This is a genomic window from Acinetobacter sp. WCHAc060042 (genome assembly GCF_003231195.1).
Lineage (GTDB): Bacteria > Pseudomonadota > Gammaproteobacteria > Pseudomonadales > Moraxellaceae > Acinetobacter.
Window position 1 is genome coordinate 1 of record NZ_QKVN01000024.1, and the last position, 57,671, is coordinate 57,671.

Consider the following 57,671-nt stretch of genomic DNA (forward strand, 5'->3'; position numbering starts at 1 on the left):
TTTTACAATACCCTGATCGATATTTTCCACAGCAGAAGCAATTGCCGTTTAATACGGCATACTGTGATGAAGTACTGGTAAATCACTTAAGGCGTCGTCCTGATTTAATACGCGAAATAATACAATGTTGCAGTGAAACTTAATACTTTTTAGTCAGGGTGGTAAATTGATACGCTCAAGGCTTAGACTGAAATTCACCGTCATTTTGTACGGTATTACTATATTGATTATGTTGATCAAACCCTAAAGCAATATTGGTATTTGGTTGATTTTTCATTGTTAAAAATTGTTTTTGTTCAGCACATTCATTTCTCAATTGGGTTTCAATTTGGCTAAGAGCTTCGGGTGCAAGAGTTTCATTTATTGTCTGCTGATCCTCTTCGGAAATTTCACCCAAAAAAGCCTTAATTTTCTCCAATTCAATAGTCTTGCTTACAGCTGTTTGTATTAAGTAGTCCTCAAATTCTTTTGCTGATAAGCGCATGTTTTCTTGAATGGTATGTTTTTGCTGCTCAAGCTCTGTTTTAAGTTGATTAATTTCTTCATCCTTTAATTTCAGCTCTTGTTTTAATTGGGAATCATTGTTTTCGATGAGTGATTTTTGAAGCTTTGATATTACTTTATCCTTTTCTGTTAATTTAAAATTATGTTGATCAATTAAAAAGTCTAAGCAGTTTTGCAGGCTTTTTAATTTGTACTTCTCTGTGATTCTCTCTAGTTCTTTTAATGTCTTTTGATCCAGTGTGATTTGTTTATTGATACGTTTATCTTTTTTATTTGTGTAGTTATATTTAAATATACGGTATCTCTTTTTTAAAATTTCAAAGTGTTCATTATTTGTTTTACAAATGAAATTATCAACTGAAAATTTAAGTGGGTTGGTGAATAGTTCGCTTATATCAGTCGAATTATATTGGTTATGCTGAGGAGATATTGCTGAATTTTCATTGGGTTTAATCTGTGGGTGATTTATAGAATAAAAAATTTCCTTTTCACCTGATTTAACTCGCTTATTGATTTCATTTGGTCTTAGTAAAATTTCCTGCTCTAAGAATATTTTTTTTAGATCTGTCTCAGTAGATAACCATTTCTCTAAAGTTAAATGTGGTCGTGTCATTTTATATTTTTCATAGATATTAAATAAATGTTTATATATCAATAAATAAACATTAAGTAAATGTTAATTAAATATTAAATGTTGATTATTATATTTTTAATTATCATTTTGTGCCTATCTTAATTTGTGTATGATATCTCTGCATGGGGTATGGATTGATGAAGTGGAGATTTTTATTGTGGATGAGAAGCTTTCTGAGCATGATTTCTTGAGCCTGTTTTTAGCTTTCTATCAGAGAATAGATGGGGAGCTTTCAGCCAAAGCTGTTTGGGCTCTAATCACTTTTATTAGAAATTTTGGGGTAGAGAGTACATCATTGCCGCTTGCCCAATTGGCAAAAGTCACAGGCATACAGATTAAAAGATTACGTGATGTACTTAATGAGTTGGAGCAGCAGGGGATTTTAAAAATAGATTTTCCCGAAACGGGGAAGAGGGCTCGTGTTCGTCACTTACGCCTTAATCTCGATTATATTGGTGTTGATTTAATAATGCCGGCTAGCTGGATGGTAAATAGTACTAAAAGCATGTACAAGAAATTTCCTTTATTAAATTTTATTTCAATTCTATTTATAAAAAGTGATGGGATAAGCATCAGCAATTTACCTAAAAAAATAGAGACCGATTGCAATCTTGATTATCGAAGTTATCTTGTTTTATTGCGATTGCTTTACAGTGCAGATTCATTTGGGATTGTTAGAGGCTGTGGAATTGGTGAAATCGAGCAGGCAACGGGTTTAAAAAAGCAGTCTATTTACCGTGCTATACAACAGCTAAAAGAAATGGGATTTATTCGAAGTCAGGCCGATGGAGCAATTCGAAATAGTTTTATTCAAACAGAGTCTCCAATATATGCTTTAAACCTTTCGCATCAATTTTGGGGTGATGCTGCAATTTATGGGAAGTTTTATATTTTAAAGTACCCGCAGCCTCATGTTTTTGAAGTTCAGAAAGTGGCGTCTATTTTTACTATGCTGAATCCAAAGAGTGACTTGGTGTCAAACACTAAAAGTGAAGATTCAGATGCTGGCTTGAAAGTATTGAATTGCAAAAACAATTATCTGCTACATGATCCTTTGTGCTGGATGAAACCGTTTATTCCTCTGCCTCGTGAAGCTGTAGGTTATGCAAATTATGTTGTGTTACAACAGCAGGAAATAATGAAGTTGTATGATCATTATTTAGAGTTAAAGAAACTGCATCCAGAAAATCCATTATCAGCTGCGTTTTATTTAAAGCCGCATGAAAATATTTTGAAGGATGAAGTAGCTTTAGACAGTGTGGAATGTACACAGCCTATTAAACTCAGTGGAATGCATAACCGCTTAGGTCTTTTTCAGAGTTTACTTGAGCAGTGGTGCTGCCAGATATATAGCCAGAATAAAACGCTTTTTAAGATGCTGAGAGATGCTAACCCAGTAGTAATCGACGAAGAAAGTTTTGAACGCTTAGGGTGTACAGATTTTCTCTACCCATATTCATTGCAAGCGACTCAAATCAATAGAATTAGAGAAGATCTCACTCAAAAAAATGAGTCTGACAAAAATAAATCGATCACATTCAGATTAAAGGTTGAACAGTCTAGAGTTCATCAGTTTTTAATGGCTCTTATGGACTTGATTGCATATAACCAAATTTACTTTTTTCAGCAATGTATACGGAAACATTCTGATATTGATGACAAACGCAAAGCTGCTAAGACGGGCCTGGGCCGGGCATTTGCAGAGGCAGGAGAAGTGGTGATGCCTTTTAGAATCCTGCCTCGTTCTTTTATCCAGAACACTTATAGCTGCTGCTTTGTACCTGATCAGCATGCAAAAGCTGACGAGTATTTCTTATGTGAATTGGAATTTCAAAAACCGTTGCAGGATGGAACTCCCTTTGATTTTCCTGTACAGCACATGACAGAAATTTCACCAACACTGGACGAGCTTAAGGATTACGGATTAATGCATCATCGATGTTTATCGTTATTTAAATAGATGATCTAGCTTAATGATTGGAAAATCATTTTTCTGACCTAACTATCGTAACGCTGAAATATATAAAAAGCCTATTCTAGCCAAAGGTTTGGAAATCCTGCTGATCGGCTGGACTATGGTTATTGCATTTACGCTAAGACGGTTTTTATATTATTAATATAGAGATTAATACTAATATTAGACTTGTTGCTATAGATCATAGAACTATAAGTACTCTATATATCAATACAATCACTATTACTCATACCTATAACAAGAACAGTTGGATATGTCATATAGACTGAATAGATATCTCTATATACATGACGCTATTGATCAATAGCCTATGCAGGATGAGAGCACGATTCGATACATGGGAATATCGGATGACTAATCCTTACTCTAGATCTGGGTGTCATTTAAAAAAATAAGTCCATTGCTTAACTATGACGCTCATCATAGTTAAGGAAGTTCAACGTGCTGCAATTCGATTTAGATCATCAGGCTGGGGTGCTGTATGCCATTCATGCCTGTGTAGATGTATGTCTTAATTTTGATATGACGAATGAAGATTTCATTTTCAATCTGGAACGTCTGTACTGTGCATTCGAAGCTTTTAAGCAAGAAGGGGTTGAGTATGCAGCCTCAATTAGGGCATTTATTGCAGTCACTGAACATGTCGATAGCCAGCGTGGAATGCTCAGCGTTGGTGAATATCTATCAGGGTTGTCTATAGGTGCAATTAAGGCTCTAAGACGAATCTTACATGCGCATCGAGGGATGATACGCGAGGAGATCAAAAGCTTTACAAGACGGAAAGGATTGAATCGAGTGGCATTACTTGAGGAGTTCGAAGGTGCAATTAAGGGATATTATTCGGTTTTGGTGATCAGAGTGGATTTGAGCTATAGCAAGGACAGCATGAGTGAGATTACGGTGCATGACTTCTATCAGCATATCGATAGCTTCCGTGCTGTGATTACTGATAAAAATGGCTGTTTTGATGCATTAGTAACCTATGCAATCGCACTGGAGCAAGGGATTACAAAGGGTTTTCATGCTCACTTGGCATTGGTGATTAATCGGTCTGAGCACCAGAGCGATTATAAGATTGCTGAAGGGGTCATTGAGAAGTGGAATGAGATTACTTTAGGCAAAGGGACGGGATGGAACATCAACACGACAGAAAATAAAGAAAACTACGAGAAGCAAGGTTGTTTAGGCATTGGAGATATTCGTCGAGCAATACCCGAACAAGGCAATAATGCTTTGGGTGCAGTTGCGTATCTCAGTGACCCTGATAAATACGAGCAGACGTTATTGGTTAAACCACAAGGACGTAAAACGTTTTATAAAGGAGATTATCAGCATCATGGTCGCCCAATACCTGATACAGAAGAAAATAGAAGAATCAAAGAGTGGAATGCGCAGACTGCTTTAGCAAAGCTGGAAGAGGAGATTTGGTTTAAAAAATTATGAAGATGCCAGTTCTATGAAATCAATTCATTCATAGGACAGCACATGAGTCATTCAGAGTTAGAGTCTGCAGCAGTACGTTTAGAACAAGACGTTTTAGAGCATTACCAAACGACTCGATTTGCTCCAATTCCAGAAGGTACTGATTACGATGCTCATCACAAGAATATCGATGATGAGTTTAAACGCAAGCTGTCTGACTATTTTTCATCGTGGCGCAGAATGATGGCCGTTGGCATTCATGAGCATTTATCTTTTTCCTTTTGGGCAGACAAGTTCTTTCAGGCTTACTGCAGTGTATTACAGGAAGAGCAGATTCGGTTCTTTGAGGTCACGGCGCAAAGAAGCGCTGGTTTTTATATCAATAAGATCGTAAAGCGGTTGAGAATACTGTTTGAAAGCACCAGCTTGACTGAAGAAATGCACAAGCAGAATGAGCGTTATGAAAAGCAAATTGAAAAGCTGAGAGAATCTTATTGCAATACCAGTCAAATCTATCCAGATGCTGCGGATTTGAAAGTAGAACTGAGCTTAAATGAGGCAGGAAATGAAATGATCGACATACGGCAGTTAGAGCGGTATTTATTAAATTTCCAAAAAAGTCTAGCGGCTGAGTATTGGTATAGAACGCAAGTCGTTTACCGCTTTTATCAGGTTGTACGGGATGATGTTCAGCAGCGCTATGTGATTCACTTTTATCTGAGCTTTAACCGATCACTCTATTCTGACCCTTTGGGATATTGCAATGAGATCAGAGAGCACTGGATGAGAGCGACTGGATATTTGGGCACATGCGTTTATCCAGAAATGCATCATCAGCTTTCCGATGCTGATGCACAAAACGCGCTGCGGATTGACCGGATCATGCAAGAAGAAGCGGGCTGTCCTTTGGGTGCATTAAATAGCATGCCGGAGAATCAAACGGGTCAGTTTGGGCTTCCGAGTAGAATCTGCATCTACCCGAAAGGATTTAAATGGTTTGATGGAGCCCCGGTACGGCGCTGAAAATTCATATTGCATTCCAGCACTTGCTTGACGCTCTACACCGTGCAGATTATCCTTAGCCTGCTGACCTACATCGTCAGCGGGTTTTAGCAGACCCATTAACAAAGACAATATGCGAAATCTGATTTTGCATGTTGTGGACCCGTTCGTCCCCCTTTCTTTGCGGTAGGGCGGAGGGGGGACGCGCTTGCGCGTGCTGGTTTCTTTGTTACCAGTCTGCTAACCCTTCTTCGTTCTGCCACCATCATATTAGCAGTGAATTGGCAGAATTCTTTTAAAACAAAGGAGTACGCCATGCGCTTACATCAATATCATCCCTTATTTTTCTCTTTTTCAGTATTTGTGCCGATGGGTCATTAGGCCCGCGTGCTGTGCATAGCTGTGTTTATAGCTTTTTAAGAATAAAACTTTTTCAAATACATATTACCGATATGAAGATGAATCTCTAATGCTGTTTTGAGCTAAGTAGATCTGTACGCTTTATCGTCTATAAAAAATTCAAAAACTTAGATATTCATTCCAACAAAGATTGCATGGGGGACACCGGATCTGCTGAAGACCGGTGATGCCTGTAAAAAGAGAAAATGACTATGTTAAAAACTTTCCTAAAAACTGCCCTGATTTCATCACTTCTTGCAGGCGCGTCATGGGCGCAGGCAGGCTGGTTTGCGCAAGCCAGTGAATCCTATTTTGTGCAGGCTCGAAATTTAGGTGGAGGCGTGTATCAGTGCATGTATAAAACCAATCCGGGCAACCGCGGCTGGCGTAATTTCACGGTGAACTTTCAGGGCGGCTGTCCGCGCGTTGTCCACTATAACGCCAATAATGGCCAAGTCTCTGTACCGAACTAAAGTACAGGAGATTTGAGATGAACCAAAAAACCATTTTGGGTTTGGCAGCTATTCTGGCTTTGACGCTTATTATCGTATCCGGATTCTATTTTTTCAGTGCCAATTCCAGCGTTCAGAAACCTGTGCAAACAGCTGCAGCTGGCACGAGTGATATTCCAGCGTCAGAAGCTGCTGCTTCGGAAGGCATTCCTGCTGCGGAAGTTGATGGCATTGATGTAGAGGAATTGACTGCTGGCAGCAAGGGCTCAAGTTCGGCGCAGCATGAACCTGAATTGCTGAGCTTTGAGTTTGATCAAAATTTGAAAGCTGCAGATACCTTGCTGTCCATGCTTCCTTATGCAGACCTGCCTGAATTTGAGCAAAAAAATATAGACAAGTATCAGCAGCTGGTTTTTGCCAAAGCTGCGAAAGATACGGGTAAACCCGTGAGCGGCTTTAGCTTGCAGGAACACGGCGCATTAGAGTCAGAGCAGGCGGGCAACCGTTACTACGTTTATAAATTTGATAATGGTACAGATTGTGAAATTCATCTGGTCAGTATTGATTTAGAGACCGGTGATTACGGCGTCAGCTACAACTACTGCTGAGGATGATTGCTATGAATAAATATTTTAAATCGATCCTGCTGGCAGTAACGGCTGCTGCAGGCATGATGCTGTACGGGTGCGACTCCAGCCTTGATCCCAATACTTTTAGTGTTGAAATGAATGTAGAAGATACCAGCAACTGGTATGCACAAAACCAAGTGGCGCATGTCATCACCATTCGTTCCAACAGTCCAGATCCCATCGATGTCACCAACGTTTTAATCAACAATGGTGAATGCAGTTATGAAGGCTACCGCAGATCACTGGAATACCCGCAGCATTTTAAAATGGGCTTGCGTTTAAGGCTGAAATTAACCGGCTGCGGTTACGATAATGTTGTGCGTGTTGATGTTGAAACACAGCAGGGAACAGCGAGCTACAGCTTTAACTAAGCGTATTTAATCTAAACATTAATCTAGAACTGACTAAACCGTGTCCTAAAAGGATGCGGTTTTTTTATGCCTTCACTTTAGCTTTTGTCAGGGTACATCTGACAAGGAATATACCGTGTCCATCATTCAATGTCCCTACTGCAAGTCGGGCAATGTCAGACAAACCGCATCTGGCAAATCAAACGCAAATTACTTTGAACAGCTTCAGCGCAATATCTCACCTGCACAAATGGCTGTGCTGGGAGCAAGACTTGCTAAGAAGGTCGGCTTTTCACCTGCGGCAGGTGCTGCTGTAGGTGTAGTGATTGGCGGTGTGCTGGTGGTTGTCAGCCAATTCTGCTACGAAAAATATTATCGCAATGAAGATCAATATATTTGTCAGGACTGTCAGCAGCATTTTGTTTGGGGCAAAAAATCATAAAGCTCAAGCCACAAACCTTAAACACATTTAATCAACAACATGAATTTCAACATACATTTATAGGAAATATAAACATGGCGCATCAAATTGAACAAATGGCTTATGTCGGTGACACCCCTTGGCATGGCCTCGGCAACCAGCTTACGCATAATCAGCCGATTGAAGTATGGGCACAGCAGGCCGGCATGGACTGGCGCATTGAATCTTCTGATGTCAGCTATATGGCGCAAAATGAACGCGGACAAAACATCATCATGCCTTATGAAGAACAGCGCGTACTTTATCGCTCGGATACCCATGCACCTCTATCGGTGGTCAGTCAGCGTTATCAGGAAGTGCAGCCTGCAGAGGTGTTGGAGTTCTACCGAGATTTAACAGAGCAATCAGGCTTTGAACTGGAAACCGCAGGCGTATTGAAAGGCGGAAAGAAATTCTGGGCTTTAGCCAGAACAGGACAAAGCGCGGCACTCAAAGGTAAAGATGTTAGTAATGGCTATATATTGTTGGCAACGGGCTGTGACGGAACGCTGGCGACCACAGCGCAATTTACTTCAATCCGCGTAGTGTGCAACAACACTTTAGCCATTGCCCTAAAAGGACAGAACAGCAGTGCAGGCGTGGTCAAAGTCCCACACAGTACCCGTTTTGATGCAGATAAGATCAAACAGCAGTTGGGAATCTCAGTACGGCAATGGGATGAACACATGTATGAAATGAAGCAACTCAGTCAACGTAAAGTCACTCAACAAGAAGCGGCTGCTTATTTTGACGCGGTATTTAACAATACCAGCCTCAGTCCAATGCAGCAGGATGAAGGCATTATCCAGTTCTACCGCAATGTAGCCAGTAAATCACAAAGCAAAGACAAGGTTGAACCGAATGGCCGAGCCATGTCGAAAGTCATGACTATGTTTAACGGGCATGGCCGAGGGGCAGAACTCAGCTCAGCCAAAGATACGGCTTATGGGTTGCTGTGCAGTATCACGGAATTTGCAGATCATGAACGTCGAGCCATGAGTCAGGATCACCGGCTGGATTCAGCATGGTTTGGAGCAGGGGCAGGCTTAAAACAACGTGGACTGGAACAGGCGCTACTGATGTTGTCCTAATCTGTGTATTTACAATTATTTGAACACTTCTTATTGAAATCCTGATTTCTAAGCTCCACTAACTATTTGCAAGATAAATAGTAAAACGGAGAGTACAGTGAGTATCATTTCAATTAAGAAATTAGGGGATGAAAGTTTTTTATTAAAAATGAAAGATAAGAAATCTTTCGATGTTTTAGTAGAAACGATAAAAGGTAATTTTGGCTATTCCTTTAATCAAGGTCTTCAATTAAATGCAGACATTTTAGAAATTGTAATAGCTGGCGTTTCTGAAGAAAACCTAAAGCGCCATTTAGCAGTCGTCTCATTTTAAAATAGATTCATTTAGAAATATCAGACCATATCTTCGGATGTGGTTTTTTTATGCCAAAAATTTAAAATTGAGGAATTCACAATGAATAATTTATCAAATCCATCTGCAGCATCTAAACAACCTATAGGATTCAGGTCACCTAAACTTATTACCGCCAAACGCTTTGTAGAAACCAAAAATATGAGCCAAGCCGAATGGCTGGAAGTACGCAGGCAAGGTATCGGCAGCAGTGACTGTGCTGCAGCTTGCGGACTCAATCCTTATATGTCGATGCTGGAACTGTGGATGATCAAAACAGGTAGGATCAAGCAATCCATCGAAGATGAAAGCGAAGGCCATGCGCCTTTATATTGGGGCAAGCGACTTGAACCGCTTGTTGCTGAATACTACAGCATGCATACCAACTATAAAGTCCGCCGCGTGAATGCTGTGCTGCAGCATCCTGACCCAGACAAGCATTTCATGTTAGCTAACTTAGATTATTCCGTAGTGGGTGATGCAGATGTGCAGATTCTGGAATGCAAAACTGCTGGTGAACATGGCGCCAAGCTGTGGCGGGATGGTGTGCCGTTATATGTGCTGTGTCAGGTACAGCATCAATTGGCCGTAACGGGAAAGAAAGCAGCGCATATCTGTGTACTGCTCTGCGGACATGAAACGCGGATTTTTAAAGTGACCCGCAGTGAATCGGTCATTCAGCATATTGTGAATGCAGAACGTTACTTCTGGGAATGTGTCGAGAAGGATACACCGCCTGATGCAGATGCCAGCGCATCGGCAGCCAAGGCTTTACAGCAGCTGTATCCCGAACATGTGCCATTGAGCACTGCAGACTTATCTGGGGATGAGCAGGCCAACCAGCAGTTTGAACAGCTGATTCAGGCACGTAATCAAATCGACAAGCATCAGGAGCAGTTTGATCTGCTGAAGCACCAGCTGCAAGCCAAGATGCAGCAGGCGGAGCGTGCCACTTTTAAAGCAGGCTCAGTGACGTGGAAAAAGGCTAAGGATTCAATCAGCTTAGATGCCAAGGCTTTGCTGAAATCACACCCTGAATACCTCAGCCAATTCCCGCAAAGTAAAACAGGTTCACGGCGTTTTAACATCTATACCAATGATGGTTGAAAGTAATTTAGCCTAAGCAAAATATCCAACCAGCCTAGAAATCCCATGCCTCAGCACATGGGATTTTTTATGCCCATTTCATTTTTAATCAATACAGCAATTTATTTAAAGATAACATGGGATTTTTTATGCCCATTTCATTTTTAATCAATACAGCAATTTATTTAAAGATAAGAGGAAAGGACCATGATTAAAGGTCTAGCAATCACACCGCCAATACTTGGCAGAATCAGTATCGGCAAAGTTGTGGAAAAGAACGGCAAACGTCTGCCTGAAAAGGATGATCAATTTACATTGACATCCCAAATCCAAAACAAAGAGGGCTGGATCAAACACCCCCTAGATGAGCAACTACGAGCCAAAGCTCAAAACCAAAAACTTAGAAGCATTCCAGTCCGTATGATCTTTAATGATCCTGAACTCAATCTTAGGGCAGAGTACAGTCTATTTGATCGACAAACAGGGCGACCTGTGTGTATCGGTAATGGTGAAACTTGTCAGCGCTTAACCAATCAAGGGGTTGAACATCACCCCTGTCCTTCACCTGATCTATGTCCATTGGCACAAGGAGGATTGTGTAAACCCTATGGTCGTCTCTATGTGAATCTCGATGAATCGGATGAGTTTGGGACTTTCGTTTTTAGAACCACCGGCTTTAACAGTATTCGTACCTTAGCTGCTCGGCTCAGTTACTACCATGCTGCATCCAATGGCTTACTTTCATGCCTACCTCTACAACTCACACTGAGAGGCAAGAGCACCACTCAAAGTTATCGCACCCCTGTCTATTACGTGGATTTGACTTTACGTGAAGGCATTCATTTGCAAGACGCGATACATACAGCTAAGGAGATTGATCAGAAGAGTAAGTTGTGTGGTTTTAATCAACATGCCTTAGATCAGGCCGCTTTACAGGGCTATGTAAATTCGCAGTTTGAGGTGAATGTGGAGGAAGGCTTGGATTTGGTAGATGAGTTTTATACAGATGGACTTGTTGAATCTGAGCAAATGAAACCTGAGTCGAAACCTAAGGTTAAAGCAAAGCTCAATCATGGGGATGGTTTTGTGCAGGATATTCAGCAAGGGTTGCAGGGGAGTGTGAGGACAGTGAATTGAAGCTAATCGTAAAGAATCATTAGATTCTTTACGAGTTATACACTCGATTTATTTTTTATCATATTTAGTATCAATAGCTTATAGAGCTATCGTATTAAGTCTAAACTTTGTATTTATTCAAGCTAAATTTTTCAATACACCACATCTATCAACTGTGCATGAACCATCGCATGTCTTTCTTATATCTAATAATTGTTCAATTAGTTTTTGCTGATTTTTGATACTTTCTTGTACATCTACAATATGTGCGTCAATTAATTCATTTACTTCTGAACAGTTTTGGGTAGGTAAATCTTTATAAGAAAGCAATCTTTTGATTTCATTTAGATTCATATTTAGAGAGCGGCAATTAACTATAAATTTTAATCGGTCGATATAAGCTTCGGAGTACATTCTATAGTTCCCCTCAGTTCTTTCAGGTTGAGGAATAAGACCCTCCTTCTCATAGAATCTAATAGTTAGTACTGAACAAGAAGTTTTCTCAGATAACTCACCTATTTTTAAAAACATTGAAATCAACCAAATCTAGCTTGACTCTATAGTAGCTATAGGGATTCTAATATGCAATAAGTGAAAATATGACTATAGGTACATCCATGAGTGGTTGCGGTTGTAATGAAAGTTCTTGTGACGATACTAAACCCAAACAAAATATATCTGAAACTGATTCTTGTAGTGGTACAGATTTAAAAACTGAAACAAATAAAAAGTCTTGTTGTGATAAAGGTATTGCTAGCGAGTCTAAAGAGCAGATCATTGTAGATGCTTGTGGTGGTAGTCAGCCTTGTTCAACAAAGGCTAAATCATGCTGTGGAACAGATACAAGTAATCAGCAACAAGACATACATAAAGAAATAGGCAAAGCAATTCTCATTAGCGATTACACCATTCCTAAAATGGATTGTTCCGCAGAGGAACAGATGGTCAGAATGTCTTTGTCCTCTTTAGAAAGCGTTAATAGTTTAATTTTTGACTTACCAAATCGAAATCTAAAAGTTTTGCATGAAGGCAATACAAATTTAATTACTTCAAAACTTGAAGCACTCGGTTTTGGAGCAAAGTTAAATTCAACTGAAACCTATATTGATAACAAAAGCTCGAAGCAGACCAGCACCTATATCATACCTAAAATGGATTGTTCCGCAGAAGAACAAATGGTGCGAATGGCTTTAGCACCACTAAGTGAGGTCAAAGCTTTAGCTTTTGATCTTCCAAATAGAAAGTTACAGGTTTTCCATACCGATGGAATCTCAGAAATCACAACGAAACTTGAGGGTCTAGGTTTTGGAGCGAAGCTCGAAAGTACTGTTGAATCAACAGGAGTTTTACCTGACAGTCCTGATCCAACTAGTCAAGCTAAAGTTCTCAAAATACTACTCGCAATTAACGCAGTGCTTTTTGTCATTGAGTTTATTAGTGGCATTATTGCCGCTTCCACAGGATTAATCGCCGACTCTCTGGATATGTTTGCTGATGCTGCCGTTTATGGCATTGCACTTTATGCAGTAGGTAAAGCAGCAAAATATCAAGTTAGAGCAGCTCACTTCGCTGGTTGGATTCAGCTCTTACTAGCTGTAATTGTTATTGTTGATGTCGTTAGACGTTTTATGTTTGGTAGTGAACCTGAATCTAATCTCATGATTATCATCGGCTTCTTTGCACTTGCCGCGAATGTCACTTGTTTATATCTCATATCTGGGCACAAAGATGGTGGTGCTCACATGAAGGCAAGTTGGATTTTCTCAGCGAATGATGTGATCGTTAATATGGGTGTAATTCTCGCAGGAGTACTCGTTGCTTGGACAGGCTCAGCTTACCCTGACCTGATTATTGGAATTATTGTTTCTTTATTCGTGCTGAATGGTGCTCGAAAGATTTTGGCCTTGAAGTAGGACTTTTATAATGAACTTATTTCAAGTGAAACCAAATCAGTTTGCAAAGATTGTTGATCTCAAAAAAGGGGATCAATACACCAACAAAGACCCTGTACTTGAAAGACTTGAGTTACTGGGTTTTAGAGTTGGGGAATCTCTACAAGTTCTTGAAAAGGGGTTATTTGGTGGCGATCCAATCTTAGTTCAAATCGAAACATCACGCTTTGCCCTAAGAAAAAATGAAGCTGAACGAGTTTTTGTAGAGATCATCAATGAACACTAAAAATATTGCACTCATTGGTAATCCCAATTGTGGTAAAACCTCACTTTTTAACACTCTTACTGGTACTCGACAAAAAGTTGCAAACTATGCGGGTGTGACTGTTGAACGTAAGGAGGGTTTCTTTAAGTTACCTTCAGGAGATTCCGTTCGAGTATTGGATTTGCCGGGGACTTATAGTTTAAAACCAAGTAGCTTAGATGAAGAAGTAACAAGAGCTGTTTGCTTCGGTGAGCTAAAAGGTGAAGTATTACCTGACATTTTTGTTTGTGTTGTTGATGCTACAAATCTTCACCTTCATTTAAGCCTAGTACTAGAGGTCAGAGCGTTAAATAGACCGATGTTACTTGTCTTGAATATGATGGATGAAGTAAAAAAACGTGGAATTTCAATTGACACCTCAAAACTATCAAAACTTTTAGGAGTGCCTGTTGTTGAATCCGTCGCTGTGAAAACAAAAGGGATTCAGGAGCTATTAACGCAGTTAGATCAAAAAAATCTATTTGTTGCACCTTATCATTCTGAGCTAAATCATTTTGATCAGATTAAATACATTACTAAGCAAGTTATTTTAAAAAATGACAGTGGTGATAAACGAACTGCATTTTTAGACAAAATATTTTTACATCCTGTCTTTGGCCTACTAATTTTGACGCTGACCATGTTTGTCATGTTTCAGGCCGTTTTTATTTGGGCACAGCCTTTCATTGCTTTTATTGAAGACTCAATTACTTGGCTAAGTGGTGCAATTGGCCCCTTGATTTCGCATCCATTATTAAGAAGTTTGATTGTTGATGGTGTGATTGCGGGTGCAGGCAGCGTTCTAGCTTATATGCCTCAAATTCTTATCCTTTTCTTCTTTATTTTGATCTTAGAGGAATCGGGTTATTTGCCAAGAGCAGCCTTCTTATTAGACAAGCTTATGTCTAAAGCAGGGTTAAGCGGTCGTTCATTCATTCCATTACTTTCCAGTTTCGCTTGTGCTATTCCCGGAGTCATGGCAACAAGAAGTATTAGCTCTGAACGAGATCGTTTAGCAACGATTATGATTGCGCCATTAATGACATGTTCTGCTCGACTGCCTGTATATGCTTTATTAATAGCCGCGTTCATTCCTAATAAGTTGGTTTATGGGTGGCTCAGCTTACAAGGTTTAGTTCTGTTCGGACTTTACATGTCAGGAATCATATCTGCGCTATTGGTTTCTTTATTTTTAAAGTTAGTTCGAAAAGATAAAACTGAAAGTATTTTTATTTTTGAATTGCCGACTTACCGTTTACCAGATATTAGAAATGTGGCATTAGGCCTATATGACAGAGCAACAATTTTCTTAAAGCGAGTTGGTGGAATTATTGTCGCTTTATCAATTTTGTTATGGGTACTCGTGACATTCCCTCAGCCACCAGATAACGCCACAATGCCTGCAATTAATTACAGCCTAGCAGGGCAGTTGGGGCACATCATTCACCCTATTTTTGCCCCAATCGGCTTTACATGGGAAATTTGTATTGCGCTCATTCCGGCAATGGCAGCCCGTGAAGTAATTATTGCTGCATTAGGTGTGATTTACGCTATGTCTGGGGATGAAGATACAGTCACACAAACTCTGCTCAGTCAAATTTCTGGGCCTGATGGATGGGGACTTGCAACAGGCTTATCACTTTTGGTTTGGTTTGTTTTTGCACCTCATTGTCTTGCAACATTAGCAACAATCAAGCGTGAAACAGGTAGTTGGAAACAACCAATTATTATGGCTACCTATCTGTTTTCACTAGCATATTTCTTCTCTTTTGTTACGTATCAGATTGCTAGCCGCATATAGTTAAGTTGAATATCGAACAGCGGTGAAATTATCGCTGTTTGTATCTTCATAATTAAAGTTAGAATTTTGAAGTAGAAGTTTTATTATGAAAATGGGTATATTTGGAATTGCATATATATGTTTATTCGTATATAAATATATTCAAAGATCCTGTTGAGTTTGAGCAAATGTCTGCTACTCCAAACGTTAAGATTTATCACAATCCTGAATGTGGTACGTCACGTAATACATTGGCATTAATTCGTAATGCCAATATTGAACCTGAAGTTATTGAATATCTTGTTAATCCTCCATCTAAAAGTGAGCTTATTCAGCTGATTGCGGATGCGGGTTTAACGGTGAGAGAAGCGATTCGTAAAAATGTTGCTCCATATACAGATTTAGGAATTGATCAAGAGGATTGGACTGAAGATCAATTGCTTAACTTTATGCTTCAGTATCCAATTTTGATTAACCGTCCATTCGTGGTGACTGAACTAGGAACTCGTTTAAGTCGTCCGTCAGAACTGGTTTTAGAAATTCTGCCACTCCCGCAAAAGGGTGCTTTCACTAAAGAAGATGGTGAACAAGTACTGGATGCAAATGGGCAGCGATTGAAATAAAAATTTCATGGACATATGTGAATATTGATATATCCATATGTTTGAGTGAGTAAAAAATATGGATCAAATCAATTTTTTTAAATGCTTAGCTGATGAAACGCGATTCAATATCGTCATGTTGGTTCTTGGAAATAATGAACAGTGTGTTTGTGATTTGACTGAAAAACTAGAGTTGAGCCAACCCAAGATTTCACGGCATTTAGCTTTACTGCGTTCTTCTGGTCTTTTACAAGATCGACGCCAAGGGCAATGGGTCTATTACAGTCTCAATCCCAATTTACCCACTTGGTGTATAGACGTACTTAACACCCTTAAAAATGCTGATTTACAGCCAAAAGTTGCTCCATCATTTCAACAAATCAATAGTTATTGCGAGTAGAAAAATATGAAATTCCTTTTTTTGTGTACTGGAAATAGTTGTCGTAGCATCCTGTCAGAAGTGCTGTTTAATAGTCGTGCCCCAGAGGGTTGGAAAGCATACAGTGCAGGTAGTAAGCCATCAGGGCAAGTACATCCATTGACCATTGAAACATTAGAAAATTTGGGTCTTTCAACAGATGGTTTGTGGAGTAAAACCATTGATGACTGCGAACAATATCAACCTGACGTTGTGATTACCGTCTGTGATTCGGCAGCACAAGAAGCATGTCCACTGTATTTAGGTGGTGCAATCAAAGCACATTGGGGTTTGGCTGATCCTTCACATTTGGATTTACCTAAAGAAGAAAAGCTCAAAGCATTCCAAGTCACTGTTGATCATATCAACCGTCGCTTAGACGCTTTATTGGCACTCGATACAGCGCATATGCCTCGCCCAGATTTGATTGCTGCAATCAATCAAATTTCGCATATTGAATGAGAACATCATGGCTCAACAAAGATTATCCTTTTTAGATCGTAACCTCACGCTATGGATTTTTATTGCTATGGCGTTGGGGATTGCGATAGGCGTGTTCTTTCCGCAAGCCTCTGTCGCTTTGGATAAAATGAGTGTGGATTCAGTCAATATTCCTATTGCGATTGGTCTTATTCTCATGATGTATCCGCCACTGGCAAAAGTGGACTATGCGACGTTACCGCAAGTATTTAAGGATAAGAAAACACTGACTTTATCCTTAGTACAAAACTGGCTGATCGCTCCCGTGCTCATGTTTGCATTGGCAATCATATTTTTGCAGAGTTATCCCGAATACATGACAGGCGTAATCCTGATTGGCTTAGCACGATGTATTGCGATGGTTCTGGTCTGGAATGGTTTGGCCTGTGGTGATAACCAATATGTCGCAGCACTGGTCGCTTTTAACAGTATTTTTCAGATTTTGTTCTTTAGTACTTATGCTTGGCTATTCTTAACCTTCTTGCCACCTTATTTTGGTGTTGCAGGGCAAGTGATCAATGTCGATTTCTGGACCATTACCCATGCGGTACTGGTGTACTTAGGGATTCCATTTTTCCTTGGCTTTATGACGCGATTCACTCTAGTGAAAGCTAAAGGTCTGGATTGGTATCAAAATGTCTTCTTACCTAAGATTAGTCCACTGAGTCTACTGGCTTTATTGTTCACGATTGTGGCGATGTTTAGCCTGAAAGGGAACGATGTGGTGAGCTTACCGATGGATGTCTTGCGTATTGCGATCCCATTGACCATTTACTTTATCGTGATGTTCTTCATCAGCTTCTTCATGAGCAAATGGATGGGGAACGATTATCCTAAAACCACAGCAATTTCTTTTACTGCTGCGGGAAATAACTTTGAATTGGCGCTGGCCGTCGCGATTGCGACCTTTGGTTTAGCTTCACCAGTCGCATTTACCACGGTAATCGGCCCATTGGTTGAAGTACCAGTGTTAATTGCTTTAGTCAGTGTGTCTTTGTGGCTCAGAATAAAGTTTTTTAAAGCAGAGGTGTAATTTCTATGACTCTCCCAAATGTAGATATGAATCTTTTGGATCAACCGACTTTAGAAAAGGTACAAGCTAAAGAATTGGATCATCCACCCCGTATTTTGCTGCTGTATGGTTCTAACCGTGAGCGTTCATACAGCCGATTGGCGGTGATGGAAGCTGGTCGTATCTTGGAGCAGTTTGGTGCCGAAGTAAAAATCTTTCATCCTAAAGGGCTGCCTTTACCTGAAGATGCGGACACTGAACATCCAAAGGTTAAAGAGTTGCATGATTTACTCGCTTGGGCAGAAGGAATGGTGTGGTGCTCGCCTGAGCGTCATGGCTCCATGAGTTCAATTTTCAAATCGCAAATTGACTGGATACCATTGGCAGGCGGTGCAATTCGTGCAACGCAAGGTAAGACCTTAGCTTTGATGCAGGTCAGTGGTGGTTCGCAGTCCTTTAACAGCCTAAACCAGATGCGTATTTTAGGCCGTTGGATGCGGATGATCACCATTCCAAACCAATCGTCTATTCCCAAAGCTTTTTTAGAGTTTGAAGAAGATGGCAGGATGAAACCTTCATCCTTCTATGATCGAATTGTCGATGTCATGGAAGAACTATATAAGTTCACCTTGCTCACTCGTGGGCAGAGTCAGTACCTCACGGACCGTTATTCAGAGCGAAAAGAGTCAGCAGAAGAATTATCTAAGCGTGTCAATCAACGTAGCTTATAAACTTTAGGTGATCAGAAATGCAAAAGAGACATTCTAAATTAGTGATCTTAGGTTCAGGGCCTGCGGGTTATAGTGCTGCTGTGTATGCAGCACGTGCAAACTTAAAACCTACATTGATAGCGGGTATACAACTTGGTGGTCAATTAACAACGACCACTGAGGTAGATAACTGGCCGGGCGACCCAGAAGGTTTAACTGGTCCTGCACTTATGGAAAGAATGCAAGCCCATGCTGAACGCTTTGGTACAGAGATTGTGTATGACCACATCAATGAAGTTGATTTAAGCGTCCGTCCATTTGTGCTAAAAGGCGACATGGAAGACTTTACTTGTGATGCACTGATTATTGCAACAGGTGCGACAGCACAATACTTGGGTCTTGAATCTGAAGCTAAATTCATGGGTCAAGGTGTCAGCGCATGTGCAACTTGTGATGGTTTCTTTTATAAGAATCAAAAAGTCATGGTCGTGGGTGGTGGTAACACAGCAGTTGAAGAAGCACTTTATCTTTCAAATATCGCTGAACATGTCACCTTAGTTCACCGTAGAGACAGTTTACGTTCAGAGAAAATTCTACAAGATCATCTTTTTGCCAAAGAAAAAGAAGGCAAAATTAGTATTCTTTGGAACAATCAAGTTGATGAAGTCTTAGGTGATAATACTGGTGTTACTTCAGTTCGCTTGAAGTCAACTTTGGACGAAAGCATACAAGATATTGAAGTTCAGGGCTTATTTGTTGCTATTGGTCACAAACCGAATACAGGTATGTTTGACGGCCAACTCAACCTACGTGATGGCTACATTCAAGTACAAAGTGGTACTTCAGGCAATGCAACAGCAACTTCTGTGGCAGGGGTATTTGCTGCGGGTGACGTTGCGGACAGCATTTATCGCCAAGCAATTACTTCGGCAGGCTCAGGCTGTATGGCAGCTTTGGATGCCGAAAAGTATCTTGATCAATTGAGCAATTGAAAGGCTCATTTAAACGCTTGAAAATTTTATAAAATACGCCCAGTCTGTTGAGTAGACTGGGCGTTATTTTGATTATGACTATAAATAATAGGAGAGAAGCTTTGACTCAATTACAAACTGAAGTCGATGTAATCATTATTGGTGGTGGTCAGGCAGCCCTTGCCACAGCTTATTTCCTCAAACGTAAGAAAATTCCATTTATTATTTTAGATGACCAATCTCAGGCAGGTGGTGCATGGTCACATGCTTGGGAATCTCTTCGTCTTTTTTCTCCAAATACTTGGAGTTCATTGTCAGGTTGGATGATGCCCACAACTGAGCAGACTTACCCAACGCGAAATGAAGTGATTGGCTACTTGTCAGCATACGAGCAACGATATCAATTTCCAATTATTCGACCAATTCATGTCGACCATATAGAACAAAAAGATGGCTATTTAGATGTGTATGCTGGCGATCAATATTGGCGAGCTAAAGCGGTGGTCAGTGCTACTGGGACATGGAGTCAGCCTTATATTCCCCATTATGAAGGATATGAACGATTTGAAGGATTACAAACGCATTCAGCACATTATGTAAATCCAGAGCCTTTTATCAACAAGAAAGTGATTGTAGTTGGTGGTGGTAACTCAGGGGCACAAATTCTTGCCGAAGTCTCAAAAGTTGCAGATACCACTTGGGTCACAGTAACACCACCTCAATTTTTATCGGATGATGTTGATGGGCGTGTTTTATTTCTTCGGGCAACTGAACGTTTAAAAGCCCAACAGGAAGGTCGTGTGATTGATCAACCCGTTGGTGGTCTGGGTGATATTGTCATGATAGACAGTGTTAAAGAGGCCCGCGAACGTGGCGTACTACATAGTAGAGAGCCTTTTACCTCATTTGAGGAGCATTCCGTTGTTTGGGCTGATGGTACAAGACAAGCAGTAGATGCTGTGATTTGGTGTACAGGGTTCAAAGCTTCATTGACTCACTTAAGAAGTCTTGATGTGGTAGAGCCTGATCAGACAGTTACTGTGAATGATGGGCGCTCAGTAAAAATAAATAACCTTTGGTTGGTTGGCTATGGGGAATGGACAGGCATGGCATCCGCAACACTCATTGGGGTTTCTAGAACAGCAAGAGCAACTGTAGATCAAATAGCTGCTTATTTGGCTAGGATCAATTACTAAAGTTAAGGACTGAAGGAACTATTGGTCAAGTGATAGATCATTTAAAGACTACAAAACGGCCATTACCACCAGATCGAATAATTAGAAGGGAGGAGGAGCTTCTTTCATTTATAGATACACCTAAAGAGGAATGGTCTTCAACACTACAACGTTATAATAAATTAAGAGAAATCGAATATAAGGAAGTTATCGAGGTTACAAGGTTTATTGAAAAACAGACTCCTTTTGCAACGCAGCATAGTGTAAAGGGGGCTGAGTTTGAGAATGTATTAGTTGTCTTAGGTGGTGGGTGGAATCATTATAAATGGCCACAGCTTCTCGAGTTGCTTGAGACTAAAAAACTGAATAGAGCAAATACGAAAGGTTTTTATAGAGCTCGTAATCTTTTTTATGTTTCCATTTCTCGCCCAATGACAAGGCTAGCTGTGTTAGCAACTCAATCATTGTCGGATACAGCACTTCTTACAGTAAGTAATTTGTTGTGTTCGGCGTCAACTATCTTGGCCGGTTCGCGTCAATTATGATGGCCGGTTAGGTTTTCTCATTTTTCCTACTTCCAGCTTGTTTTAATTGATGTTGTTTTCGATAGCTTTCTCCTTCTAATTCTATAATTGTCGCGTGGTGGATCAGCCGATCTATGGCCGCTACCGTCATCATGCTGTCTGGGAAGATCTGATCCCATGCACTAAACGGGTGATTGGCTGTGATGATCAGGCTACCGCTTTCATATCGATGCGCGATAAATTCAAACAGTACCTGGGTTTCTGCATCGGTTTTTTTCACATAACCAATGTCATTTATCTGACCACCCGATATTTCAAAATAAACGGGAAGCCCACCGCTATCTACAGCGAGATGAATTTTTGTAGAACTCCCACCCCGACTTTTTCCTATCGCTTCATCTGAACTGCTTGCGGCTCCGCTACTGTCTTGATGCGCTTTGACAATACTTCCATCAATAAACAACCATTCTGGATCATTATCGGACGATATGCTTTGAAACCATTTTTGTAACACACCTTTCTTTGACCAAAGGTTAAAGCGCTTAAATACAGAGTTCCAACGACCGAATCTTTCAGGCAAATCTCGCCACTGAATGCCTGTGCGCATACGATAAAGTATGCCTTCCAGTGTATTTCGGTGTTCATATTTATTGTAAACACGCCCTGTCTCTTTAAGTATTTGCTTTAGGGCTTCCTAGGCGTTATCTGTTAGCATTGTCCTTGGCATAGCAACGTCCGTTCTCGGTGGTATTTTTGATTTTTGGCGAAACCATTATACCTTGTTGCTATGCCGTTCATTTTTCACTCAAAGATCAACAGCCTCTAGTAAGGCACGTACTTGAAGCACTTAAAAGATAAAAATAAAGGCTCTCTAATGTGTTTAGGAGCCATCTAACTTATAGTTGTTTCGGGTGAGGCTTATTTGTTTTTGTGCTCCAGTGCTGTAAGTGATGTACCTACGATAAATATAGACATGACAAACAAGCCTAAATCTTTTAGCAAAAACTGGCCAGGAACCACAGAGATCGCAGGAAACCCAAGAGATGCCTCAAAAACACCGGGTGTAGTCAGCATGAACGACAATGTCGTAAAAAAGAGTCCGGTTGAAAGTACACCGCCCAAGATTGCGAGCTTAGGGGAGAAAACTCGTGCAGCGATTAACAGGCCAACTGAAATTTCAAGCACACCCAGAAAATTTGAGAATCCTTGAATGCTGAGGAAGCTATACATCCACGAAAGCAGAGGGCTATTACTAACAAAACCATGTATACCGTTTGCTTCGTAGCTAGTGAATTTCATGCCACCAAACCACAAATATATTATCGTCATGGCAACGTAGATGCCACCTATACCAAACTTAGTGATTTTTGCACCGAGATTATTACTAAGGGTATTGGTAGTCTGGACACCATTTTCAATTTCGGGAATAGTCATCTTATATCTCCAATTATTTTTAGCCATGTGGACTCACTCTATGTAGCCCACTAAAATGATATGACTCTTGAGAAAAACTATATGTTTACTCGAGTCGAACCTAACTTAGGTAATTGCTGTAGTTGAGCACCAATGGATTAGACATCAATGCCTAGTGGTTGAACGGCCGGGAAGTCGACCTCGGTCTGTGTCACTTCGTTAACGTAGTTAGTGAAAGTGTTCAGGGCAACAGCCAACAGAATATCCACTACATGTGCATCACTGTAGCCAGCGTTCAGCACCGCTTGGACCTGGTCATTGCTGACTTGCCCGCGCTGGCGGACTACGGCGGCAGCAAAACGCACGGCTGCGTCGGCCTTAGGGTCATTTGATGCACCGCTGCGGTTGGCAGTGAGTTCAGCATCATCAAGCTTGGCCACCTTACGGCCTAGGAAGGAATGGGCAGCAAGGCAATAATCGCAGCCGTTGATCTCAGCGACGGCTAGGGCAATACGCTCAAGAGTCGCTGTACCCAAGCCGCCCTGTGCTGATGCTGCGCTCAATTGCAGGTAGCCAGTCAGCGCAGCAGGGCTGTTGGCAACGACGCGGAACATGTTAGGAACGCGGCCCAGTTGTTTTTCCACAGCCTTGAGTGAGGTATGGGTAGCAGTAGGCGCGGCGTCGATTGTGGTAGGGGTGTTCAAACGTGACATAAATTTCTCCTAGTGATTTGAAAGACAGCACGCTGTATTGGCGTGGAATAAATTGTATTTAAGAAGGTTCTGCTTGATAATCCGTTGCTATCAGACAGCTCATCTTCACGTCTTGCGCAGTCGCCATTTCAGTGCCACTACACACCTTCGTTGACGTCACGCCGTCCTGATTTCTAAGGAGGTCTTCGAGACCCCAAAAACACCCTCCGGCAACGATCACATAATCTAGTTTCATAAAGCCTCCTTAGTTTTCATCCACTTACTGATTAGACTGACTTTACAGCATGTAAAATAGATATAATATGTTCAATAGTTCGTATAACATGACCTATTGGACAGTTTACGTAGGAGCTATATATGGATGTTCTCAGTGAAATTTTAGATAAGGTAGAGCTTACTAGCAGCTACTGGTATAGAACCTCATTTGCGGGAGACTGGGGCATCAGCCTCCCGCGGGAAGAGAATCTAGCGAGATTTCACATCGTGACTCATGGCGAGTTTTGGTATGAGGTGCCAAAACTTAAACTTAAAGCATTGGCGGAGCAGGGCGATATTTTGATCTTTTTCAAAGGGATGGAGCACACCATGGCCAGTGCACCAAAAATCAAGGCCGAGCCTGCGGTCGAATTTAGAGCTAAAGCCAACCTCACCGAAGCTCAAGTTTTGGAATACGGTGATCAGAGCAAGCTCAAAGCCAACGTCGTTTGCGGACATTTTTGTTTTAATGGCGGACCCGATCATCCATTCTTAAATTCGCTGCCAAATGTCGTGCATATCAAGAGTGCTGATAACTCCCACTCGCCTTGGCTTGCCATGCTTTTAAGTATTATAGAGCAGGAAGCAAAATCAGGGCTTCCTGGAAGCAACACGTTAGTCAGAAAGCTGACCGAAATTATCTTCGTGCAAGCGTTAAGAATCCACATGTACAAATCCAATAAAAATGCTGGATTCTTCAAACTGATCGAAAATCCGCAACTCAGCAAAACCTTGGAAGCTATTCATCATAGTCTCGATAAAAAATGGGGTCTTGACGATCTCGCCGGGATTGCGGGGATGTCGCGTACGAACTACAGCGTCAAATTTAAGGAGCTGTCAGGCATGACACCTCTTGATTATTTAACCTATTGTCGGCTTGAAAAAGCAAAGCAGCTGCTTAAAGAATCCGGTAAGTCTGTTCCCGAAGTGAGTGAAGCCATTGGGTATCCGGCACATGAACACTTTCAAAAGTTGTTTAAGAAAAAAATTGGCAAAACTCCTAGCGCGTACAGAAAAGAAAATTCTGAAAAGGTGTAAAAATGAATATCTATAACTCTCCTGTTACCAAAATAGCTTTCTGGGTCATAGTCATTGGTGGTGCGGCTTGCCTGCTTATCCCTTTGTTTGCACCTCTTCTTCCGCTGCAATATTTGAAAGGTTATGGCGAAATAGGAGATGTTCTTGGAGGTATTTCAAGCCCATTTCTACAAATTCTGGGTTCAGTGCTTCTCTTTCTGGTGTTAAAAGCTCAGATTGACGCTAATGGCATCCTCCATCAGCAAATCGAAAAGGAATATACGAAGGAGCAACTGAGGCACGAGTTGAATCAGCTTCACGAACTTTATATGTTCGTCGAAAGAAACATTAAAAATTTTAGCTACGATCAGGAAAAGATGATTGATGGCAAGTCGCAAATGATCCTTTTGCATTCCCGGCGAGCGATTAAATGTTTCATTGAGGATCTAGAGAGCTTAGATGTTGATATTCACAAAGATGACGACATTTTAAGGTTCGACGGGGTTAAAGAAATTATGAGCATTTTGAACAGCGTTGACCTATATTTCGACAAAATCAAAGACAGCGAGATTGCACCTTATCATAAGAGTTTTTATAAAACGCTTATGCAGCACGAACTTCTCTTCAGCGTTTTTCCTTATCAAGATCTCGACAATCAAGCGTACCTAAAACAAGAGCATTGCCCAGAGTGTGGTGAATATCATGCAAATTATCCGCCACTGATTTATGACCGGTTACAGAAAATTAAAAAAAGTTTCTCCTGATGTATTATGGATATTTATTCGGTATCGGTCCTACCAAAAAGCTATTTGTAGTATCTCGAGTACGTGCTGTGGTGTAGTAATTCCAATCTTAGAAAACTCAAAGCTTATTCTGAAACTATCGGAATTGTCGGTTGGGTGAGACTTAGTCGCCCCGTAAAGCCTTATCGGGGCGGCAAAGATAACTTTTTATATCACTGCTATTGATGACGTCCTTTGTTTACTAAAGTTGTAAGCCCTTATTCTTTGTTTTAGACCTTCAACCACTCCGGGCTTGTCACTAGGAGAGTCCCCTTGGCTAACCTTAGCCGTCAGATCGTATTCAGCGATTTCTAGCCGGTCCCCCTGAATCATTTTACGCCAACCGTTCCACAACTTAGGGTCAAGCTCTTCGGTACGCCAACCATCGGTCGGTTCGCTCCGACTCGCTAAAGCCAGATCCCTGATTTGGTTCTGGAGCGTTAGATCGTCAATCATTGTTTGGGAGTGAGAATGTTGAGGGATTAAGTTTTGATACAAAAGATTAAACTTACACCAATTTTACGCCATGGAATTTTAATATTTTTATAAATTATTGATATTTAATATATATTTTAAATTTATTGTCCAATCCATCATCGGCGCAACACTGATTCGTGGAGATTGAGGGGTTTCAATGGTTTTGTCAGTATTCATTAAAAATCAGGCTCTTTATCAGTGTTTATCTGCTTTTTATACAAAGGGCTTTGTTACTTTAAAGCAGATGGAATGCAAATAAATGTTTAGGAAATTATCTGTAAACGAGTAGCCATCAAACCAAAGCCAAACTTTTTATTGGCGACAACAGATGACGTTGAAGAGTTCTAAAAATGTTCGAGATAATTTTGGAGAGATAAGAAAGAGTAAAGCGGAGGCCTTTACGTTCACGCAGAAATTTCCAACAGAATGTAATAGTAACATAAAAATAAAATTCGCACATTTTGCTAAGTGCAACGTTTAGTGGGGGGCTGCCTATACTTTGTGAAATTTGAGTTCTGTTCTGTACTTATTTACTTTCTTGTAAATGATTATTCTGTACAGCCGTTTAATGTACTGTTGAGCGCTCATGTTTCTTGAGAAAAGATTAATTACCATTCTTTAGAGTGGTTTTTCTGCATTTAAATTTTGATAACTTTCTGAATCCAACGATGCCCTTGTGTAAGCGGGTCCTTATTTTGCTCCGTTGAATTTTAAATTGATGGAGAAAATATGTTTGCACAAGGGTGAGTTAAAGCAAATTTGGATGATGGTAGGAAAGATCATGACTTATAAAGCCTTTACGTTATCAAAATATCCGCAAGGACATATCACTACAGATATTTTTGAGCTAGTCACTTTGGCACAGCCGACTTTAAAAGAAGGTGAGTTTCTCGTTAAGCAGACACATATGTCACTTGATCCTGCTATGCGCACCTGGCTTCAACCAAGAGAAGACAGTTATTTACCGCCAGTACAAATAGGCGAAGTCATGCGCTCTTACGGAGTCGACGTGGTAGTCGAGTCCTTGAATGCTCAATTTCCAGTCGGTACTCATGTCGTTGGTGTCACTGGATGGAGTGAATATGTTTTAGGTCATGCCGACATGCAAGTGATTGATGCCTCGATACCAGCAGAGGCCATATTGGCTTTATTTTATTTCACAGGTCTGACCGCTTATGCAGGTTTAATGAAAGTTGGAAAACCTAAAAAGGGTGAAACTTTGGTGGTGACAGGTGCAGCAGGTTCAGTCGGTTCATTAGTCGGGCAATTGGCGAAAGCCGAAGGTCTAAGAGTCGTAGGTGTTGCTGGCTCTGATGAAAAGTGTAAATGGTTGGTTGAAGAGCTGGGTTTTGATGCCGCGCTTAACTATAAAGCGGAGGATTTTGAAGCTCAACTTCGTGTTGCTGCGCCAAAAGGTGTGGATGTTTTCTATGAAAATACGGGTGGGTCAATCCAAGAAATTATTTTTAATCAGTTAAATCTGTATGCACGTGTCATCGTCTGTGGCGTGTTGGCTGATTATGACCATGAGGTGCCTGCAAAGGGTCCAAGTTGGGTAGATATCAATTTAAAAAGCCTGTGTGTACAAGGTTTTATTGTAACGGATTATGCGTCTTTTGCAGACGAGGCTATGTCTGTGTTGGGCCGTTATCTCGCAGAAGGCAAAATCCAATATAAAACCTATACAGTTGAAGGCTTCGAGTCTTTGCCTGAAGGTTTAATGAAGCTATTTAAAGGTGAAAATACAGGAAAATTTATCGTTAAGTTTTAATCTTAATGGCTCTCATGGATGTTAATGCCAATTCAATTTTATTGCTCACTATAAAAGTTCTGTCCCTTGTGTATTGGATCAACTGTTTTAGATACAAAGGGGATACTGGCGGCGTTGGTGCTGTGCTTAGTGAAATTTAAATTGCGATGAAGATCGTATCATTCTTGTGGACGATCAAACTTAAATCACATGGACGAATCGAGAACCTATTCTTTTAGCCCCAAGTCAGCATGGTTTGCTATGGGGCTGGGTGTTCTCACATAAATTAAAACAATGATTACAATCTGGATAGAATCAGCATGCGCATTATCCCTACTCAAGCCGAGTCTCCACCTTTAAGAAGTATACAGCTTCAAGGGCAAACATATCGTTATCATGTGATGCTCAAACCCTCCGGTGCCCAATGTAACTTGGACTGTAGTTACTGTTTCTATCTGCATAAACAAGACTTATTGCGTCAACCTAAAACCCCACGTATGGCGGAGTCGATGCTTGAGTTGCATATCAAGCAATATATTGAAGCACAAACAGGTAATGAAGTGGTTTTTAGCTGGCAGGGTGGTGAGCCTACTCTAATGGGGTTAGAATTTTTTCAGCGTGTGGTTGAGCTACAAAATAAATATAAGAAGCCGAAGCAATGTATTGAAAATGACATACAAACCAATGGCACCTTGCTTGATGAGGCATGGTGCGAGTTTCTGAGTCAGCACAATTTCTTGGTTGGTTTATCTATTGATGGCCTAGCTGAATTACATGACAAACATCGCTATAACAAAGGCGGCAAACCTACGCATGCCAAAGTGATGCATGCCGTGGAATTACTTCATCACTACCAGATTCCATTTAACGCACTGTGTGTCGTGAATCGAGACAATGCGAAACGCCCAAACGATGTATATCGTTTTATCCGTGATCAGGTGCAGCCACGGATGATCCAGTTTATTCCGGGAATGGAAAGTGCACAGTTCCAAAGCACTGCGCCTGGGCATTGGAATCTTGATGATTTACCTATACTTGGCAGCTCTGCCGCACAACCAGGAACCAACGACTCTGTTGTCACCGATTGGTCTATTGTTGCTGATGACTGGGGTTACTTTCTCTCACGGGTTTGGGGGGAATGGATCAAGAAAGATTTTGGACGGGTATTTGTCGACCAGTTTGAAAATATAGTGTCCATGATGCTTGGCTATGGCGCACAGAAATGTGTTTCTGGTCAGATTTGCGGGAAATCACTGGCAATCGAGCATAACGGTGATCTCTTTTCCTGTGACCATTTTGTCTATCCCGAATACAAGCTCGGTAACATTCAAGAGATACATCAAGGCGATCTAGTCTTTTCAGAAGAACAGAAAAAGTTTGCTTATGCGAAGTCGAATAGCTTGCCTCAATACTGTCGCCAGTGCCCCTATTTACAATATTGCTGGGGCGACTGTCCCAAAGATCGCTTTTTGAAAACACCCGATGGAGAAGCAGGTTTACATTATCTATGTTCTGGCTTAAAGCGCTTTTTTCATACTGCACTTTTATCCAAAAGTGAAATTATGAAACAGCTTAAACCCTAAAGAAATTTGCTGCGAATAAAGACTAAAAATAGTCTTTTAAATAAACGGATTTATCTCGAATTTTGTCAATGTTGCTCAGGCGAAAGACAAATTTGCAAAATGTTATAAAAGGAAAAAGAATATGCACAAAAAAAGGATTTCGAGTTCAATCGCTGTACTGGGTGGAGCACTACTTTCAACGAGTCTAATGGCAAAGCCACCGAATATTTTGGTGATTATGTCTGATGACGTAGGTTTCACAAATGTTAGTGCATATAGTCATGGCGTTATGGGCTATAACACGCCCAATATTGATCGAATTGCCAAAGAAGGCATCATGTTCACCGATCATTATGCGCAACCCAGTTCAACAGCGGGACGTGCAGCATTTATTACGGGGCAATATCCAATTCGTTCAGGCATGACCACAGTAGGACGTCCAGGTTCTCCACTAGGTATTCAAGCTGCGACCCCAACCTTGGCAGAAGTGCTTAAACCTTTGGGTTATATGAGTGGTCAGTTTGGGAAAAACCACTTGGGCGATCGTAATGAACACTTACCGACTGTGCATGGTTTTGATGAGTTCTTTGGTAATTTATATCACTTAAATACCGAAGAAGAACCAGAACAATTTGATTATCCCAAAGATCCAGAATTTCATAAAAAATATGGCACACGCGGTGTTTTACACTGCTATGCCTCTTCAACAGATGATGAAACTACAGATTCTCGTTTTGGAAAAATGGGGAAGCAAAAATGTGAAGATACAGGGGCATTGACGCGCAAACGCATGGAAACGGTAGACGATGAGTTTATTACAGCCAGTGTTGACTTCATGAAACGTAGTAAAAAATCGGATAAGCCATTTTTTGTTTGGCTGAATCCAAGTCGCATGCACATGTATACGCATTTACGTGCGTCTCATCGCTATTTGGCTGCAAAAGCAACCTCAGAAGATGATTTGTATGGCAGCGGGATGATTGAGCACGATATGCAAGTCGGTCAATTGTTGGATGATATGAAGAAAATGGGTGTGTTGGACAATACCATTATTGTGTATACCACCGATAATGGTCCTGAACACAGCGCAAAAAATCATGGTGGCACGACACCATTTCGTGGTGAAAAAATGACGACCTATGAAGGTGGGGTACGTGTCCCGACAATGGTACGCTGGCCGGGACATATTCCTGCAGGGCAGGTGAGAACGGGTATTCAAGCCAACATGGATCTTTTCACGACATTGGCAACGATTGCAGGTAATCCAAATGTTGTCGAAGATATGAAAAATAATCGTAAGCAATATATTGATGGGGTGAATAATTTAGATTACTGGACAGAGAAATCAGAGGAAAGCAAGCGCAATAATTTTCTTTATTATCATGAATCAACACTGCGCGCTGTTCGAATTAAGCAGTGGAAAGTTCACTTTGAAACCAGTGAAAATTATTATGATAGTTATCAAAAGCAAAAATTCCCCATCATGTACAATCTCCGTCAAGATCCATTTGAGTCCTTTGATAGTGTAAGAGACCGTTCTGAAATTATCCAAAGTAAACAATGGATTTCTGAACCTTTACAGGCTTTGATTGGATCACATATTAAATCCTTGATGGATTATCCTCCTGTACAAAAAGCAGCAACACTCGATTTTAGTGAGCTGATTAAAAATATGCAGGTAACGAAAAAATAAAAGCATTCTGGATGAATAAGGCAGCTCAGTTTTCTGAGTTGCCTTTTTTATTAATATGGCATCATTTTTTTCAACCTATTTTTATTGAACGCATCAATCTTTGTTTTTGATTGAGCCTCGACTTCAAATTGATTATGGTAAATAGACGATAACAATAAAAAAATGGAGGAAATATGTTTGTACTTGAGCAAGTCTTTAAGGATAAAAAAGCAGTGCATTCTGATGCCTTTAATTTAAGAATTCATCGTGGTCTAAGCTGGTTTAAAAAAGCCACACAATTGGATGATGATCTTGATTTAAAGTTCATCACGCTATGGATTTCTTTTCATGCTTTGTATGCCCAAGAATTAGAACCCCTTCAAAACCAACAGCATCTGAGCCAGTTCTTACAGACAATGCTTCAGCATGATGTTGAGCACAAATTTGAGATAATTTTATTGGAGAGGTCGAGTCAGCCTATTTATCGCCTATTGAACAGTTCGTATAGTATGCAAAGTTATTGGGACTATCAAAATCAGGCAATTAGCCTAGAGGCGTATAAAGCTCAACGAGGACACGAGAAGAAGAAAGTCACAGAAGCCATAGAGAATAAACATACAGAAGATATTTTGTTGATCTTATTTAGCCGTTTATGCACGTTGAACGATCAGTTCATGCAGGGTGGTTGCTCCTATAAAAGCGCGTTAAACCGAGAGCAACTCCAAGACGCATGTCTTGTTTTATCCGCGTTATTGCCTGCTTTGATTTATATTTTACTGGAAAATGCAGATGCTCTAGATAACGGGAAACCCTATTATCCAGTGGCACAGGTCAGCTAATTTACGAATAAAAAATCAGACAGTTTTAAAGCAAGCTGTCTGATTATCGGTATTAGGCAATACCATATTTTCTACTATATAGTGTGTCAATCAGTGCAAAGACACTGGCCAAGATGACCAATGAAATTCCGACCAGACAGGTGCTGCTCCAGCCACCATGATGCCATGCATACACGCCCAGCGCAGAACCACACGCCCCACCAATAAAATATAAAGTCATATAGATTGAGTTGACACGTGACTTTGCATCTGGCCGCAAACGAAAAATCACGTTTTGATTACAACTATGTGTGGTGGCTAAACCAAGGTTAATTAGTGCATAGCCTAGGACATAGCTGAGCAATGAACTGGCACCCAAATATAAAAACACCCAACTCAAGGCCAAAATGGCGCAGCCTGCCCAAGTCAGGACTAGGGTATAACCACGATCTGCCCATTTCCCAATGAACTGAGTCGAGAGTGCCCCAAAAACGCCAACAAGGGTCACTATACCCACCCATACATCGGAGAGTTCGAATGGCTTAGAGGTTAGTAGCAGGGCAATGGTTGAAAACAGCATACTCATGGCAGCAAAAGCAAATCCACCAGTCATTGAACGAAACACCAAGCGTGGCTCTTGTTTCAGTAAGCTTCCCATGGACTTAAAAATTGTGAAATAAGTGATTTTAAATTTTGGTAGTTGCGGCAACTTTCCTTTCATAATGAAAGCTAGAACAAACATGGCAATGCCACTGAGGATGTAAATCATCTTCCAGTGCCATAGATCAGAAAGTAAGCCTGCCACACTGGTAGACAGTAAGATGCCGACCAGTAATCCACTCATGAGAAAACCAACCACTTCGCCAGTACGTTCAGGTTTGACTGCCATCGCAGCTAAAGGAATCAGCACTTGAGCTGCGACAGAGAATAACCCTGTAATAATTGTCCCGATCCAGAGCATCGCTAAGTTGGTCGATATTGCACAAATAAAAAGCCCTACAGATGCACCAAACATCAGGAGTGGAATAAGCTTGGCTTTATTGAGCATATCGCCTAAAGGCACAATAAATAGCAAACCTAGTGCATAAGACACTTGTGCAAACGTTACTGTTAAAGCGACTTGTTCTTCTGGAACTTGAAGGCTTTGTTGTATTGATGAAATCAAAGGCTGGCAATAATAGTTTGCCCCTGCACATAAACCACACACAATTGCCATGAGCCAAAGCAGTGATTTATCTCGACTGATGTCGAAGGAAGTATTCATAGTAAGCCTTTGATTGGGGGAGGTAGGAGCAAACAACGACAACATCACTGTTGAATGATCATGATGTAGCGTTTGGGAAATTGTATACGAAGCGAGGTTAAAAGCATAAAAATGGTGCAGAAAATAAAGTACAAGTGGATCGCTATAGGGCTGAGTAATAACCTCGCATTCTTATGTTCTTTTGATATGCTTTACTGAGATATAATCAAAAAAAAGTGATATTTCTAATTTTCTGTCAAAAAACATCGAGAAAAATGAAAAAAATTCTGAATTGATGGGGAAAAATTGTGAGTAATTGTTGCATTCCATCATTCTTCATCAGAATCATCAGCAAAAAGCCAAATCAAATTGTTGAAATATTCACCTTGTAGATGCTTTTGTGGTCGATTATGGTGCATTTAGGTTTAAGTACAGACTCACAATTGGCTTTACTATCACTCCATAAAATATTGAAAAAAGTTTTTTGTTAGTCAACTCTAGCTTGAAATCAGATTGAACAGGACAAATTTTGTTTAGGGTTTTTACAGAATCATTTTCAAATACACTTTTTCATCTGACTGAAATTGGAGTATGGGTATTTTTGATCTATTCAACATAGATGTTATTCAATTTGAAGCCAGAGTCATTGCCGTGAAACTGTCACTTGGGTCAATGTCTGCAAAGTTTGCATGACAAGATGTGGAAAAGGTCTATGAATGATAGGTTTTGTTTTATGTGAATGTGATGCTTTAAATTTGTGAATTGGTCAAAAAGATCAATAGGGAAGAATTAAAGCACTCAGTCTTGTACAAAAAAAGTGCGATTTTTATGCTAAATGGCGATGAGGGGAAAGTGCTGAATAGAAATAAATCAATTTTGAATGTCATTTTCAGCAAATAAACGATATATCACACAATATTTTTTATGAATCACGAGTTCAGTATGTGGGTATTTATTAAATAAATAGTGGGTGGTATTTTAAAAAAGTTTCATTAGAATCCAAAAATTCATAAGAACATCCTGGGGGAAACATCGCCTAACTCGTGATGTTTACTTTAAGAAAAATTAGCTTGAGGGACGCTCATGCAGATCGGAATTCCAGCCGAAACGGTTGTTGGTGAAAATCGTGTAGCCGCAACGCCAGAAACGGTAAAAAAATTGATCAATGCTGGTCACAGTGTAGTCATTGAACGTAGAGCAGGTGTAAAAGCTGCTTATATTGACAGTGCCTATGAACAAGTTGGTGCCACGCTTACAGATGATGCCTATACCGGTAGCCAAATCGTTTTGAAAGTACGTGCCCCTCAGGGTGCTGAGATTCAAAAGCTTGCGCCAAATACATCGGTTATTGCCATGTTTGATCCGCACCGCAACACTGAACTTGATCAATTTGCATCGCAAAACGTGTCTGCATTTGCTTTAGAGCTATTGCCACGTACTTTGTCTCGTGCTCAGAACATGGACGTGTTGTCCTCACAAGCGAACTTGGCGGGTTATAAGTCAGTGCTTTTGGCTGCTGCTGAATACCAACGTATGTTCCCTATGTTGATGACGGCTGCAGGTACAGTAAAACCTGCACGTGTGGTGATCATGGGAGTCGGCGTTGCAGGATTACAAGCGATTGCAACTGCAAAACGTTTGGGTGCTGTGGTTGAAGCAACGGACTTACGTCCAACAGCGAAGGACCAAGTTGAGTCTTTAGGTGGCAAATGGTTAGACGTACCGATGTCAGCAGAAGAACAACAAAAAGCAGCCGATGCTGCGAAAAATGGTTATGGTTGGATGCCGGGTGAAGACTATATCCGTGATCAAGCCATCATTGTAGATAAAGCTGTGTCGAATGCCGACATCGTGATTACTACTGCACTATTACCAGGTCGTGACGCACCACGCTTAATCAAAGCAGAAACTGTTGCCAAAATGAAACCAGGTTCAATCATCCTTGATATGGCGGTTGAAACGGGTGGTAACGTTGAAGGTTCGAAGAATGGTGAAAACGTTGTCACTGATAACGGTGTGACCATTTTAGGTATTCCAAATATTCCATCTACAGTTGCAACAGAAGCGTCTGCTTTGTATGCACGTAATGTATTGAATTTCCTTGACACCTTGTTTGATGCTGAGAAAAACTTTGCACTCAACCCTGAAGAAGAAATTCAAAAAGCCCTTCTAGTAACTCATGGCGGTCAAGTACTGCTCAAGCGTGGTTAAGGAGATAGATCATGGTTGAAACAATTACAATTTTCGTCCTTGCCATCTTTGTAGGGTACTACGTGGTGTGGGGCGTAACGCCAGCATTACATACACCGCTTATGGCAGTAACCAATGCTTTGTCATCCATCATTATTGTGGGTGCGATGATCCAAACTGTAGGCTTACCTGCGATTGGGGTTGATGCCAATGTCGCATTCCAAAGCGTTAACGTGGTGAGCATCTTAGGTGCGATTGCGGTGTTCTTAGCAAGTATCAACATTTTTGGTGGCTTCGCAGTAACAGCGCGTATGCTTGAAATGTTCAAGCCAAAGCAAAAGAAAAAAGAGGGCTAATATATGGAATTCATTCGAGACTATGCGGATTGGTTCTACCTGATTGGTGCTGTCCTCTTTATCCTAACTTTACGTGGTTTGTCAGGTCCTAAAACTGCCATTCAAGGTAACCGTTACGGCATGATCGCAATGGCGATTGCGGTGATCACTACTTTCTTTGTGGCAGATCATCCAGTGATTTGGATGATTGGCGGGGCAATGGTACTGGGTGCACTTGTGGGTATTGCCCGTGCACGTACTGTACCTATGACACAAATGCCTGAAACGGTTGCATTGATGCACTCTTTGGTGGGCTTGGCTGCGGTATTGATTGCGATTGCTGCAATTCTACACAATAACCAACTCACTGCTTTATTTGCACAAAATGAAGCTGCATTAACTGCTGCGGGTGTACAACATGCCCACATGAGCAAGGTTCATTTGTTTGAATTGTTCGTGGGTTGTTTCGTTGGTGCGATTACCTTTACAGCGTCTGTATTTGCTTATGGTAAATTGGCTGCAAAAAAATGGGCAAAAACCATTTCTGGTGCATGGGTTAAACCTGTACAAGCGCTGATTTTCCTTGCAATGTTGGCATGTGGTGTGTATTTCTTCACCACGGGTAACATGACTGCATTTTGGGCAATGACTGCACTTGCACTTGCATTCGGTTGGGTGTGGATTGCGCCTGTTGGTGGTGGTGATATGCCAGTGGTGGTATCACTGTTGAACTCATTCTCTGGTTGGGCAGCAGCAGGTATTGGTTTCACGCTTGAAAACAATATGTTGATCGTTGCAGGTTCACTGGTGGGTTCTTCTGGTGCGATTCTGTCTTACATCATGTGTAAAGCGATGAACCGTTCGATCATCAACGTTTTGTTTGGTGGTGCGATGGGCGGTGCAGCAGTGGCTTCTGCGAACAAAGGTGAACAAGCACAGCGTAATCACCGTTCTGGTTCAGCAGATGACGCAGGCTTCTTGATGTCAAATGCAGACAGCGTTGTGATCGTGCCGGGTTATGGTATGGCGCAAGGTCGTGCACAAAATGCAGTTAAAGAATTGTGTGAAATCTTAAAAGAGCAGGGCGTAAAAGTTCGCTTCGCGATTCACCCAGTGGCTGGTCGTATGCCGGGTCACATGAACGTATTGTTAGCAGAAGCAGATGTTGCGTATGAAGACATCTTAGAAATGGATGAGATCAACTCAGATTTCCCTGCAACAGATGTAGTACTGGTAATTGGTGCAAACGACGTGGTTAACCCTGCGGCGAAAGATGATCCGACATCTCCAATCTACGGCATGCCAATTCTTGAAGCACATAAAGCACGTACCATCATGGTGATCAAACGTTCTATGGCAACAGGTTATGCGGGCTTAGACAATGACTTGTTCTACAATGAAAAAACCATGATGATCTTTGGTGATGCGAAAAAAGTGGTTGAAGATATGACCAAAGCAATTAATGGTGGTGGACACTAATCCTCCTCCTGGATTGTATAAAGACCACCTTCGGGTGGTTTTTTTGTTTTAGGGCCAAAGCTCTTTAGTTACAAAAAAACCTCACAAAGACACATTTTGTATAAGAAATCAGCATGCTGATTTGTATTTAGGTGTTTAAATTGAGAATTATTATTCTCAATTTGGCTAAACCCTATTATGGACTTGCACCCGCTATCTCGCACGGAAAAACAGAACAAAAGAAAACAACTTATTATTGATAAAGCTATAGAGTTAACTGTAGCACATGGTTTAGATCAACTTTCAATTGCAGACATTGCAAAGGCCAGTGGATTAGGTCCCGGACAAATTTATCGCTGTTTTCAAGATAAAGATGAAATCATAGAAAATATGATTTTGAGTATTACGGACAAGCGCATTTGCACTCCTGGCTTTCACCGACACGATCTACATATAAAGGCTCAGGAGCTTGCCAGTGGGCATCCTAATAATATGAGTTCTGAAGAATTATCTTTGTTATATGAAGTTCTCAATATTAGTGGCAATAATAAAATAATCGAAACTATTGAAAAATCAGAAAAAAAAATGCAGGAGCAAGGTTTGTATATTTTAAAAAAATATTACAAAACCGCATCTCCACAAGAAATAAGAGCAATTGCTGAGGTGGTTGCAACTTTAACGGAGGGCGTAATTTTGAGAACGGCGAAAGGGTATTCGCAAGATGTTGATCAGGCTATTTTACAGCGTATTTATGAAACGATGTTAACAGCAATGGATTCCTTATTTGGTGAAGTGAAAGAGAAAGAAAATAATATTCAATAAATACAATATTTTATTTATTAAATTTAATGTGGTGGGTTCAGTCTTTTTTCAAATCTAGGTGTGCGTGTGCAATGAAAAAATCGGTAGTATTCAAAAAGGCTTTTCTGACAGGAATGATTTTATGCTGTCTTGGTCTTACCTTATCTGCTTGTGATCAAGAGCAGGTCGCTCCACAAAAGTCTGTAACTGAAGTAGAGGTGATGACGATCCAACCTCAGTCTATGGACATGAAACAAACCTTGGCTGGTCGGACAACGGCTTATTTGACCTCAGATGTCAGGCCTCAAGTGAGTGGTATTATTGAAAAGCGGCTTTTTAAGGAAGGAGATTATGTACAAGCTGGTCAGGTGTTGTATCAGCTCGATTCTAAACTGTATCAAGCAGCACATGAAAGTGCGCGTGGTGATTTAGTTGAAGCTGAGGCGAGTTTGCTTGCCGCAAAGCCCAAAGCGCAACGTTATAAAAACCTTCTCGCAATTGAGGCGGTTAGTCAGCAAGATGCCCTTGATGCTCAAGCAACTTTAAAAGAACAAGAAGCAGCCGTTATTTCTGCAAAAGCAGCGTTAAATACAGCCAAAATTAATTTGGGCTATACCTCAATACGTGCCCCGATCTCAGGACGGATTGCCACGTCTACATATACTCCTGGTGCACTGGTGACGGCTGAGCAAACGACCGCATTGACAACGATCCAACAATTAAACCCAATTTATGTTGATATCACGCTATCGAGCACTGAGTTACTTAATCTGAGAAAGCAAATTGATAAGGGAACATTGAATGCCCCTAATGGTAAGGTGCCTGTCAGTATTATTATGGAAGATGGTTCGACTTATGAACATACGGGGACGCTCGAATTTATTGGAACGTCCGTTGATACTGGAACGGGTACGGTAAATTTAAGAGCTATTGTTCCAAATCCTAAATATCTATTGCTTCCAGGTGCTTATGTCAAGGCAGAGCTACCATTGGCGGTTAATCATCAGGCTATTCTGATTCCACAAAAGGCAGTGACCCGAAATCATAAGGGAGATCCTGTTGTGAAGTTGGTCGGTGCAGACAATAAGGTGGTTGAACGTACCGTCGAAACCTCGGATGCACAAGGCAACCAGTGGGTGGTGACCTCTGGTCTAAAAGCTGGGGAGAAGTTGATTGTTGAAGGTGTGAGTACTGTTTCTTCGGGGAATACCGTGAAAGTGGTACAGCAAGCAACTGCAAGTAATTCAGTGACCTCAGATCAAAAATAGGATGAACAATGGCTCGTTTCTTTATTAACAGACCTATTTTTGCATGGGTCATTGCAATTGTGATCACCTTGGCGGGTGCACTTTCTATATATACTTTACCTATTGAGCAATATCCTGACATTGCTCCTCCAACAGTCAGTATCAGCGCAACTTATACAGGTGCTTCAGCTGAAACGACAGAAAACTCAGTGACGCAAGTGATTGAGCAAAGTATGACGGGGTTGGATAATTTACTGTATATGTCATCAAGTAGTTCATCCTCAGGGAGCTCTTCGGTAACCTTAACGTTTGCTTCAGGGACAGACCCAGATACGGCACAAGTTCAAGTCCAGAATAAGTTGAAGCAAGCGGAATCCTCTTTGCCAGAATCCGTGCAGGACAATGGTCTGACGGTGACCAAGTCTTCAGGTAGTATCTTTATGGTGCTGAGTTTTATCTCAGAAGATGGCAGTATGAATGGTACAGACTTGGCAGATTACATGGTGTCTAGTGTAAAAGACCAAGTGAGTCGAGTCAGTGGTGTTGGTAATGTTCAAGTGATGGGTTCGCAGTATTCCATGCGAATCTGGCTAAATCCAGAAAAACTCAAAACCTATTCTTTAGTACCCAGTGATATTGTAACGGCTATTCAAGCACAAAACAGCGATGTTGCGGCAGGTTCTCTTGGCGCTTTACCTGCTGTAAATGGGCAGGAACTGAGTGCCACGGTAACGGCACGTAGTCGCTTAAAAACAGTGGATCAGTTTAAAAATATTATTTTAAAGTCAGATGCAAGTGGAGCGGAGGTTCGGCTGTCTGATGTGGCAAATGTTGAACTCGGCAGTGAAGACTATGCGGCCTTGAGTAAGTTCAATGGTAAGAATGCAGCAGGCATGGGGATTGAGCTTGCAGCTGGTGCAAATGCTTTAGATGTTTCAAATGCGGTAGAAGCAAAATTACAAGAGCTCAAAGCGTTCTTTCCTACGGGTGTGAACTATAAGGTTGCCTATAGCACAGCACCCTTTGTCAAAATTTCGATAGAAGAAGTAGTGAAGACCTTATTTGAAGCAATTGCGCTGGTCATCATTATTATGTATCTGTTTTTGCAAAACTGGCGTATTACTTTAATTCCTGCAGTTGCCGTTCCTGTTGTGCTCATGGGGACCTTTGGTGTGTTGTCTATTTTGGGTTATTCCATTAATACCTTATCAATGTTTGCCATGGTGTTGGCGATTGGTCTTTTGGTGGACGACGCGATTGTTGTGGTGGAAAACGTTGAACGGATCATGCAAGAGGAGGGACTATCACCTAAGGCGGCTGCTGAAAAATCAATGGGGCAAATTACAGGTGCGCTTATTGGTATTGCTTTAGTACTGACGGCGGTATTTATTCCCATGGCATTCTTTAGTGGTTCTACAGGAGCCATTTATCGCCAGTTCTCTATTACGATTGCCTCTGCGATGATTCTCTCGGTGATTGTTGCAATGACGATTACCCCTGCATTATGTGCAACCTTGTTGAAGCCAATTCATCAAAATGGAACTGAGAAAAAAACAGGCGTGCTTTCTCGATTTTTTCAGTGGTTTAACCAGACATTTAATACCAATACCGAGCGCTATAACCGTGGTGTGAAATGGATACTTGCTCATAAACGTCTAGGTCTGGTGGCTTATTTACTCATTATTGTTTCTATTGCGGGGCTGTTTTGGAAACTTCCAACAGCATTTTTACCTGAAGAAGATCAGGGCATGTTGATGGTGTCAATCAAACTACCATCAGGTGCGACGCAACAACAAACTGTGCGTGTTATGGATCAAGTTGCTGACTATGTAGAAAAGCAACCTGAAGTGGAATCGGTGATGAGTGTTGCTGGTTTTAGTACTGGAGGTAGTGGGCAGAACTCAGGAATGGGATTCATTAAGTTAAAAGATTGGTCTGAACGTTCTACCGATGCTACAAGTGTTGGGAACCGTATTACCAAAGATATGGCTTCTAAGTTTAAAGATGCGCAGATTTTTGCCATGGCACCCTCTGGGATTCCGGGTTTGGGACAAGGCTCAGGTTTCACCATGGAGCTGACAGATTTGGGTGGAGCTGGGCATGATGCATTGGTTTCGGCCCGTGATCAGCTTCTAAAACTCGCTCAGCAAAATGAAAAGCTTACGGCTGTTCGCTATGGCAGCTTAGAAGATGCACCTACATTTGCCTTGAAAATTAATGACTCCAAAGCAGGTGCTTTAAAAGTCAGTCAAAGTGATATTGATGATGTTTTATCAACTGCTTTGGGCAGTAGCTATGTCAATGACTTTGTAAATAATGGGCGTGTTAAAAAGGTTTATGTGCAAGGGGAAGCGTCTGCGCGCATGTTACCTAGCGATATTAATCGTTGGTACGTTCGAAATGATGATAATGATATGGTGCCATTTTCTGCTTTCACTGAAAGTAAATGGAACTTTGCGCCGTCTTCTTTAGCTCGTTTTAATGGTTCTTCCGCAATGGAAATTTCAGGGCAAGCCGCAGAAGGAGTGAGTTCTGGAACGGCGATGGCAGAAATGCAAAACTTAGTCAAACAATTGCCAAATGGTTTTGGCTATGCATGGTCTGGCTTGTCTTATCAAGAACAGCAGTCGGGCAATATGGCACCCCTGCTATATGCTATTTCAATCCTGTTTGTATTCTTGTGTTTAGCGGCTTTATACGAAAGTTGGTCGATTCCTTTTTCTGTTTTACTTGTCGTGCCGATTGGTGTGTTGGGCGCTTTATTATTTACAACGTTACGAGGCTTATCTAATGACATTTATTTTCAAGTTGGCTTGCTGACAACCATTGGTCTGGCTTCGAAAAATGCGATTTTGATCGTGGAATTTGCTAAAGAGTTAGAAGAAAAAGGTGAAACCTTAATAGCTGCAACCTTACATGCAACCAAAATGCGTCTGCGTCCAATTCTAATGACATCATTTGCGTTCTTACTCGGGGTATTGCCTTTGGTGATTAGTACGGGAGCTGGTTCAGGCGGACGCCACTCTCTAGGAACAGGTGTTTTTGGTGGAACACTATTGTCTACGGCACTTGGTATTTTCTTTGTCCCTTTATTCTATGTTCTTATCCGTAGCATTTTTTCCAAAAAGAAAACAGCTGAATTACCACAGGAGCATTCATAATGTTGTTGAACTACAAATATGGCGCGGTGGGGCTGTGTTTTCTGGGAATGACGGGGTGCATGAATCTCAATCCAGAATATAGTCAACCAACATCGCCTGTCGCAACGTCATTTAATAATCAGGCTGTGGGGGGGAGCTCTTCTCAACCAGTTGCAGATATACAGTGGCGCACTATTTTTCTTGATACTCGCTTACAAAAAGTCATTGCGATGTCTTTAGATAATAATCGTGACTTGCGTATGGCGATGTTGAATATTGATAAAGCTAGAGCACAATATCGCATTCAGAAAGCAGACTTATATCCAAGTGTAAGTGCATCTGTATCTCAATCTGCATCTAAAGCACAATCCTCATCGGGGCAAAGCCAAATCAGTCGCTCTAGTGAGTTTTCTGTAGGATTTACCAGTTGGGAGCTTGATTTGTTTGGTCGTATTCGAAGTCTGAATACTGAGTCTTTAGAAAGCTATTTTGCAACCGCTGAAACACAACGCAGTTCGCGTATGAGCTTGGTTGCAGAGGTTGCCAGTGATTGGTTGACGATCGCAGCTTATCAGCAACAATTGCGCATTGCAGAAAGCACGTTGGCCAGTCAGGAAAAAACACTCAAACTCACTTATGCCAAATATAAAGAAGGTATATCTTCTGCCCTAGACTATGAGGAAATTAAAACCAGTGTCGATAGTGCCAAGGCTGATATTGCCAGTTACAAAAAGGCTTTGGCTCAAGCGCAGAATGCATTGAACTTAATCGTAGGCACTGCTGTACCAGCTGAGTTTCTTCCCTCAAATGATATAGATTTGCAATCTATACGTCTGGCTCCAATTGCTGCAAACTTATCTTCGAGCATGCTGCAAAACCACCCCGATGTTTTATATGTAGAGCATCTCTTAAAGGGAGCAAATGCTGACATCGGAGCCGCAAGAGCAGCTTTCTTCCCAACCATTTCATTAACCACCACGGCTGGGCGAAGCAGTAGCGATTTAGAAAAGCTGTTTAGTGCTGGAACTGGTACATGGTCATTTATACCAACGATCTCTGTGCCTATTTTCCAAGGAGGGGAGCTTAAAGCTTCTTTAGATTCAGCCAAAATTCAGAAAAATATCTACATTGCACAATATGAGAAAGCCATTCAAACCGCTTTTTCTGATGTAGCAGATGCTTTGGCTGTGCGTCAGAATATTGAAGCGCAACTTGATGCACAAAAAGACCTAGTCCGTTCCTCGGAACGTAGTTATCGTTTATCTACTGCCCGGTACAAAGAAGGTTTGGATAGCTATTTGACGGCCTTGACTGCGCAACGAACATATTATAGTGCACAGCAAGAACTTGTTACGTTGGTTCTAGAGGAAGCCACCAATCGTGTTACCTTATATAAGGTCTTAGGCGGGGGGGCTGACGCGCAATAAAAAATTGAATGGGTTCGTTGTTTTATAAAAGTGACTCTTTCGGGTCACTTTTTTTATGTGAGAGGTTTGGTGACTTTCTGAAAAGGGCCTCAAAGCAACATCGTTTTAATATTTGAATGACATTAGCTCGAGTACACGTGATGTAAGGCAGAATGTATGTGTTTTCTATGCAAGAAGAGAAATGAGTTTTAAATTTTAGAAAGATTGTTTATGTGAAAATAAGGTTGAAAAAGGTTGAGTTACTGGAACTTTTGATCAAATAAATGTTTTGAAATATATATAGAAAATTAAGTATATCCCTAGAAATTGGCATATTTGTTGCAATTTTTATTTCGGTTCTTTGGGGGATAATGATGAAAAAACTTCAAATTTTAGCAGGGCTATATTTACTGTGTTCTAGCTCAACCTGGGCAGTTGAACCTGTGGTGAGTGCAGCCAATATACAAGAAATTCGCCTATCTTTAGACAGTGTCTGGGTGGTGCTAGGTGGTATCTTGGTGTTTTTTATGCAAGCGGGTTTTGCACTGATTGAAAGTGGTTCAGTTCGTTCTAAAAATACGATTAATGTACTCATGAAAAACTATATGGATGCATGTTTGGGGGGCTTGGTGTTTTGGTTGATTGGCTTTGGCTTAATGTTTGGGGTAAACCAAACTGGCTGGATCGGAACTTCTCATTTTGCACCCAATGAAATGGATGGATGGCATTGGAATTTATTGTTCTTCCAAATGATGTTTGCTGCAACGGCCACCACTATTGCCAGTGGCGCAATGGCAGAGCGTATTCACTTTGTAGCCTATATTGTCAGTGCGGCCGTAGTGAGCGGTTTGATTTATCCGATCTTTGGGGCATGGGCTTGGGGAAGTTTGTTTGACGGCGAGGGCTGGTTGAAGGCTCTAGGGTTTATCGACTTTGCAGGTTCAACTGTTGTGCACTCGATTGGTGGATGGGTGGCTCTGGCGGGTATTATTGTGCTTGGGCCACGACTCGGACGTTTTGGTCGCAATGGGCAAGTTCACTATTTGGCTGGGCATAATTTACCGCTGGTGGCACTAGGTGGTTTTATTTTATGGCTAGCATGGTTTGGTTTTAATGCTGCTTCTACCGTTAAAGCTGAAGTGAGTATTGGGCGTATAGCCCTAAACACGCATTTAGCGGCGTGTGCTTCGGCCGTTGCCTACATGGTCTATACCCTGATTCGAGGTAAAGCGATTTTAATGCGAGGCACGATTAATGCGTCTTTAGGTGGGTTGGTTGCAATCACCGCAGGCTGTGCAACCATGAGCCCACTTTTTGCAGTGATGAGTGGAGCCTTTGCTGGAATTCTGGTCAGTATTTTACCTGTATTGATGGAAAAACTTCGTTTGGATGATGTGGTTGATGCCGTGACTGTGCATGGCTTTTGTGGTGCGTGGGGGACGTTGGCAGCAGGGCTATTTTTTGAAGGGCGAATGTTTAATTCAGAAATAATTGCAGTACAAATTTTAGGTATTATGGCTGCATTTATTTGGGGATTTGGTGTGGCTTTTATTGTGTTCAAAGTCTTGGATAAAGTATTGGGTGGTCTACGTGTAAGTAAACAACATGAACAACGTGGTTTAGACTATACCGAACATGCCGAACTGTCCTATCCAGAGTTTCAGCATGATGTGACTTTTGAAACAGATGATATGACTAAACGTCATTAAATGAAGAGGATAGATCATGTCGACTGAAACATTAAGTATTTTGCAAAAACGTCAAGCGATTGAACGAGGCCTCAGTCAATACTTACCGGGGACACTTTTGGAGCAAGTGTTGAATCACTGGGAAGCCAAATATGGTGACCAACCATCCTTTGTTTTAAATCGTTTTTTGAGTGAAATTTGCACTACCGAAGAATTGCGTTATCACCGCAAAGATATGCTCAGAAATGTCTTAGCAGAGATGGCACAAGTTGAAAAACAAGTATTACTCAAGCCTACAGCCCAAGAGCTCCGAGCAGAACAGACGCAAGAGCAATTATTGGATGCTTTCATCTTTTTTATGCAAGGTATTTGTCAGTCGGTAAAAGATGTTGATATGCAGGATTTTGAAAGTGAAGTAAAGGTGGAGTTGGAAGCATTATCTATTTTGATGTCTGCAAACCAAAGGTTGGATGATCGGATGCTTCTAAATACTTTACTGATGGCTCAGTATGCTCGGATGTTGACAGCCTGCTATGAAAAGTACTGTGAATTTTACGGCCCTGCAAAAGCTGATCAGGTTTATGCCAGTATCAAGAGACAGGTTAAAACACGGTATCCGTCAGTGGATTTGCATTGGCTCATTTAGAAAATATAGCGTATAAAAAAGCGACCTTTAGGTCGCTTTTTTTGATTAGGCTACAGTTTCTTCTGGGGCTGCACGCCATAGGCTTTCGAGGTCGTAGAAACGACGTGCTGTTGGCAACATCACATGCACAACAACAAAGCCAAGATCAATCAAGATCCATTCAGCATCACGTTCGCCTTCGACACCGAGAGGGCGGAAGCCTGCTTTACGTGCTTCTTCAGCAACGTTATCAGCAAGTGCTTTAATGTGACGCGTAGATGTACCACTTGCAATTACAATTGCATCAGCAACATTACTGATTGAGCTGACATCAAGCGCTAAAATATCTTTTGCTTTTACATCTTCAAGGGCTTCGTGTACAACTTTTAAGCAAGCTTGTACGTCGGCAGCTTGTGTATTCATTGCGAGATCGTGAGAATTAGAAGCGCTGGGCGATGGTTCTAAATTCATAAAGGGAATTTTTCCGGACAATAACTCACCTTATAGTATAGAGTTTTTGGCCGAAAAATTCAAATCTGACAAGGCTTAGCTTTGAGGATGCGTGGCAAAGTATTTTGCCTTCCATGCAAAGGACTGAGTTGAAACAGTTTTTGGTCGATATTCAGCCGCAAGAAAACCATCATAGTTGCTGTGTTGTAACCATTCAAAAATATTTGCATACATTATTTGTGCAGTGTCTGGCTCGTGCCGGCCCGGACAGTCGGCAAACTGGATATGTCCAATATCTTGAATATTTTCTTGTAAGCCTTGAAGGACATCCTCACCCATCATTGCCATGTGATAGCAGTCGTATTGCATTTTAAGTGCAGGATGTTTTACGGCTTCTAACATTTCTTGTGCTTGGGCAATATTTTGTACTAAAAAGCGTGGCATATCTGTGCCGTTGATCATTTCAAAGACAGGTTGAATTTGATGTTCGGTGAACATGTGGCAGGCTAACTTTAAGTTTTTAGCCAAAGTGTTTAAACAAGGCAGGAGGTCAGCGTCCAATGGCTGTTTGCCTGCAAGGATATTCACGCTTGGTACTTTGAGTGCGCTGGCATATTGCACAGCCAACTGTAGGGCCCGATGAAACTCCAGTTCTTTGCCAGGTACACCTGCTAGACCATTACCACCTGTCATGAGGTCTCCCGCGGGAACATTAATCAAGCAGAGGCTTAAGTCATGTAGTGTTAGTTGAGTTTGAACTTGTTCAATACTCAGTTCATAGGGAAATTGGATCTCAACATGTTTAAAGCCTGCGGCTTGAGCTAAAGCAAAACGCTCAAGCAGCGGTACTTCGGTAAAAATCATGGATAAATTTACAGCAAGTTTGGTCATGATTTTCTCCTTTTGTTATTTGGCTTTCTGTTCTACTTGTAATATGACCGAGGCAAGGTCAGCTTCAGCATAGCCTTGTTGTTGATGTGCTTGCAATTGCTGAAGTGCTCGTGCTGCAACGGGGATATCGAGTTGATGGTGGGCTGCGAGTTGCACAGCATTGTTTAAATCTTTAGAGAGGGTTTGTACTTTCCATTGTACGGGTTCAAATTGGTGTGTGGCCATACGTGGGCTTAAAATTTGAAAGGGTTTAGAATCTGCAAAACCACCTGCCAGTGCAGGTGCAAGTAGACGAGTATCTACGCCAGCTTTAGCAGCTAAAGCCACCGCTTCAGCAATCAAGGTGCTATTGGCAGCCACAATCAGTTGATTGCAAATTTTAGTGGCTTGTCCTGTGCCTGTAGCGCCCATGCAAGTAACGCGCTGCGACAGAATATTATAAATTAAAGACAAGTCCTGAATGGTTTGAACATCACCGCCAGCAAAAATCACCAATGTTCCTTGCTCTGCACCTACAGTTCCTCCAGACACAGGCGAATCAATCCATTGCACCTGCTTGTGTTCAGCACGTGCAGCAAGTTTAATCGTTTGCTCAACCGAAAGACTGGAAAAGTCGACAAGTACTTGATTGGCTGTTAAAAACGGCTCTATTTGTTCATAAACATTTTCAACCGCTTTGTCGTCAGCTAAACAGGTGAGGATAACGGGATAGAGGGCTATGTCTTGCAGGGCTAAGTCTGTTGCTCCCAAATCAATGAGTGCATCCTTGGCATTTGGAGTGCGGTTCCAGACCGCGACTTCGAAACCTGCTTGAATTAATCGGGTCGCCATTCGGCTTCCCATGAGTCCCATACCAAGAAATGCAATTTTAGTGTGTCGATCGAAACTCATGGGACTCTCTTCTAAACTGAATGCGGTTAAATGCTGTTATTTGTACTGGCGTGGTACAAATTGGACATCGGGTTGTTTGTCTTTTCTGCGCGCGATTTGGCTGTTTTTACCTAACAGTAATTTGAGTTGCCAAATTTTTTCCATGCGCAAAGATTTTTTTGGTTCATGTTGCATGGCATCAAGTACGTATTTAGAGGCCATGAGCGCATCAGGTGAACGCTGTAGCATTTCTTCTGCAATAGACTGTGCTTTTGCAAGAGGGGATTCATCTAAGTGTGTGACTAAACCGACTTCTTTGGCATATTGAGCATCAAAAATACGTGCTGTAAGCGTGAGTTCTTTCGCAAGATCAAGTCCCACTAAGCCTTTTAAAGAGCGAGTAAGCCCCATATCTGGCACAAGTCCCCAACGACTTTCCATAATCGACATTTTAGTTGCAGGGTGCGCGACACGAATGTCAGCAGCCAAAGCCAATTGCATGCCTGCACCAAAACAAAATCCTTCAATTGCTGCGATCACAGGAACAGGCAGTTCTTGCCAAATAAGAAACGCTTTTTGAAATAGACTTTGCCCAGGTTTAATCAGTTCCCATGCGGCATAGGCGCGATTTTTGGGATTGTTTAAATCAGCAAGGTCAATACCAGCACTAAATACTTGCGCTTCACCAGTCAGAATTACACAGCGAATGCTCCGATCTTTTTTGATTTTTTCAGCGGTTTGCACCAGTTCGCGCAATAAAGCGAAGCTCATGGCATTACGCTTGTCTGGTCGGTTGAGTGAAACAGTCGCGATGCCATTATTTTTTTCAATGCGAAGTAAAGCCATGATGAAAACTCTTATTTTTTGCTTGCATGGAGCATAACATGCACCTTGTTAGGATACATGACAGTGCAGTCATATCAAAAGATAGACAGTACTGACTTTAGTCGTGTTTCGACCGTTTTTAAGAATTATGTTTGATTAAAATTTGTTGTGCAGCATGTTGCACTTGCTCAATGACAACTTTGAGCTCATTAAAACGTTTTATGGTTTCTTGAATGAACTGTTCATCGGCTTTACGTCGCTCTTTACGCAAGGTCGAAACAAACTGCTCAAATGTGCCGGTTGCTTCTTGCAAGTTCGGTACACCGACATAGCGTGTTGCCCCGTATAGGCGGTGTAGAACGTGTTCAAGTTGCGGAAAGTCTTCCATTTCTATCAACTGTTTCATTTCATTTAGTTCCGTGTCGAAACTATCCATCAACATGCGTAGCAGATCAACAGCAAGATCTTCTTTGTTTGCTGCCAATTGTAAGCTTTGTTGCCAGTCCAGTACTTTTGGATCCAGCGCCTCAATCATGATGGCTTTTTCAACCGCGGAGGTTTTGTTGAAACGTTCTGTAGTCCAGTGAGTCAAAATTTGGATAATTTGATCAATTTGAATTGGTTTAGTGACATAGTCATCCATACCGACTTGCAGGAGTTTTTGCTTTTCATCAGCTAAAGCATGTGCAGTTAGTGCGATAATCGGTAAGCGTTTATTATTTTCTAGATTTGACTCTAAGGCGCGAATAGCGCGTGTAGTATCTACACCTGACATGACAGGCATTTGAATATCCATAAAGATCAAATCGAAAGGCTTGCTGTCCTGTTCAAAGTGTTCTTGTAAAATTTCTAAAGCCTGTTGCCCACTCAAGGCCTTGGTGGTAGTGACATTCAATTCACCCAATAATGCTTCAAGTACAATGAGGTTAGGTAAGTGATCATCGACTGCCAAAATATGTAAACCTTGACCATTGAAAGACTCCATTTCGTTATCTTCAAACAAGGGTTGATTGCTGAGTAGTTGAATCAAGGCACTGCGGCTGAGTGGTTGGTATAAAGGCCGTGCGCGGTAGTCATTCAACATGTTTAGATCAAGTGACATTTGATAGCCGTAAACTGCAAGATTACCATTATAGCGTTGACGGATTTCTTTCAATAAGGCCTCAGTATCTCCGCTATGATCTACAATCAGCCAGGTGTTTTCGACATCTAGAGGCAGTTTATTCAGATGGCTAAACAAATCCAAAATTGAGCTGGATTCAATGTGTTTGACATCATAGTCTTCTAGATAGTGGCGTAAAATATTGGCAGTTGCAGGATGCGCTAAATAAGATACGACTTGAATATTGCTAAATTGAGGATGTTCGATGAATTCATCTTCCTCATTGACCATAAACATGGCTGTAAACCAAAAAGTGGAGCCTTTTTCTGTTGGAGCACGTTCTTGGTTGTCTTCAAAGCCAATTTGGCCTTGCATCAGGTGCACGAGTTGTTTAGAAATCGCTAAGCCCAATCCTGTCCCTCCAAACTGGCGAGTGACAGATGCATCGCCTTGGGAGAAGGATTCAAATAATTTCTTACGGTCGGTACCACTCAAACCAATACCACTGTCTTGTACACTAAAATGTAATAAACACTGTCCAATATCATCTTGTTCAAGTCTTGCGCGCACAATAATTTCACCATCAGGGGTGAACTTAATGGCATTGGAAATTAGGTTGGTCAAAATTTGTTTAAAACGTAAGGTATCGCCGACCACATGCTTCGGCACATTGTCTGCATAGTAAAAAGCCATGTCGATATGCTTTTGTGCTGCGAGTGGGGATAGCATATCCATTACATCAAAAATGGCTTCTTCAAGGTCAAAAGTGGCCGTATCGAGTTCTAGCTTACCTGCATCAATTTTTGAAAAATCTAATACATCATTAATCAGTGCTAGTAAGTGTGCAGAAGACTTGCGAATGGTTTGTAAATATAGGTTTTGGTCGTTGCTCAAGTTGTCTTGACGCAACAGCAAATGGATAAAACCGTCAATACTATTTAGTGGGGTGCGCAGTTCGTGGCTAATGTTGGCTAGGAAAACAGATTTAGACTGACTTGCTGAAATGGCTTGGTCACGTGCTTGGCGATAGGTAATGTTTTGCACTTCTAATGTGTCAAGAGTTCGGCGCAAATCGTCTTCTGTCTGCTCAGTGTGTTCCTTTAGTTCTAAAAAACTAAAGTGTAAGCGTTTCACCACATTGGCAATATCGCGCTGCAATAAACGTAATTCACCCGTACTGTTGATGATCATGTGTTGATCAAGGGTGTCGGCATTTAAACGTTGTAACTGCATGCGAATTTCATACATGGGCGCGATCCAACGACGCGAGTAAAAATTCAAACACAATAAAAGCAATAAGAGTGTTAACAAGCCTGTCGCAATCAACACAATCAACACACGATAACGTGCAATTTGTAAGGGTTGATTGTCAACTTCAATCACTAACTGAGCAGGTGAGCCAGCAAATTGGTTGATGGGAAGACCATAGACCGTATTGCCGTTAAAAGACAAGGGGCCAAAAAAATCGGTGCCTTTTTTCAGCGCAGGCCATGGCGCCTGATCTTGATAACCAATGCTGAGTTTATTATTGCCTTTGTCATCAATAATTGCGGCACGGATCAGATGCTTTTCATCCAGCATTTTTTGCATGAGATAACGTGCATTTTCATATTGCCAAGGCGAAGCATTCAATAAATTAATGGCTGCTTCGGCATCGAGTTGATAGCGCGTTAAAATTGCAATCGCCATTTGGCGTTGCTGAGCTTTGGCTGCATTTGAAGTTTCGGTAATCACCAACAATGCACCGACACATGCCAAAATCATAATCGGCACGAAAATAAGGGCAATGAGCTGTCCATAAGCATGATTTAAGTGCAGACGATTAAATAACTTTTTATTGATATTTGACATGATGCAAGCGATTTATTCCCTATGCTTTGAAGTGTAGCATGCTTTATAAAAAATCGACGGTGCTTTAATCACTTTCACGAAAAAGCACGCTAAATGGGTGCAGGGGCAGGCATTTTTCCATACAATAGGCGCACCTCGATCAAGGTGCAAACAATGAGTACTACATCCACTGATTTTCAAGCAGACGAATTTTTGTTAGATCACTATGTTGGAAAAACTCCACTAGTGCGTTTACAGCGTTTGGCTCGTCATACTCAAGCAACAGTATTGGCAAAGTTAGAAGGCAACAACCCTGCAGGTTCTGTTAAAGACCGTCCCGCATATAACATGATTATGCAAGCGGAAAAGCGTGGGCAAATTCAGCCAGGCGATACCTTGATTGAAGCGACCAGTGGAAATACAGGCATTGCACTGGCGATGGTTGCCGCGATGCGTGGCTATCAAATGAAACTGATTATGCCAAATAACATGAGCCAAGAGCGTAAAGATGCAATGCGTGCTTATGGCGCTGAGCTGATTGAAGTGACGAAAGAGCAGGGCATGGAAGGTGCACGTGATTTAGCGTTGCAAATGCAAGAGGAAGGCAAAGGGCTTGTACTCAACCAGTTTGGTAATCCTGACAATGTTGAAGCGCATTATTTAACGACAGGGCCTGAAATCTGGCAGCAAACAGGTGGGAAAATTACTCACTTTGTCAGTTCAATGGGCACGACAGGTACCATTATGGGCGTATCGAAATACCTCAAAGAGATGAACCCTGAGATTCAAATTATTGGCTTACAGCCATCGGATGGTTCAAGTATTGCGGGGATTCGCCGTTGGCCTGAAGAATATTTGCCGACGATTTTTGACCGCAGTCGGATTGATCAGATTATTGATATTCCGCAAATTGACGCAGAAAAAACCATGCGTAAATTGGCACAAAAAGAAGGTATTAGCGCAGGAACTTCTTCAGGTGGTGCGGTGTGGGCATCAATTAAAATTGCTGAAGAAAACCCTGGTGCTATCATTGCATGCATTATTTGTGACCGTGGTGACCGTTATTTATCGACGGGACTTTTCTCTGTGGTTGATCCTGAATAAAACGAAAATAGAGTCTGATATATGCGCCTACCTGTGCTCACCTTTGATATTGAAACCATGACTGATTTGAGATCTGGGGCGCATTTATATGGTTTGGATTTGCCTGAGGCTGATTTGGAGGCTGCACTGACCAAATTGCGTCGCCAAGAGTCAGGCATGGATTTTCAACGTTTGGCTTTGCATGAAATTGTGTGTATTTCAGGCTTGTGGTTGGATGATCAAGGCCAGATGAAACTCTTTTCTTTTAGTCGCGAACAATACTCTGAAGCAGAAATTCTGAGTAAGTTTTTATCTATATTTGATAAGCGCTTACCAACTTTAGTGAGCTGGAATGGTGCGCAGTTCGACTTACCAGTGATCATGCTTCGTGCCATGTATCATGGTTTAACTGCACCTGCTTTGTTCGATCAAGGCGAAATTGACACACAAAAGCGCTATAATAACTATCAGAACCGTTATCATCAGCGCCACATCGACCTTATGGATGTGATGGCAATGTTTAATGGACGTCATTTCCAAAAACTGGATGATGTTGCACATTTGTTGGGTTATCCCGGCAAACGAGGCGATGGGGCTTATCATGTGCCTGAATATGTTCGGGCGCAGGAATGGCTTAAACTCACTAGTTATTGTGAAGGTGATGTGCTGAATACATGGCTGGTGTATTTACGTTGGCTCTTGCTCAAAGGGCAGTTGTTGACGCAAGACCATCGTCATTTGGTTCACCAAACCATTCAGTTTTTACAAACCCAGCCACAGCATCAAGATTTCTTAACGGTGTGGCGTGAGACCTCGCAACATACAGCTTTTACCGCTGCTGATTTTTCTTCTTCCCATATTTAGGTACACATGAAACATAGAGCCAAACCTCGTCCCACTCAACAGCCGAGTTATATCTTTCAGGTTGAGTCTCTTTCGCATGAAGGGCGTGGTATAGCACACTATGGTTCACATCCTGATCATCCTGTAGAAAAGCATGGCAAAAAAGTCTTTATTAGCTATGCTCTGCCTGGGGAAACGGTGAAAGCGCAGATTACTCATGCGGTAAAGCGTTTAGAGGAAGCCGATGCTGTTCAACTCCTCAGTGAAGCTTCTGCTTTTCGTGTCGAGCCAAAGTGTCTGCATTTTAAAAGCTGTGGTGGCTGTAATATGCAGCACATTCATCCCGATGAGCAAATTCGTTTAAAGCAAAATGTACTGCAATCGCATTTGCAGCATTTTGCAGGTATTCAACCTGAAGAATGGTTGCCACCTTTGCGCTCTTTACGTGAAGACTACCGCCGTAAAGCACGCATTGGGGTGCGCTATATTCCCAATAAAGATAAGTTGGTGGTCGGTTTTCGCGAGCGCCAAACCAATAAACTGACTTCAATTGACCGCTGTTTGGTCTTAGATCAAGCGTTTGGTTCGATCACGCGACTGAAGCAGTTACTCCAAAGTCTAACAGCCAAAGCCGCGATTGGTCATATAGAATTAGCGATGGGGGATAGTGATATTGCCCTTACGGTACGACATACTGAAAAATTAAACCCAGAGGATGTCAACCGATTAAAACAATTTGCGTTAGACAAAGGGTGGCAGTTGTATTTACAGGCTGAGGGCCCAGAAAGTTTAAAGCGTGTCGATGATCAACATGCAGCGATGCGTTTACATTATCGTTTAACTGATTTTGATGTGGAATTTGGTTTTAACCCTCAGGACTTTACTCAAGTCAACTCAACCATCAACCCACAAATGGTGAAATTGGCATGTGACTTGCTAGAATTACAACAAGGAGAGCGTGTGCTTGATTTGTTCTGTGGTTTAGGTAATTTCTCTTTGCCTTTGGCTCGATGTGTTGGTGCGATGGGAGAGGTGATTGCGGTTGAAGGTAGTGAGGAGATGGTTCAGCGTGGTGCGGAAAATGCAAAGTACAATGCATTGAGTCAGTTGAAGTTCTTTTCACAAGATTTAACAAAAGATTTTTCGCATCATTCTTGGGCAAATCAAGGATTTGATGCATTATTGATAGATCCTCCACGTGCAGGCGCAGAGGAAATAATGCATTATATGCCTAACTTTGGTGCAAAAAGAATCGTTTACGTGTCGTGTAATCCAGCGACACTCGCAAGGGATGCGGGGCTGTTGGTACAGCAGGGTTATCGGTTGGTTAAAGCTGGTGTGATGGACATGTTTACGCACACTGGTCATGTTGAGTCGATAGCATTGTTTGAAAAAGATAATGAGATAAACGATTAAAGAATATGAAGCGTAAAAATGTAGGAGATGGGTATGGTCACAGTACGTGAGCAACTACCTGGGCGACTTAATGAGTTGTCTCAGGAGGCGACTGTAGAGCATGCCGAACAAGCTCAACATGATTTGGCTGAATGGTTAGATCGTGTTCGAAGCATATTAGATGATGCGAAGCTTGAGCAACTCGAAGAAGTTGCCAATTTGACTTTACAAAAAGAGTTAGAAACCACAGTAAACCACCGTTCCAATATCTTTTATACAGGTATTGAGATGGCGGATATTCTGGCCCATTTGCATGTCGATGAAGATACTTTAGCTGCTGCGATGCTCTATCGTGGTGTACGTGAAGGGGTCATTCCTTTGGCGGAAGTGCAAGAGCACTTTGGTGAACAAGTACATGCCTTGGTCAAAGGCACTTTGTCCATGGGGAAGTTGTCTGACCTCATCGAGCAGAATAAACGCCTCGAAGATCATTTTAATAACAACCAGCGCGAGCACTTAAACGGCATTTATAAAATGTTGATTTCTGTGACCGAAGACGTACGTGTTGTATTGATCAAACTGGCAGAGCGAACCTATGCACTGCGTGAATTGGCGACTTCTTCTAAAGAACGTCAAGAGCGTGTAGCACGCGAGATCTTAACCATTTACTCACCACTAGCACACCGTTTAGGGATTGCGCAGTTAAAGTGGGAACTTGAAGATCTGGCCTTTCGCTATTTAGCACCTGATCGTTATAAAGAAATTGCGACGCTACTGAATGAGAAGCGACTGGAGCGTGAGCAGTATATCCAGTTTGTCATAGATAAGTTGCGTGAAGCTTTGGCTGAACATGGTATAGAGGCTGAAATCAGTGGTCGGGTGAAACACATTTATTCGATTTATCGAAAAATGAAAAGTAAGAACCTGAGTTTCGATCAGCTCTATGACATACGTGCCGTCAGGGTTTTGGTGAAGACCGTCCCTGAATGTTATCACTCTTTGGGGATCGTACATCAAATTTGGCGTCATATTCCGCATCAATTTGACGATTATATTACCAACCCGAAAGCCAATGGTTATCGTTCATTGCATACCGCTGTGATTGCGGAAAATAAATCACTTGAAGTACAAATTCGTACCAAAAATATGCATGAAGAAGCTGAGCTAGGGGTATGTTCACACTTTAATTATAAAGAAGGCGGCAAGAATACTGACCGCTCTTTTAACCACCGTTTACATTCATTGCGTGCAGTGCTTGAGCATTATCAAGAACGGAATGATGCCAATGTACATAAGTCAGATGATGATTCTGAAAATTTTGAACAAATTCAGGATTTTGAAGATTTTGAGAAGATTTACGTCTTTAGTCGTGATGGTGATATCAAAGAACTTCCACGTGGTTCGACCGTACTCGACTTTGCTTATCATGTACACACCCAAGTTGGTAACAAATGCTATGCCGCACGGGTGAATCAGCGCTATGTTCCGCTGACTTATACCTTAAAAACGGGCGAGCAAGTTGAGATTTTAACCAAGAAAGACCGTGAGCCAAACCGCGATTGGTTGGTGAACTCTTTAGGTTATATCAAGACGGCACGTGCGCGTGACAAGTTGCGTCATTGGTTCCGCCAACAAGATCGTAGTAAAAACTTGGAAGTAGGCCGTGAGCTACTCAATAAAGAGCTTTCACGTTTAGCGATTCATCCGAAAAGTATTGATTTAAATGATTACTGCAATCATTTCAATGTCAAAGCGGGTGAAGACATCCTGATTGCACTGGTGAATGGTGATATTAGTCTACATGCGCTGATTAATCAGGTGAATCGTCATATGCATTTGGATCAGGATGAACCTGAGCTGGTGCTGAAGCCGACCTTGAACCCACGTGCTAGCCATACTTTGTCAGCACATGGCATTCTGATTGATGGTTTGGATAACGTTGAGTTGCATGTAGCTCAATGCTGTCAGCCTGTGCATGGCGAGTCGATTGCAGGTTATATCACCTTGAATCGTGGGGTGAGCATTCATAAAATTGCATGTCCAGATTACTTGCGCATGATTCAAAATGAACCTGAACGTGCAGTAGAAGCCGATTGGGAAATGCAGCCAACACGTGGTCAGAGTGTGCAAATTGTGGTGGAAGCTTATGATCGCCGTGGTTTGCTCAAAGATTTGACCCAAGTGATTTTTTCTGACCAAATCAATATTCGTCAGGTTAATACGATTTCTGAAGCAGATGGTATTGCCAATATGAAATTGTTGATTGAGGTCAAAGGCTTATCGCAACTATCAAAACTGTTGGCGCGGTTAGAGCAACAACCAGGCATCATTAGTGCGCGTCGTTTGGTGCAAGGTAACTAAGCGAATTGAAAAAAAGAGCCTGCAATTGCAGGCTCTTTTTTTATTTAGAAAGATATAAGTTGGTCAGGCGATTCAGACATTGGGGACTGATTTTACTCAGTTGAAATAAA

At 41.5% G+C, this 57,671-nt stretch carries 53 protein-coding genes and 1 pseudogene (1 of these 54 running past the window's edge); 41 read left to right on the forward strand and 13 right to left on the reverse strand.

Annotated elements, in window-relative coordinates; all coding sequences use genetic code 11:
* Positions 1-175: 175 nt before the first annotated feature.
* A complete protein-coding gene (locus tag DPG01_RS11450; RefSeq protein ID WP_110975192.1) occupies positions 176-1,117 on the reverse strand; it encodes a hypothetical protein in 942 nt (313 codons plus the stop codon).
* Positions 1,118-1,247: 130 nt separating this feature from the next.
* On the opposite strand from DPG01_RS11450, the gene DPG01_RS11455 reads away from it, so the two are divergent.
* The 11 genes from DPG01_RS11455 (at position 1,248) to DPG01_RS11510 (ending at position 11,472) form a co-directional block, all read left to right on the forward strand.
* The gene (locus DPG01_RS11455) at positions 1,248-3,098 is read left to right on the forward strand and encodes a hypothetical protein (protein ID WP_322873881.1); all 1,851 of its coding nucleotides are present in this window, start codon (positions 1,248-1,250) and stop codon (positions 3,096-3,098) included.
* Positions 3,099-3,554: 456 nt separating this feature from the next.
* On the forward strand, positions 3,555-4,556 hold the full coding sequence (locus DPG01_RS11460; protein ID WP_110975193.1) for an inovirus-type Gp2 protein: 1,002 nt from the start codon (positions 3,555-3,557) through the stop codon (positions 4,554-4,556).
* A 42-nt stretch (positions 4,557-4,598) separates the two neighbouring features.
* The gene (locus DPG01_RS11465) at positions 4,599-5,558 is read left to right on the forward strand and encodes a hypothetical protein (RefSeq protein WP_110975194.1); all 960 of its coding nucleotides are present in this window, start codon (positions 4,599-4,601) and stop codon (positions 5,556-5,558) included.
* Between the two features lie 590 nt (positions 5,559-6,148).
* Complete coding sequence (locus DPG01_RS11475; protein WP_004644591.1) at positions 6,149-6,409, forward strand: hypothetical protein; 261 nt, start codon at positions 6,149-6,151, stop codon at positions 6,407-6,409.
* Positions 6,410-6,426: 17 nt separating this feature from the next.
* Positions 6,427-6,996 (forward strand): hypothetical protein, encoded by a 570-nt coding sequence (locus DPG01_RS11480; protein WP_110975195.1) that lies wholly within the window; start codon positions 6,427-6,429, stop codon positions 6,994-6,996.
* An 11-nt stretch (positions 6,997-7,007) separates the two neighbouring features.
* A complete protein-coding gene (locus DPG01_RS11485) occupies positions 7,008-7,388 on the forward strand; it encodes a hypothetical protein (protein WP_004644589.1) in 381 nt (126 codons plus the stop codon).
* Positions 7,389-7,503: 115 nt separating this feature from the next.
* Positions 7,504-7,809 (forward strand): hypothetical protein, encoded by a 306-nt coding sequence (locus DPG01_RS11490; RefSeq protein ID WP_110975196.1) that lies wholly within the window; start codon positions 7,504-7,506, stop codon positions 7,807-7,809.
* A gap of 74 nt (positions 7,810-7,883) precedes the next feature.
* On the forward strand, positions 7,884-8,918 hold the full coding sequence (locus tag DPG01_RS11495) for a DUF932 domain-containing protein (protein ID WP_004644587.1): 1,035 nt from the start codon (positions 7,884-7,886) through the stop codon (positions 8,916-8,918).
* Between the two features lie 97 nt (positions 8,919-9,015).
* On the forward strand, positions 9,016-9,231 hold the full coding sequence (locus DPG01_RS11500) for a hypothetical protein (protein WP_004644586.1): 216 nt from the start codon (positions 9,016-9,018) through the stop codon (positions 9,229-9,231).
* 81 nt (positions 9,232-9,312) lie between these two features.
* Positions 9,313-10,356: a YqaJ viral recombinase family protein gene (locus DPG01_RS11505; protein WP_004723206.1), complete on the forward strand. Its 1,044-nt coding sequence runs from the start codon at positions 9,313-9,315 to the stop codon at positions 10,354-10,356.
* A gap of 186 nt (positions 10,357-10,542) precedes the next feature.
* Positions 10,543-11,472: a hydrolase or metal-binding protein gene (locus DPG01_RS11510; protein WP_110975197.1), complete on the forward strand. Its 930-nt coding sequence runs from the start codon at positions 10,543-10,545 to the stop codon at positions 11,470-11,472.
* A 117-nt stretch (positions 11,473-11,589) separates the two neighbouring features.
* Here DPG01_RS11510 and cadR read toward each other — a convergent pair whose 3' ends face one another.
* Positions 11,590-11,982 carry a Cd(II)/Pb(II)-responsive transcriptional regulator gene (cadR, locus tag DPG01_RS11515; protein ID WP_005312186.1) on the reverse strand — a complete coding sequence of 131 codons (393 nt, stop codon included), beginning with the start codon at positions 11,980-11,982 and terminating at the stop codon, positions 11,590-11,592.
* Between the two features lie 86 nt (positions 11,983-12,068).
* Between cadR and DPG01_RS11520 the strand changes: the two genes are divergently transcribed.
* The 11 genes and pseudogenes from DPG01_RS11520 to DPG01_RS11570 form a co-directional block, all read left to right on the forward strand.
* On the forward strand, positions 12,069-13,364 hold the full coding sequence (locus tag DPG01_RS11520; RefSeq protein ID WP_086178443.1) for a cation transporter: 1,296 nt from the start codon (positions 12,069-12,071) through the stop codon (positions 13,362-13,364).
* 10 nt (positions 13,365-13,374) lie between these two features.
* Positions 13,375-13,629, forward strand: a complete 255-nt coding sequence (locus DPG01_RS11525; protein ID WP_086178442.1) for a FeoA family protein — start codon at positions 13,375-13,377, stop codon at positions 13,627-13,629.
* Entirely contained in the window at positions 13,619-15,448 is a 1,830-nt protein-coding gene (gene feoB, locus DPG01_RS11530) for a ferrous iron transporter B (protein WP_110975198.1), read from the forward strand. The genes DPG01_RS11525 and feoB overlap by 11 nt, the downstream gene beginning before the upstream one ends.
* Before the next feature lie 167 nt (positions 15,449-15,615).
* The gene (gene arsC, locus DPG01_RS11535; protein ID WP_087550548.1) at positions 15,616-16,050 is read left to right on the forward strand and encodes an arsenate reductase (glutaredoxin); all 435 of its coding nucleotides are present in this window, start codon (positions 15,616-15,618) and stop codon (positions 16,048-16,050) included.
* A gap of 58 nt (positions 16,051-16,108) precedes the next feature.
* The gene (locus DPG01_RS11540; protein WP_005012525.1) at positions 16,109-16,429 is read left to right on the forward strand and encodes a metalloregulator ArsR/SmtB family transcription factor; all 321 of its coding nucleotides are present in this window, start codon (positions 16,109-16,111) and stop codon (positions 16,427-16,429) included.
* 6 nt (positions 16,430-16,435) lie between these two features.
* On the forward strand, positions 16,436-16,909 hold the full coding sequence (locus DPG01_RS11545) for an arsenate reductase ArsC (protein ID WP_110975199.1): 474 nt from the start codon (positions 16,436-16,438) through the stop codon (positions 16,907-16,909).
* Positions 16,910-16,916: 7 nt separating this feature from the next.
* A complete protein-coding gene (arsB, locus tag DPG01_RS11550) occupies positions 16,917-17,960 on the forward strand; it encodes an ACR3 family arsenite efflux transporter (RefSeq protein ID WP_110975200.1) in 1,044 nt (347 codons plus the stop codon).
* A 5-nt stretch (positions 17,961-17,965) separates the two neighbouring features.
* The gene (gene arsH / locus DPG01_RS11555) at positions 17,966-18,670 is read left to right on the forward strand and encodes an arsenical resistance protein ArsH (protein WP_000174605.1); all 705 of its coding nucleotides are present in this window, start codon (positions 17,966-17,968) and stop codon (positions 18,668-18,670) included.
* A gap of 17 nt (positions 18,671-18,687) precedes the next feature.
* The gene (gene trxB, locus DPG01_RS11560; protein WP_110975201.1) at positions 18,688-19,641 is read left to right on the forward strand and encodes a thioredoxin-disulfide reductase; all 954 of its coding nucleotides are present in this window, start codon (positions 18,688-18,690) and stop codon (positions 19,639-19,641) included.
* Between the two features lie 101 nt (positions 19,642-19,742).
* Positions 19,743-20,816 carry an ArsO family NAD(P)H-dependent flavin-containing monooxygenase gene (locus DPG01_RS11565; protein WP_004644575.1) on the forward strand — a complete coding sequence of 358 codons (1,074 nt, stop codon included), beginning with the start codon at positions 19,743-19,745 and terminating at the stop codon, positions 20,814-20,816.
* Positions 20,804-21,340 (forward strand): annotated as a pseudogene (locus tag DPG01_RS11570) (ATP-dependent helicase); the annotation flags it as partial. The gene DPG01_RS11565 and the pseudogene DPG01_RS11570, both read left to right, overlap by 13 nt.
* 7 nt (positions 21,341-21,347) lie before the next feature.
* On the opposite strand, the gene DPG01_RS18840 reads toward DPG01_RS11570, so the two are convergent.
* The 4 genes from DPG01_RS18840 to DPG01_RS18920 form a co-directional block, all read right to left on the reverse strand.
* A complete protein-coding gene (locus tag DPG01_RS18840; RefSeq protein WP_198114842.1) occupies positions 21,348-21,998 on the reverse strand; it encodes an IS5 family transposase in 651 nt (216 codons plus the stop codon).
* A gap of 239 nt (positions 21,999-22,237) precedes the next feature.
* Entirely contained in the window at positions 22,238-22,753 is a 516-nt protein-coding gene (locus DPG01_RS11580; protein ID WP_107680847.1) for a YkgB family protein, read from the reverse strand.
* A 137-nt stretch (positions 22,754-22,890) separates the two neighbouring features.
* Complete coding sequence (locus DPG01_RS11585) at positions 22,891-23,445, reverse strand: carboxymuconolactone decarboxylase family protein (RefSeq protein WP_000088799.1); 555 nt, start codon at positions 23,443-23,445, stop codon at positions 22,891-22,893.
* Between the two features lie 58 nt (positions 23,446-23,503).
* Positions 23,504-23,680, reverse strand: a complete 177-nt coding sequence (locus tag DPG01_RS18920; RefSeq protein ID WP_005006244.1) for a peptide-methionine (S)-S-oxide reductase — start codon at positions 23,678-23,680, stop codon at positions 23,504-23,506.
* Positions 23,681-23,802: 122 nt separating this feature from the next.
* Here DPG01_RS18920 and DPG01_RS11595 point away from each other — a divergent pair, with 122 nt between their 5' ends.
* The 6 genes from DPG01_RS11595 to DPG01_RS11625 all read left to right on the forward strand — a co-directional run bounded on the left by DPG01_RS11595 (position 23,803) and on the right by DPG01_RS11625 (position 31,799).
* Positions 23,803-24,738: an AraC family transcriptional regulator gene (locus DPG01_RS11595; RefSeq protein WP_110975202.1), complete on the forward strand. Its 936-nt coding sequence runs from the start codon at positions 23,803-23,805 to the stop codon at positions 24,736-24,738.
* Positions 24,739-24,740: 2 nt separating this feature from the next.
* Positions 24,741-25,481, forward strand: coding sequence for a hypothetical protein (locus DPG01_RS11600; protein ID WP_005403709.1), 741 nt, complete (start codon positions 24,741-24,743; stop codon positions 25,479-25,481).
* Between the two features lie 1,276 nt (positions 25,482-26,757).
* Positions 26,758-27,747 carry an NADP-dependent oxidoreductase gene (locus DPG01_RS11610; protein WP_110975221.1) on the forward strand — a complete coding sequence of 330 codons (990 nt, stop codon included), beginning with the start codon at positions 26,758-26,760 and terminating at the stop codon, positions 27,745-27,747.
* 299 nt (positions 27,748-28,046) lie between these two features.
* Positions 28,047-29,309 carry an anaerobic sulfatase maturase gene (locus tag DPG01_RS11615; RefSeq protein WP_110975203.1) on the forward strand — a complete coding sequence of 421 codons (1,263 nt, stop codon included), beginning with the start codon at positions 28,047-28,049 and terminating at the stop codon, positions 29,307-29,309.
* Positions 29,310-29,430: 121 nt separating this feature from the next.
* On the forward strand, positions 29,431-30,981 hold the full coding sequence (locus DPG01_RS11620; protein WP_171327397.1) for an arylsulfatase: 1,551 nt from the start codon (positions 29,431-29,433) through the stop codon (positions 30,979-30,981).
* 173 nt (positions 30,982-31,154) lie between these two features.
* Positions 31,155-31,799 carry a HEPN domain-containing protein gene (locus tag DPG01_RS11625; RefSeq protein ID WP_110975205.1) on the forward strand — a complete coding sequence of 215 codons (645 nt, stop codon included), beginning with the start codon at positions 31,155-31,157 and terminating at the stop codon, positions 31,797-31,799.
* Positions 31,800-31,851: 52 nt separating this feature from the next.
* On the opposite strand, the gene DPG01_RS11630 is transcribed toward DPG01_RS11625, so the two are convergent.
* Positions 31,852-33,042 (reverse strand): MFS transporter, encoded by a 1,191-nt coding sequence (locus DPG01_RS11630; RefSeq protein WP_086209874.1) that lies wholly within the window; start codon positions 33,040-33,042, stop codon positions 31,852-31,854.
* A 1,062-nt stretch (positions 33,043-34,104) separates the two neighbouring features.
* Here DPG01_RS11630 and DPG01_RS11640 point away from each other — a divergent pair.
* From DPG01_RS11640 to DPG01_RS11680, 9 genes are all read left to right on the forward strand, one after another.
* Positions 34,105-35,232 carry a Re/Si-specific NAD(P)(+) transhydrogenase subunit alpha gene (locus tag DPG01_RS11640; RefSeq protein WP_086209873.1) on the forward strand — a complete coding sequence of 376 codons (1,128 nt, stop codon included), beginning with the start codon at positions 34,105-34,107 and terminating at the stop codon, positions 35,230-35,232.
* Positions 35,233-35,243: 11 nt separating this feature from the next.
* Positions 35,244-35,567 carry a proton-translocating transhydrogenase family protein gene (locus DPG01_RS11645; RefSeq protein WP_086209872.1) on the forward strand — a complete coding sequence of 108 codons (324 nt, stop codon included), beginning with the start codon at positions 35,244-35,246 and terminating at the stop codon, positions 35,565-35,567.
* Between the two features lie 3 nt (positions 35,568-35,570).
* Positions 35,571-37,025, forward strand: coding sequence for an NAD(P)(+) transhydrogenase (Re/Si-specific) subunit beta (locus DPG01_RS11650; RefSeq protein ID WP_086209871.1), 1,455 nt, complete (start codon positions 35,571-35,573; stop codon positions 37,023-37,025).
* Between the two features lie 177 nt (positions 37,026-37,202).
* Positions 37,203-37,826 carry a TetR/AcrR family transcriptional regulator gene (locus DPG01_RS11655; protein ID WP_110975206.1) on the forward strand — a complete coding sequence of 208 codons (624 nt, stop codon included), beginning with the start codon at positions 37,203-37,205 and terminating at the stop codon, positions 37,824-37,826.
* 71 nt (positions 37,827-37,897) lie between these two features.
* Positions 37,898-39,073: an efflux RND transporter periplasmic adaptor subunit gene (locus tag DPG01_RS11660; RefSeq protein ID WP_162622342.1), complete on the forward strand. Its 1,176-nt coding sequence runs from the start codon at positions 37,898-37,900 to the stop codon at positions 39,071-39,073.
* 8 nt (positions 39,074-39,081) lie between these two features.
* A complete protein-coding gene (locus DPG01_RS11665; RefSeq protein ID WP_110975208.1) occupies positions 39,082-42,213 on the forward strand; it encodes an efflux RND transporter permease subunit in 3,132 nt (1,043 codons plus the stop codon).
* The gene (locus DPG01_RS11670; protein WP_171327399.1) at positions 42,213-43,619 is read left to right on the forward strand and encodes an efflux transporter outer membrane subunit; all 1,407 of its coding nucleotides are present in this window, start codon (positions 42,213-42,215) and stop codon (positions 43,617-43,619) included. Before DPG01_RS11665 ends, DPG01_RS11670 begins: the two co-directional genes overlap by 1 nt.
* Before the next feature lie 353 nt (positions 43,620-43,972).
* Entirely contained in the window at positions 43,973-45,307 is a 1,335-nt protein-coding gene (locus DPG01_RS11675) for an ammonium transporter (protein ID WP_086209867.1), read from the forward strand.
* Between the two features lie 16 nt (positions 45,308-45,323).
* On the forward strand, positions 45,324-45,932 hold the full coding sequence (locus DPG01_RS11680; RefSeq protein ID WP_110975209.1) for a hypothetical protein: 609 nt from the start codon (positions 45,324-45,326) through the stop codon (positions 45,930-45,932).
* 45 nt (positions 45,933-45,977) lie between these two features.
* Here the strand turns inward: DPG01_RS11680 and rsfS are convergent, their stop codons facing one another.
* The 5 genes from rsfS to DPG01_RS11705 form a co-directional block, all read right to left on the reverse strand.
* Positions 45,978-46,382, reverse strand: coding sequence for a ribosome silencing factor (gene rsfS, locus DPG01_RS11685; protein WP_086209865.1), 405 nt, complete (start codon positions 46,380-46,382; stop codon positions 45,978-45,980).
* A gap of 75 nt (positions 46,383-46,457) precedes the next feature.
* Positions 46,458-47,252 carry a hydroxypyruvate isomerase family protein gene (locus DPG01_RS11690; protein ID WP_086209864.1) on the reverse strand — a complete coding sequence of 265 codons (795 nt, stop codon included), beginning with the start codon at positions 47,250-47,252 and terminating at the stop codon, positions 46,458-46,460.
* A 15-nt stretch (positions 47,253-47,267) separates the two neighbouring features.
* Positions 47,268-48,143 carry an NAD(P)-dependent oxidoreductase gene (locus DPG01_RS11695; protein WP_110975210.1) on the reverse strand — a complete coding sequence of 292 codons (876 nt, stop codon included), beginning with the start codon at positions 48,141-48,143 and terminating at the stop codon, positions 47,268-47,270.
* 36 nt (positions 48,144-48,179) lie between these two features.
* On the reverse strand, positions 48,180-48,968 hold the full coding sequence (locus DPG01_RS11700) for a crotonase/enoyl-CoA hydratase family protein (protein ID WP_110975211.1): 789 nt from the start codon (positions 48,966-48,968) through the stop codon (positions 48,180-48,182).
* A 118-nt stretch (positions 48,969-49,086) separates the two neighbouring features.
* The gene (locus DPG01_RS11705) at positions 49,087-51,900 is read right to left on the reverse strand and encodes an ATP-binding protein (protein WP_110975212.1); all 2,814 of its coding nucleotides are present in this window, start codon (positions 51,898-51,900) and stop codon (positions 49,087-49,089) included.
* 153 nt (positions 51,901-52,053) lie between these two features.
* Here DPG01_RS11705 and cysM point away from each other — a divergent pair, with 153 nt between their 5' ends.
* The 4 genes from cysM to DPG01_RS11725 are packed head-to-tail and all read left to right on the forward strand — an operon-like array spanning position 52,054 to position 57,561.
* Positions 52,054-52,983, forward strand: coding sequence for a cysteine synthase CysM (gene cysM, locus DPG01_RS11710; protein WP_110975223.1), 930 nt, complete (start codon positions 52,054-52,056; stop codon positions 52,981-52,983).
* 21 nt (positions 52,984-53,004) lie between these two features.
* The gene (locus DPG01_RS11715) at positions 53,005-53,826 is read left to right on the forward strand and encodes a 3'-5' exonuclease (protein ID WP_086209859.1); all 822 of its coding nucleotides are present in this window, start codon (positions 53,005-53,007) and stop codon (positions 53,824-53,826) included.
* A gap of 6 nt (positions 53,827-53,832) precedes the next feature.
* Positions 53,833-55,221 carry a 23S rRNA (uracil(1939)-C(5))-methyltransferase RlmD gene (gene rlmD / locus DPG01_RS11720; protein WP_110975213.1) on the forward strand — a complete coding sequence of 463 codons (1,389 nt, stop codon included), beginning with the start codon at positions 53,833-53,835 and terminating at the stop codon, positions 55,219-55,221.
* 33 nt (positions 55,222-55,254) lie between these two features.
* Positions 55,255-57,561 (forward strand): RelA/SpoT family protein, encoded by a 2,307-nt coding sequence (locus tag DPG01_RS11725; RefSeq protein WP_086209857.1) that lies wholly within the window; start codon positions 55,255-55,257, stop codon positions 57,559-57,561.
* 40 nt (positions 57,562-57,601) lie between these two features.
* On the opposite strand, the gene DPG01_RS11730 is transcribed toward DPG01_RS11725, so the two are convergent.
* Positions 57,602-57,671, reverse strand: partial view of an SDR family oxidoreductase gene (locus tag DPG01_RS11730; RefSeq protein WP_110975214.1) — the final stretch only. 698 nt of this gene lie beyond the right edge of the window; the window shows 70 of its 768 coding nt (coding positions 699-768); its start codon lies off the right edge, out of view; the stop codon is at positions 57,602-57,604.

What these genes read in the sequence shown, in the direction of transcription:
- DPG01_RS11545 (WP_110975199.1), top strand. Translation starts at nt 16,436, where the DNA reads ATGAAATTCCTTTTTTTGTGTACTGGAAATAGTTGTCGTAGCATCCTG.
- DPG01_RS11700 (WP_110975211.1), bottom strand. Translation starts at nt 48,968, where the DNA reads ATGGCTTTACTTCGCATTGAAAAAAATAATGGCATCGCGACTGTTTCA.
- DPG01_RS11450 (WP_110975192.1), bottom strand. Translation starts at nt 1,117, where the DNA reads ATGACACGACCACATTTAACTTTAGAGAAATGGTTATCTACTGAGACA.
- DPG01_RS11675 (WP_086209867.1), top strand. Translation starts at nt 43,973, where the DNA reads ATGAAAAAACTTCAAATTTTAGCAGGGCTATATTTACTGTGTTCTAGC.
- DPG01_RS11525 (WP_086178442.1), top strand. Translation starts at nt 13,375, where the DNA reads ATGAACTTATTTCAAGTGAAACCAAATCAGTTTGCAAAGATTGTTGAT.
- DPG01_RS11615 (WP_110975203.1), top strand. Translation starts at nt 28,047, where the DNA reads ATGCGCATTATCCCTACTCAAGCCGAGTCTCCACCTTTAAGAAGTATA.
- DPG01_RS11690 (WP_086209864.1), bottom strand. Translation starts at nt 47,252, where the DNA reads ATGACCAAACTTGCTGTAAATTTATCCATGATTTTTACCGAAGTACCG.
- rsfS (WP_086209865.1), bottom strand. Translation starts at nt 46,382, where the DNA reads ATGAATTTAGAACCATCGCCCAGCGCTTCTAATTCTCACGATCTCGCA.
- DPG01_RS11580 (WP_107680847.1), bottom strand. Translation starts at nt 22,753, where the DNA reads ATGACTATTCCCGAAATTGAAAATGGTGTCCAGACTACCAATACCCTT.
- trxB (WP_110975201.1), top strand. Translation starts at nt 18,688, where the DNA reads ATGCAAAAGAGACATTCTAAATTAGTGATCTTAGGTTCAGGGCCTGCG.
- arsC (WP_087550548.1), top strand. Translation starts at nt 15,616, where the DNA reads ATGTCTGCTACTCCAAACGTTAAGATTTATCACAATCCTGAATGTGGT.
- feoB (WP_110975198.1), top strand. Translation starts at nt 13,619, where the DNA reads ATGAACACTAAAAATATTGCACTCATTGGTAATCCCAATTGTGGTAAA.
- DPG01_RS11495 (WP_004644587.1), top strand. Translation starts at nt 7,884, where the DNA reads ATGGCGCATCAAATTGAACAAATGGCTTATGTCGGTGACACCCCTTGG.
- DPG01_RS11660 (WP_162622342.1), top strand. Translation starts at nt 37,898, where the DNA reads ATGAAAAAATCGGTAGTATTCAAAAAGGCTTTTCTGACAGGAATGATT.
- DPG01_RS11485 (WP_004644589.1), top strand. Translation starts at nt 7,008, where the DNA reads ATGAATAAATATTTTAAATCGATCCTGCTGGCAGTAACGGCTGCTGCA.
- DPG01_RS11600 (WP_005403709.1), top strand. Translation starts at nt 24,741, where the DNA reads ATGAATATCTATAACTCTCCTGTTACCAAAATAGCTTTCTGGGTCATA.
- DPG01_RS11480 (WP_110975195.1), top strand. Translation starts at nt 6,427, where the DNA reads ATGAACCAAAAAACCATTTTGGGTTTGGCAGCTATTCTGGCTTTGACG.
- DPG01_RS11630 (WP_086209874.1), bottom strand. Translation starts at nt 33,042, where the DNA reads ATGAATACTTCCTTCGACATCAGTCGAGATAAATCACTGCTTTGGCTC.
- DPG01_RS11505 (WP_004723206.1), top strand. Translation starts at nt 9,313, where the DNA reads ATGAATAATTTATCAAATCCATCTGCAGCATCTAAACAACCTATAGGA.
- arsB (WP_110975200.1), top strand. Translation starts at nt 16,917, where the DNA reads ATGGCTCAACAAAGATTATCCTTTTTAGATCGTAACCTCACGCTATGG.
- DPG01_RS11715 (WP_086209859.1), top strand. Translation starts at nt 53,005, where the DNA reads ATGCGCCTACCTGTGCTCACCTTTGATATTGAAACCATGACTGATTTG.
- DPG01_RS11680 (WP_110975209.1), top strand. Translation starts at nt 45,324, where the DNA reads ATGTCGACTGAAACATTAAGTATTTTGCAAAAACGTCAAGCGATTGAA.
- DPG01_RS11475 (WP_004644591.1), top strand. Translation starts at nt 6,149, where the DNA reads ATGTTAAAAACTTTCCTAAAAACTGCCCTGATTTCATCACTTCTTGCA.
- DPG01_RS11610 (WP_110975221.1), top strand. Translation starts at nt 26,758, where the DNA reads ATGACTTATAAAGCCTTTACGTTATCAAAATATCCGCAAGGACATATC.
- DPG01_RS11520 (WP_086178443.1), top strand. Translation starts at nt 12,069, where the DNA reads ATGAGTGGTTGCGGTTGTAATGAAAGTTCTTGTGACGATACTAAACCC.
- rlmD (WP_110975213.1), top strand. Translation starts at nt 53,833, where the DNA reads ATGAAACATAGAGCCAAACCTCGTCCCACTCAACAGCCGAGTTATATC.
- DPG01_RS11725 (WP_086209857.1), top strand. Translation starts at nt 55,255, where the DNA reads ATGGTCACAGTACGTGAGCAACTACCTGGGCGACTTAATGAGTTGTCT.
- DPG01_RS11670 (WP_171327399.1), top strand. Translation starts at nt 42,213, where the DNA reads ATGTTGTTGAACTACAAATATGGCGCGGTGGGGCTGTGTTTTCTGGGA.
- DPG01_RS11540 (WP_005012525.1), top strand. Translation starts at nt 16,109, where the DNA reads ATGGATCAAATCAATTTTTTTAAATGCTTAGCTGATGAAACGCGATTC.
- DPG01_RS11455 (WP_322873881.1), top strand. Translation starts at nt 1,248, where the DNA reads ATGATATCTCTGCATGGGGTATGGATTGATGAAGTGGAGATTTTTATT.
- DPG01_RS11465 (WP_110975194.1), top strand. Translation starts at nt 4,599, where the DNA reads ATGAGTCATTCAGAGTTAGAGTCTGCAGCAGTACGTTTAGAACAAGAC.
- DPG01_RS11625 (WP_110975205.1), top strand. Translation starts at nt 31,155, where the DNA reads ATGTTTGTACTTGAGCAAGTCTTTAAGGATAAAAAAGCAGTGCATTCT.
- DPG01_RS11620 (WP_171327397.1), top strand. Translation starts at nt 29,431, where the DNA reads ATGCACAAAAAAAGGATTTCGAGTTCAATCGCTGTACTGGGTGGAGCA.
- DPG01_RS18920 (WP_005006244.1), bottom strand. Translation starts at nt 23,680, where the DNA reads ATGAAACTAGATTATGTGATCGTTGCCGGAGGGTGTTTTTGGGGTCTC.
- DPG01_RS11655 (WP_110975206.1), top strand. Translation starts at nt 37,203, where the DNA reads ATGGACTTGCACCCGCTATCTCGCACGGAAAAACAGAACAAAAGAAAA.
- DPG01_RS11585 (WP_000088799.1), bottom strand. Translation starts at nt 23,445, where the DNA reads ATGTCACGTTTGAACACCCCTACCACAATCGACGCCGCGCCTACTGCT.
- arsH (WP_000174605.1), top strand. Translation starts at nt 17,966, where the DNA reads ATGACTCTCCCAAATGTAGATATGAATCTTTTGGATCAACCGACTTTA.
- DPG01_RS11695 (WP_110975210.1), bottom strand. Translation starts at nt 48,143, where the DNA reads ATGAGTTTCGATCGACACACTAAAATTGCATTTCTTGGTATGGGACTC.
- DPG01_RS11640 (WP_086209873.1), top strand. Translation starts at nt 34,105, where the DNA reads ATGCAGATCGGAATTCCAGCCGAAACGGTTGTTGGTGAAAATCGTGTA.
- cadR (WP_005312186.1), bottom strand. Translation starts at nt 11,982, where the DNA reads ATGTTTTTAAAAATAGGTGAGTTATCTGAGAAAACTTCTTGTTCAGTA.
- DPG01_RS11595 (WP_110975202.1), top strand. Translation starts at nt 23,803, where the DNA reads ATGGATGTTCTCAGTGAAATTTTAGATAAGGTAGAGCTTACTAGCAGC.
- DPG01_RS11645 (WP_086209872.1), top strand. Translation starts at nt 35,244, where the DNA reads ATGGTTGAAACAATTACAATTTTCGTCCTTGCCATCTTTGTAGGGTAC.
- cysM (WP_110975223.1), top strand. Translation starts at nt 52,054, where the DNA reads ATGAGTACTACATCCACTGATTTTCAAGCAGACGAATTTTTGTTAGAT.
- DPG01_RS11665 (WP_110975208.1), top strand. Translation starts at nt 39,082, where the DNA reads ATGGCTCGTTTCTTTATTAACAGACCTATTTTTGCATGGGTCATTGCA.
- DPG01_RS11705 (WP_110975212.1), bottom strand. Translation starts at nt 51,900, where the DNA reads ATGTCAAATATCAATAAAAAGTTATTTAATCGTCTGCACTTAAATCAT.
- DPG01_RS11510 (WP_110975197.1), top strand. Translation starts at nt 10,543, where the DNA reads ATGATTAAAGGTCTAGCAATCACACCGCCAATACTTGGCAGAATCAGT.
- DPG01_RS11650 (WP_086209871.1), top strand. Translation starts at nt 35,571, where the DNA reads ATGGAATTCATTCGAGACTATGCGGATTGGTTCTACCTGATTGGTGCT.